Genomic DNA, 56,894 nt, shown 5'->3' on the forward strand with positions numbered 1-56,894 from the left:
AAATCGTCTTTTCTGACGAAAAAGGCAAGCTGGCGCCAGCGCGCTGATCATTGAAAGAAAGGGGCTGCGTTGCAGTCCCTTTTTTTATCGGCGCGTGACGTGTTAATCGTTTAGACAGGTGTTACGCAACGGTATTGTCGACTATTCTGCAATCTGTCCCAGTACACTTCGCAACTGTTACGGTATTCTCTGTCGTCAGTGAGTCGCACAAGAACAACGAGCCCGTCCGCGCGTCGAGATATCGCCATGACCAACCTGCTGTTGTACCAGCGTATCGCCCAGCAACTGGCCGATGACATCCGTCGTGGTGTCTACCAGCCAGGGGAGCGGGTACCGTCCGTGCGCAAGATGAGCGCTCAGCTCAATGTCAGCCATGCCACGGTGCTGCAGGCCTATGCCAATCTCGAGGATCAGGGGCTGATCCGCGCCCGGCCGCAGTCGGGCTACTACGTGCACCAAACGCCGGCGCTGACCGCGCAGACACCCGACATCGCCAGGGTCGAGCGCCCCGGCCTGGTGACCCGGGCCAGTATCATCCAGCAGGTATTGACCGAGGCGCGTCGGGATGGCGTATTCCCCTTCGGGGCCGCCGTGCCCCATGTCGATTACTTGCCGGTGCGCGCCCTGCATCAGCAGATCGCCAAGGTCACCCGGTTTCACAGCCCGCGTGCGTTCAGCTACATGTTCAGCCCAGGTTTCGAGCCACTGCGCCGGCAGATCGCCATACGCATGCGCGATGCCGGCGTACTGGTTGACCCGCGCGAGGTGATCGTCACCCATGGCTGTGTCGACGCGCTGCAGATGTCGCTGCGCGTGCTGACCCGCCCGGGTGATCTGATCGCCGCCGAGTCACCCACCTATTACGGCCTGCTGCAGTTGGCCGACCTGCTCGGCCTGAAGGTCATCGAGATTCCCAGTGACCCGTCTACCGGCATTAGCCTGGAGGCCCTGCAGCTTGCAGCCAACCAGTGGTCGATCAAGGCCCTGGTGCTGACCTCGCGCCTGAGCAACCCACTGGGTGGCACCATCCCCGAAGAGCGGCAGAAGCAGTTGCTGCGCCTGGCGTCGGACTTCGACATACAGATCGTTGAAGACGACATTTATGGCGAACTGATGTTCGAGCAGGGCAAGACCAAGGCGCTCAAAGCATTCGACCGGCTGGACCGGGTCATCTACTGTTCGAGTTTTTCCAAGACGCTGTCGCCCGGTGTGAGGGTTGGCTGGATGGTGGCGGGGCGCTACCAGGACGAGATCCAGCGGTTGCAGACCTTCACCACGCATTCCGCGTGCAGCGTCACGCAAATGGGGGTGGCGGCTTACCTGGAAAACGGCGGCTACGATCGCCACCTGCGGTTTATCCGTCAGGAGTATCGCAAGAACCTCAGCGCTTACCAGCTGGCGGTGCAGCAGCACTTCCCGGAAGGCACGCAGATGACCCGGCCCACGGGTGGGTTCATCCTTTGGGTGAGCCTGCCGGGAAGGGTCAATACGCAGGACTTGCACGTGCGCGCGCTGGAGCAGGGTATCAGCATCGCGCCGGGGCTGATCTTCAGTAATACCGAGCAGTTCAATCACTGCATCCGGCTGAACTGTGGCATCCCGTGGAACAAGGAAGCCGAGCGGGCGGTGATGACGCTCGGGCTGCTGGCACAGCAATTGTGCAGGGAGTCGCAACCCTCACTTTTGTAAGGCTTGCCAGGCGCGGGCGGAACGGAGAGCATACGCACATTTCCTGCCTTGCTAGCCGGTGTCCATGAAACTGTTGCGTTGTATTGCCTTGATCGTCTGCCTTGTGCCGTTTGTTGCGCTTCCTGGCGTATCCCAGGCGGCGCAGCCTGCGGTTCAAGCGCAACAGGGCAAGGCGGCTGCAAAGCCTGCGACCAGGCAGCCAGCCAAATCCAAACCCAAGCCGAAAGCCAAGGTGGCACGCAAGCCGGTCAGCAAGGCGGTGGCCAAGCCGCTGCCGAAAGCCAAACTCGACCTGAGCCTGCCGGCTGATATGGTCGATGACCTCGAACCCAGCGTCGGCAACTCTGCCAACCGCCGCAAACCTTTGCTGCCCGCCATGTTCACCGAAAAGCCACAAAGCGACGACAGCCCGTTCCAGCTCAACGGCCGGTTGATCAGCAACGAAATGCAGTTGCAGATGCGCAACGATAGCCGCCGTGATGTGGAAGGCGCGGCCATCGACTTCGAGTTCCGTCAGTAGCCAGCGGTAACTGACTGTTGAGTCACGGCCGATTTCATCAGGCCAGCAATTTCAAACGTATGTTTGAGCGGTTACTATCCAGGGACGTTCGTCCCGTTTTGTTTCAGGGAGTCTTGTTGTCATGAATTGCCGTGAGGGCTGCGGTGCCTGCTGCATCGCCCCGTCCATCAGCTCTGCGATGCCGCGCATGCCCCACGGCAAGCCGGCTGGCGAGCGCTGCCTGCACCTTACCGTCGAGAACCTCTGCGACCTGTTCGGCAAGCCCGAGCGGCCTGCGGTGTGTGGGGGGTTCAAGGCGGATATCGAGGTGTGCGGCAACGATCGCGACGAGGCAATCAGGATTCTCGGCTGGTGGGAGCAGATGACGGCGGCGTGACAGGCTGGATCTTCGACAACAAGGATAAAGATGATGAGATCGTTCAAGCGTATTGCACTGCTGTGTGGCATGGGTGTCCTGCTGGCGCCTGCCGCCTGGGCGGAAAGCTGGCAGGTGGCCAAGGACGAGGAGGGGATCAAGGTCTCCCTCAGCGAAGTGCCGGGCTCCAAGTACAAGGCCTATCGCGGTGTCACCCTGATCAAGGCGCCGCTGGCCAAGGTCGAGGCGCTGCAAGAGGATGTGGCTGGGGCCTGTTCCTGGATTCACGAGTGCAAATCGCAGAAGCTGCTCAAGCACGAAGGTGACCAGAGCTGGACCTACACCCAGTTCAATACGCCGTGGCCGGTGACCCCGCGGGACTCGGTGCTGCATGTCACCACGGTCAAGGCCGCTGATGGCAGCCTGACCCGCAACCTGAAAGAAGAGCCGACGTATGTCCCCGAAGAGAAGGGGTTCGTGCGGGTGGCGAAAGTCGAAGGCTTCTGGAAGCTGGTGCCCAAGGGCGACAGTACAGAGGTCACTTACCAGGTGCACACCGAGCCGGGTGGCAGTGTGCCGGCGATGGTTGCCAACAAGTTTGTCGTGGAGGCGCCGTTCAATACCTTGAAAGGGCTGCGCGAGCGGGCCGAGAAAAACTGAGGCTCGGAGCGCCGTAATGCGCGTGCCTGCATAAGCGGTTCAGCAGGATGGCAATAAAAAAGGCTGCCCAAGGGCAGCCTTTTTGCGGTCGGCTCAGGGAGCTTAGTTGCGGTCTTTCAGTTCGACGATGTCGCGCTGCAGCTCGCCGGTGTACAGCTGGCGCGGGCGGCCAATCTTGTACGGGCTGGAGAGCATTTCTTTCCAGTGCGAGATCCAGCCCACGGTACGTGCCAGGGCGAAGATCACGGTGAACATGCTGGTCGGAATGCCGATCGCCTTCAGGATGATGCCCGAGTAGAAGTCGACGTTCGGGTACAGCGAGCGCTCGATGAAGTACGGATCGGTCAGGGCGATCTCTTCCAGGCGCATGGCCAGTTCCAGCTGCGGGTCGTTCTTGATGCCGAGCTCACCCAGGACTTCGTCGCAGGTCTTCTTCATCACGGTGGCGCGTGGGTCACGGTTCTTGTAAACGCGGTGACCGAAGCCCATCAGCTTGAACGGGTCGTTCTTGTCCTTGGCCTTGGCGATGTACTTGTCGATGTTCGAAACATCGCCAATTTCATCGAGCATGGTCAGTACGGCTTCGTTCGCGCCGCCGTGGGCAGGGCCCCACAGTGCGGCGATACCGGCGGCAATACAGGCGAACGGGTTGGCACCCGAAGAGCCGGCCAGGCGCACGGTGGAAGTGGAGGCGTTCTGTTCGTGGTCGGCATGGAGGATGAAGATCTTGTCCATTGCCTTGGCCAGCACCGGGCTGATCGGTTTGATCTCGCACGGGGTATTGAACATCATGTGCAGGAAGTTTTCCGCGTACGACAGGTCGTTGCGCGGGTACATCATCGGTTGGCCCATGGAGTACTTGTAAACCATCGCGGCCAGGGTCGGCATCTTGGCGACCAGGCGCACCGCGGAAATTTCGCGGTGTTGCGGGTTATTGATGTCCAGGGAGTCGTGATAGAACGCCGAGAGGGCGCCAACCACACCGCACATCACCGCCATCGGGTGAGCGTCGCGGCGGAAACCGTTGAAGAAGGACTTCAGCTGCTCGTGAACCATGGTGTGGTTCTTGACGGTGCTGACGAACTGGGCCTTCTGCTCGGCATTCGGCAGTTCGCCGTTGAGCAGCAGGTAGCAGGTTTCCAGGTAGTCCGATTGTTCGGCGAGCTGTTCGATCGGGTAGCCGCGGTGCAGCAGCACGCCCTGGTCGCCATCGATGTAGGTGATCTTCGACTCGCACGAGGCGGTCGCCATGAAACCTGGGTCGAAGGTGAAGTGACCTGTGGCCCCCAACCCGCGGACGTCGATTACATCAGGACCAACGGTGCCGGTTAAAATGGGCAGCTCGACGGGGGCAGCGCCCTCGATGACCAACTGCGCTTTTTTGTCAGCCATGTGGCCTCCTATTAATGCTTGAAATCATCAGACAGACCCCCCACGCAGGGCCCGCACCACTATAGAGAAGTAAATTTGAATGTCAATTTGCCTAAAGGCTGGTTGAAACCGGCTCTGAGGCCTGATTTTTCACGAAATTCTCGCCCATTTACGCCTTTTGTTCGCTAAAGGCAATGCGCTATTTGGGCTACCCCGTCACGTTGTCATAAGCAGCCTAACTGTCTATACTCGGCACCCGACTCCCAGGGGCTTGCAAGCCCGAACTGCTGGGTGTCGCCGTTCCCTGGGTGGTGGGTACCTGACCAGTACACTTACCAACAACTTTGCCCTGATTCGCTAGGGGCTCTTCAGTGTGAAAAAAGCCGTGAAAAGCCAACGACCTGTAAACCTAGACCTAAGGACCATCAAGCTTCCTGTCACTGCGTACACGTCCATTCTTCACCGTATCTCCGGCGTCATCCTGTTCCTCGGCCTTGCCATCATGCTTTATGCACTGGGCAAATCGCTGGGTTCCGAGGAAGGCTTCGGTGAGGTGAAGGCGTGTCTGACCAGCCCGCTGGCCAAGTTCGTGACCTGGGGCCTGTTGTCCGCCCTGCTTTATCACCTCGTGGCAGGTGTACGCCACCTGATCATGGACATGGGCATCGGTGAGACGCTGGAAGGCGGCAAGCTGGGCTCGAAAATCGTGATCGTCATCTCCGTGGTGCTGATCGTTCTGGTGGGAGTTTGGGTATGGTAACCAATGTCACGAACCTGTCGCGTTCGGGCCTCTATGACTGGATGGCGCAGCGCGTATCGGCGGTCGTTCTCGCGGCTTACTTCATTTTCCTGATCGGCTACGTGGTCTGCCACCCAGGCATCGACTACACCCAGTGGCATGGTCTGTTCTCCAACAACGCGATGCGGATCTTCAGTCTGCTGGCCCTCGTTGCCCTGGGCGCTCACGCCTGGGTCGGCATGTGGACCATTGCGACCGACTACCTGACGCCTATGTCGTTCGGCAAGTCGGCAACTGCGATTCGTTTCCTGTTCCAGGCGGTATGCGGCGTTGCGATGTTCGCTTACTTCGTCTGGGGTGTGCAGATTCTCTGGGGTATCTGATCCATGGCTAGCATTCCTACTATTTCCTTCGACGCCATCATCATTGGTGGCGGCGGTGCCGGCATGCGCGCAGCGCTGCAGCTGGCTCAGGGCGGTCACAAGACTGCCGTAGTCACCAAGGTCTTCCCGACCCGTTCGCACACTGTATCCGCCCAGGGCGGCATCACCTGCGCCATCGCTTCGGCCGACCCGAACGATGACTGGCGCTGGCACATGTACGATACCGTCAAGGGTTCCGACTACATCGGTGACCAGGACGCTATCGAATACATGTGTCAGGAAGGCCCGGCTGCGGTCTTCGAACTGGACCACATGGGCCTGCCGTTCTCGCGTACCGAAACCGGCCGCATCTACCAGCGTCCGTTCGGTGGCCAGTCCAAGGACTTCGGCAAGGGCGGCCAGGCTGCTCGTACCTGCGCAGCATCCGACCGTACCGGTCACGCGCTGCTGCACACCCTGTACCAGGGCAACCTGAAAGCCGGTACCACCTTCCTCAACGAGTACTACGCCGTTGACCTGGTAAAAAACCAGGAAGGCGCCTTCGTCGGTGTGATCGCGATCTGCATCGAAACCGGCGAAACCATGTACATCAAGTCCAAGGCCACCGTTCTGGCGACTGGCGGTGCGGGCCGTATCTATGCCTCCACTACCAACGCCCTGATCAATACCGGCGACGGTATCGGCATGGCCCTGCGTGCCGGTGTACCGGTGCAGGACATCGAAATGTGGCAGTTCCACCCGACCGGCATCGCCGGCGCCGGTGTACTGGTCACCGAGGGTTGCCGCGGTGAGGGTGGCTACCTGATCAACGCCCACGGCGAGCGCTTCATGGAGCGTTACGCGCCGAACGCGAAAGACCTGGCCGGCCGCGACGTGGTTGCCCGTTCCATGGTCAAAGAGATCATCGCCGGCAACGGCGTGGGCCCGAACAAGGACCACGTACTGCTGAAGCTGGACCACCTGGGTGAGGAAGTGCTGCACAGCCGCCTGCCAGGCATCTGCGAGCTGTCCAAGACCTTCGCCCACGTCGACCCTGTCGTCGCGCCGGTGCCGGTCGTTCCGACCTGCCACTACATGATGGGTGGCGTTGCTACCAACATTCATGGCCAGGCCATCACCATGGACGAAGAAGGCAAGGATCACATCATCCCTGGCCTGTTCGCCGTAGGTGAAGTGGCGTGCGTATCGGTTCACGGTGCCAACCGCCTGGGCGGCAACTCGCTGCTCGACCTGGTGGTGTTCGGTCGTGCGGCCGGCCTGCACCTGGAGAAGGCGCTGAGCGACGGCATCGAGCACCTCGACGCCAGCGACACCGACATCGATGTTGCCCTGAACCGCCTGAACAAGCTCAACGAGCGCTCCACTGGCGAAGACGTTGCCAGCCTCAAGCGCGAGCTGCAGAGCTGCATGCAGAACTACTTCGGTGTATTCCGTACCGGCGAATACATGCTCAAAGGTATCGAGCAACTGGCTGGTCTGCGCGAGCGTATCGCCAACGTCAAGATCAACGACAAGTCCCAGGCCTTCAACACCGCGCGTATCGAAGCGCTGGAGCTGCAGAACCTGCTGGAAGTTGCCGAAGCTACCGCCATTGCAGCCGAAGCCCGTAAAGAGTCCCGCGGCGCCCACGCCCGTGAAGACTTCGAAGACCGTGACGACGAAAACTGGCTGTGCCACACCCTGTACTACCCGGGTGTCAAGCGCGTTGCCAAGCGCGGCGTCAACTTTGCGCCGAAGACTGTTCCAGCCTTCGAACCAAAAATCCGGACTTACTAAGGGTGGCTGCTATGTTGAAAGTCGAAGTTTATCGCTACAACCCCGACACCGACGCGGCGCCCAAGATGGAGTCGTTCGACGTCGACACCGGCGGCAAGGACCTGATGGTTCTGGATGTGCTGGCGCTGATCAAGGAAAAGGACGAGGGTTTCTCGTACCGTCGCTCCTGCCGTGAAGGCGTGTGCGGTTCCGACGGCATGAACATGAACGGCAAGAACGGCCTGGCCTGCATCACCCCGCTGTCGGGCGTGGTCAAGGGCAACAAGCTGGTGCTGCGCCCGCTGCCGGGCCTGCCGGTCATTCGTGACCTGGTCGTTGACATGAGCATCTTCTACAAGCAGTACGAGAAGGTGAAGCCATTCCTGCAGAACGACACGCCGGCCCCGGCCATCGAGCGTCTGCAGTCGCCGGAAGAGCGTGACAAGCTGGACGGTCTGTACGAGTGCATCCTGTGCGCTTGCTGCTCGACTTCCTGCCCATCGTTCTGGTGGAACCCAGACAAGTTCCTGGGCCCCGCGGCCCTGCTGCAGGCCTATCGCTTCCTGGCCGACAGCCGTGACACCAAGACCCAGGAGCGCCTGGCGTCCCTGGATGACCCGTTCAGCGTGTTCCGCTGCCGTGGGATCATGAACTGCGTCAACGTTTGCCCGAAGGGTCTGAACCCGACCAAGGCAATCGGCCACGTACGTAACATGCTGCTGCAAAGCGGCACCTGATTCAAAGCGTTGTAACTGCAGTAAGCCGAGGTGCGGGTGGTGAGCCCGCACTGAGGTAAAACCTGAGCAAGGGCCCACAAAGCCCGCGCTCGATACCTATGAAGATATGAGACCAGCAGGGGCTTTCCGGGCTGGTACCCGGAAAATCAGCAAGATCCAAGTGGCGTGGTTCAGTCGCTGTGTTCGGACTTTTCCAGGTTTGCTGTGGCTCTCGCCGATCAGTCCCCTAATCGAGGGTGACCAAGCATGCAAGAAAGCGTGATGCAGCGCATGTGGGAAAGCGCCCACCTTTCAGGTGGTAACGCTGCATATGTGGAAGAGCTCTACGAGCTCTACCTGCACGACCCTAACGCTGTGCCAGAAGAGTGGCGCACTTACTTCCAGAAGTTGCCTGCTGATGGCAGCACCGCTACTGATGTATCGCACTCGACAATCCGCGACCATTTCGTACTGCTGGCAAAGAACCAGCGCCGCGCCCAACCGGTGTCCGCCGGGAGCGTGAGCAGTGAACACGAGAAGAAGCAGGTTGAAGTTCTGCGACTGATCCAGGCCTATCGTATGCGCGGCCATCAGGCTGCCAAGCTCGACCCGTTGGGGTTGTGGCAGCGCCCTGCGCCCGTAGACCTGTCGATCAATCACTACGGCTTGACCAATGCCGATCTTGATACGACCTTCCGTGCCGGCGACCTGTTCATCGGCAAAGAGGAAGCGAGCCTACGCGAGATCGTCGAAGCGCTCCAGAAGACATATTGTCGCACCATTGGCGCCGAGTTCACCCACATCGTCGATTCCGAGCAGCGCAGCTGGTTCCAGCAGCGCCTCGAAAGCGTGCGCGGTCGTCCGGAATTCTCCGCCGACGTGCAGGCTCACCTGCTCGAGCGCGTGACGGCCGGTGAGGGCCTCGAGAAGTACCTGGGCACCAAGTACCCGGGCACCAAGCGTTTCGGCCTGGAAGGCGGCGAAAGCCTGATTCCGATGCTGGACGAAATGATCCAGCGCTCCGGCTCCTACGGCACCAAGGAAGTCGTGATCGGCATGGCCCACCGCGGCCGTCTGAACGTGCTGGTCAACACCTTCGGCAAGAACCCGCGCGAGCTGTTCGACGAGTTCGAAGGCAAGAAGATGAACGAGCTGGGCTCCGGTGACGTTAAATACCACCAGGGCTTCTCCTCGAACGTGATGACCACCGGTGGCGAAGTTCACCTGGCCATGGCGTTCAACCCGTCCCACCTGGAAATCGTCTCGCCAGTGGTTGAAGGTTCGGTGCGCGCCCGTCAGGACCGTCGCAACGACACCGTCGGCGACAAGGTGCTGCCGATCTCGATCCACGGCGACGCGGCCTTCGCCGGCCAGGGCGTGGTCATGGAAACCTTCCAGATGTCGCAGACCCGCGGTTTCAAGACCGGCGGTACCGTGCACATCGTGATCAACAACCAGGTTGGTTTCACCATCAGCAACCCGCTGGACGCGCGTTCCACCGAGTACGCCACCGACGTTGCCAAGATGATCCAGGCGCCGATCCTGCACGTTAACGGTGATGATCCGGAAGCCGTGCTGTTCGTGACCCAGCTGGCCATCGATTACCGCATGCAGTTCAAGCGTGACGTGGTCATCGACCTGGTCTGCTACCGCCGCCGCGGCCACAACGAGGCCGACGAGCCCAACGGTACCCAGCCGCTGATGTATCAGCAGATCAGCAAGCAGCGCACCACCCGTGAGCTGTATGCCGAAGCGCTGATCCAGGCTGGTCGCATCGACGCCGAGCGCGCTCAGGCCAAGATCGACGAGTACCGCAACGCCCTGGACAACGGCCTGCACGTGGTCAAGAGCCTGGTCAAGGAGCCGAACCGCGAGCTGTTCGTCGACTGGCGTCCCTACCTGGGCCACGCCTGGACCGCGCGTCACGACACCCGCTTCGACCTCAAGACCCTGCAGGACCTGTCGGCCAAGCTGCTGGAGCTGCCGGAAGGTTTCGTGGTTCAGCGCCAGGTTTCGAAGATCTACGAAGATCGCCAGAAGATGCAGGCCGGTGGCTTGCCGATCAACTGGGGTTATGCAGAGACCATGGCTTACGCCACGCTGCAGTTCGAAGGTCACCCGATCCGCATGACCGGCCAGGACATCGGCCGTGGCACCTTCTCGCACCGCCACGCGGTCTTGCACAACCAGAAGGACGCCAGCACCTACGTACCGCTGCAGAACCTGTTCCCGGGCCAGCCGCGCTTCGACCTGTACGACTCCTTCCTGTCGGAAGAAGCGGTACTGGCCTTCGAATACGGTTACTCGACCACCACGCCGAACGCGCTGGTGATCTGGGAAGCCCAGTTCGGCGACTTCGCCAACGGTGCGCAAGTGGTGATCGACCAGTTCATCACCAGCGGTGAGCACAAGTGGGGCCGCCTGTGCGGTCTGACCATGCTGCTGCCTCACGGTTATGAAGGGCAGGGCCCGGAGCACTCCTCCGCGCGCCTGGAGCGTTACCTGCAGCTGTGCGCCGAGCACAACATCCAGGTCTGCGTACCAACCACGCCAGCACAGATCTACCACCTGCTGCGTCGCCAGGTCATCCGTCCGCTGCGCAAGCCGCTGATCGTCCTGACGCCGAAGTCGCTGCTGCGCCACAAGCTGGCCATCTCGACCTTGGAAGACCTGGCAGAAGGCTCGTTCCAGACCGTGATCCCGGAAATCGACACCCTGGATCCGGCCAAGGTCGAGCGCCTGGTACTGTGCGGCGGCAAGGTGTACTACGACCTGCTGGAAAAACGCCGTGCCGAAGGACGCGAAGACATCGCCATCGTGCGTATCGAGCAGCTGTACCCGTTCCCGGAAGACGACTTGGTCGACATCCTGGCGCCGTACACCAACCTCAAGCATGCCGTCTGGTGTCAGGAAGAACCGATGAACCAGGGCGCCTGGTACAGCAGTCAGCACCACATGCGCCGTATCCTGGGCCGCCACAACAAGGCGCTGGTCCTGGAATACGCCGGCCGCGACGCTTCTGCCGCACCAGCCTGTGGTTACGCTTCGAAGCACGCCGAACAGCAGGAAAAACTGCTGCAAGACGCCTTCACTGTCTAACGCCTTCGCGCACCTGAAACCGAATTTAAGGAAACACAGATAATGGCTATCGAGATCAAAGCCCCAACCTTCCCGGAATCGGTTGCCGACGGCACCGTTGCCACCTGGCACAAGAAGCCGGGCGAAGCCGTCAAGCGTGACGAGCTGATCGTCGACATCGAAACCGACAAGGTGGTCCTGGAAGTACTGGCCACCGCTGACGGCGTGATGGGCGACATCGTCAAGGGCGAGGGCGATACCGTCCTGTCCGACGAAGTCCTGGGTTCGATCGTCGAAGGCGGCGCTGCCGCCGCCGCTCCAGCTGCCGCTCCGGCCGCTGCTGCCCCGGCTGCTGCCGCTGCCGACGCTGGCGAAGACGACCCGGTCGCCGCGCCAGCCGCGCGCAAGCTGGCTGAAGAAAACGGCATCGACCTGGCTACCGTTGCCGGCACTGGCAAAGGCGGTCGCGTCACCAAGGAAGACGTGGTGGCTGCAGTCGCCAACAAGAAGTCGGCACCTGCCGCTGCGCCGGCTGCCAAGCCTGCCGCTGCCGCTGCTGCCCCGGTTGTGGCCGCCGCTGGCGACCGTACCGAGAAGCGCGTGCCGATGACCCGCCTGCGTGCCAAGATCGCCGAGCGCCTGGTCGAAGCCCAATCCAACATGGCGATGCTGACTACCTTCAACGAAGTCGACATGACCGAAGTCATGGCCCTGCGTTCGAAGTACAAGGACCTGTTCGAGAAGACCCACAACGGCGTGCGCCTGGGCTTCATGTCGTTCTTCGTCAAGGCCGCCACCGAAGCGCTGAAGCGCTTCCCGGCTGTCAACGCCTCGATCGACGGCAACGACATCGTCTACCACGGCTTCGCCGACGTCGGCGTTGCCGTCTCCAGCGACCGTGGCCTGGTGGTACCGGTACTGCGTAACGCCGAGTCGATGAGCCTGGCTGAAATCGAGAACGGCATCGCCACCTTCGGCAAGAAAGCCCGTGACGGCAAACTGTCGATCGAAGAAATGACCGGCGGTACCTTCACCATCACCAACGGCGGTACTTTCGGTTCGATGATGTCGACCCCGATCGTCAACCCGCCGCAGGCCGCCATTCTCGGCATGCACAACATCATCCAGCGCCCGATGGCCATCAACGGCCAAGTGGTTATCCGCCCGATGATGTACCTGGCGCTGTCGTACGATCACCGCCTGATCGACGGCAAGGAAGCGGTAACCTTCCTGGTCACCATCAAGAACCTGCTGGAAGATCCGTCTCGCCTGCTGCTGGACATCTAATCGCGCAGCTGTAAGCTGCAAGCCGCAAGCTTCAAGCCGAAGCCTGCTGGTCTTGCGGCTTGCAGCTTGCCGCTTGAAGCTAAAAAGGAATCTTTTATGACCCAGAAATTCGACGTAGTGGTGATTGGTGCAGGTCCTGGCGGCTATGTGGCTGCCATCAAGGCTGCCCAACTTGGTCTGAAGACTGCCTGTATCGAGAAATACACCGACGCCGAGGGCAAGCTGGCCCTGGGCGGCACCTGCCTGAACGTAGGGTGCATCCCGTCCAAGGCGCTGCTGGACAGCTCCTGGAAGTACAAGGAAGCCAAAGAGAGCTTCAACGTCCACGGTATCTCCACTGGCGAAGTGAAGATGGACGTCGCCGCGATGGTTGGCCGCAAGGCTGGCATCGTCAAGAACCTGACCGGTGGCGTTGCCACCCTGTTCAAGGCCAACGGCGTTACCTCGATCCAGGGCCACGGCAAACTGCTGGCTGGCAAGAAAGTCGAAGTCACCAAGGCTGATGGCACCACCGAAATCATCGAAGCCGAAAACGTGATCCTGGCCTCCGGCTCGCGTCCGATCGACATTCCGCCGGCTCCGGTCGACCAGAACGTCATCGTCGACTCCACCGGCGCCCTGGAATTCCAGACCGTACCTAAACGCCTGGGCGTGATCGGTGCTGGCGTGATCGGCCTGGAACTGGGTTCGGTATGGGCTCGCCTGGGTGCTGAAGTCACCGTCCTGGAAGCCCTGGACACCTTCCTGATGGCTGCCGACACCGCCGTGTCGAAAGAAGCTCAGAAGACGCTGACCAAGCAAGGCCTGGACATCAAACTGGGCGCTCGCGTCACCGGTTCGAAAGTCAACGGCAACGAAGTCGAAGTCACCTACACCAACGCCGAAGGCGAGCAGAAGATCACCTTCGACAAGCTGATCGTCGCGGTCGGCCGTCGCCCGGTGACCACTGACCTGCTGGCCTCCGACAGCGGCGTGACCATCGACGAGCGTGGCTACATCTTCGTCGACGATCACTGCGCCACCAGCGTTCCGGGCGTGTTCGCCATCGGTGACGTGGTACGCGGCATGATGCTGGCACACAAGGCCTCGGAAGAGGGCATCATGGTCGTCGAGCGCATCAAGGGCCACAAAGCCCAGATGAACTACGACCTGATCCCGTCGGTTATCTACACCCACCCGGAAATCGCGTGGGTCGGCAAGACCGAACAAGCCTTGAAGGCCGAGGGTGTTGAGGTTAACGTAGGCACCTTCCCGTTCGCCGCCAGCGGCCGGGCGATGGCAGCCAACGACACCGGTGGTTTCGTCAAGGTCATCGCCGATGCCAAGACCGACCGCGTACTGGGTGTGCACGTGATTGGCCCATCGGCTGCCGAACTGGTACAGCAGGGCGCAATCGCAATGGAATTCGGCACCAGTGCCGAGGATCTGGGCATGATGGTCTTCAGCCATCCAACCCTGTCCGAAGCGCTGCATGAAGCAGCGCTGGCAGTGAATGGCGGCGCCATTCACGTAGCCAACCGTAAGAAGCGTTAATTATAAGAAACCACGGCGGGCTGCCCGTCGTGAGTCTTGCGTGCATGACTCACCGCGGAACGTTCGCCGGACCGAACTACACGGGAAAACCCGGGGTTGACGGTCACAGGTGGTGCGGCGCCAGCAATGGCGCAGCGCCGAAGCGCAGTACCTAACGAAGACGGTAAAAAGCATGAATCTTCACGAGTATCAGGGTAAGCAGCTGTTCGCTGAATACGGCCTGCCAGTTTCCAAGGGTTTCGCAGTCGACACCCCTGAAGCTGCAGCAGAAGCTTGCGACAAGATCGGCGGTTCCGAGTGGGTTGTCAAAGCCCAGGTTCACGCAGGTGGTCGCGGTAAAGCGGGCGGCGTCAAGCTGGTTCGCAGCAAGGAAGACGCCAAGGCGTTCGCTGCGCAATGGTTGGGCAAGCGTCTGGTAACCTACCAGACCGACGCCAACGGTCAGCCAGTGACCAAGATCCTGGTCGAATCCTGCACTGACATCGCCAAAGAGCTGTACCTGGGCGCTGTAGTCGATCGCTCGAGCCGCCGCATCGTGTTCATGGCCTCCACCGAAGGTGGCGTGGACATCGAGAAAGTTGCTCACGAAACTCCTGAGAAGATCATCAAGGCTACTATCGATCCGCTGGTCGGCGCTCAGCCGTTCCAGGGTCGTGAACTGGCATTCCAGCTGGGTCTGGAAGGCAAGCAAGTTGCTCAGTTCGCCAAGATTTTCGTAGGCCTGGCCAAGCTCTTCAAAGAGCACGACCTGGCCCTGCTCGAAGTCAACCCGCTGGTCATCAAGGCCGACGGCGACCTGCACTGCCTGGATGCGAAGATCAACATCGACGCAAACGCCATGTACCGTCAGCCGAAGCTGAAAACCTTCCACGACCCGTCGCAGGACGATCCTCGTGAAGCCCACGCTGCCAGCTTCGAGCTGAACTACGTGGCCCTGGAAGGCAACATCGGTTGCATGGTCAACGGTGCCGGCCTGGCCATGGGTACCATGGACATCGTCAACCTGCACGGCGGCAAACCAGCCAACTTCCTCGACGTAGGCGGCGGTGCCACCAAAGAGCGCGTTACCGAAGCGTTCAAGATCATTCTGTCCGACAGCAATGTCGCGGCCGTTCTGGTCAACATCTTCGGCGGCATCGTTCGCTGCGACATGATTGCCGAAGGCATCATCGGTGCAGTGAAAGAAGTCGGCGTTAAAGTTCCGGTCGTCGTTCGCCTCGAAGGCAACAACGCCGAACTGGGCGCTAAAGTACTGGCAGAAAGCGGTTTGAACATCATTGCGGCAACCAGCCTGACCGACGCTGCTCAACAAGTTGTCAAAGCTGCGGAGGGCAAGTAATGAGCGTCCTGATCAATAAAGACACCAAAGTCATCTGCCAGGGCTTCACCGGCTCGCAGGGTACTTTCCACTCCGAACAAGCCATCGCCTACGGCACCAAGATGGTCGGCGGCGTTACCCCAGGCAAGGGTGGCAGCACCCACCTGGGCCTGCCGGTGTTCAACACCGTCAAGGAAGCTGTGGAAGCGACCGGCGCTGACGCTTCGGTGATCTACGTTCCGGCTCCGTTCTGCAAGGACTCGATCCTGGAAGCGGCCTTCGGCGGCATCAAGCTGATCGTCTGCATCACCGAAGGCATTCCTACCCTGGACATGCTGGATGCCAAGGTCAAGTGCGACGAGCTGGGCGTTACCCTGATCGGCCCTAACTGCCCAGGCGTGATCACACCGGGCGAGTGCAAGATCGGCATCATGCCAGGCCACATCCACTTGCCAGGCAAGGTCGGTATCGTGTCGCGTTCCGGCACTCTGACCTACGAAGCCGTGAAGCAGACCACCGACGCCGGCTTCGGCCAGTCGACCTGCGTGGGCATCGGCGGTGACCCGATCCCGGGCTCCAACTTCATCGACATCCTGAAGCTGTTCCAGGAAGACCCGAAGACCGAAGCGATCGTCATGATCGGTGAGATCGGCGGTTCGGCTGAAGAAGAAGCTGCGGCCTACATCAAGGCCCACGTCACCAAGCCTGTCGTTTCCTACATCGCTGGTGTTACTGCACCTGCGGGCAAGCGCATGGGCCACGCTGGCGCCATCATCTCCGGCGGCAAAGGCACTGCGGACGAGAAGTTCGCTGCGCTGCAGGACGCGGGTGTGAAGACCGTGCGTTCCCTGGCTGACATCGGCAAGGCCCTGGCCGAGCTGACTGGCTGGGAAGCCAAGAAGTAAGTAACACGTAATACCCCCACGCGCACAAAGGCCACCTTCGGGTGGCCTTTGTCGTTTCTCTGGTGTAACTGCGCTTCAGAAAATTCGATTACCCCTATCAGGATTTTCAACCAGACATTCGCGTGATTCAGCAATAAATTGTCGTCCGAGACGGTCAACCAGACGACAAACATGTACGCACATCGGACAAGCAGCACTGTGCCAGTGCGTTTGTGGGGTAAAACGGTTAATCTACGCGTTCACTCTGTGCCCGTACCCCAAAAGGGAACGACACGCTAAACGGGTCTGGCCTATCAAGCCGGGCAGCATTTCCCTCATCCATGGGGAAATCCCTTCTCGAATCCCGATTTCAGCAGTGTGGTACTACCCTAAATGAAAGTTTTAAAAGGCCAGGATATCCTGGCACTTGGCTTTATGACGTTTGCGCTTTTCGTAGGCGCCGGCAATATCATCTTCCCGCCTATCGTTGGCCTGCAGTCCGGGCCGCACGTGTGGATGGCCGCACTCGGCTTCCTGGTGACTGCCGTGGGCCTTCCGGTCATCACCGTGGTCGCTCTGGCCAAAGTCGGTGGCGGCATGGATGCACTCAGCAGCCCGATCGGCAAGTTCTTCGGTGGCCTGCTGGCGGCCGTTTGCTACCTCTCGGTGGGCCCGCTGTTCGCGACTCCGCGGACCGCGACCGTGTCGTTCGAAGTCGGCGTGGCGCCGCTGACCGGCGAAAGCCCGTTGGCGCTGTTCATCTACAGCCTGGTGTACTTCATCGTCGTGCTGGCGGTTTCCATGTATCCGGGCAAGCTGCTCGATACCGTGGGCCGTTTCCTCGCGCCGCTGAAGATCATTGCCCTGGCCGTATTGGGCATCGCTGCCTTCGCGCTGCCGGCGGGCAGCATTGGTGAGGCACAGCCAGCGTATGCTGCGGCGGCCTTCTCCAAAGGCTTCTCCGATGGCTACCTGACCATGGACACCCTGGGGGCTCTGGTCTTCGGTATCGTCATCGTCAACGCCATCCGTTCGCGTGGTGTCGAGTCGCCCAAGCTGATTACCCGCTATGCCATCATCGCCGGCCTGATTGCCGGTGTGGGCCTGGCGCTGGTGTACATCAGCCTGTTCCGCCTGGGTGCCACCAGCCACGACATCGCGGCTGACGCCACCAATGGTGCGGCGGTCCTGCACGCTTATGTGCAGCACACCTTCGGCTCGCTTGGCAGTGGTTTCCTTGCCGTGCTGATCGCGCTGGCCTGCCTGGTAACGGCCGTTGGCCTGACCTGCGCCTGTGCCGAGTACTTCAGCCAGATCCTGCCGCTGTCGTACCGTGCATTGGTGGTGATCCTGGCGGGCTTCTCGCTGCTGATCTCCAACCTGGGCCTGACCAAGCTGATCATGTTCTCCATCCCGGTGCTGACCGCCATCTACCCGCCATGCATCGTGGTGGTGGGTTTGAGCTTCGTCAAAGACCTGTGGAATTCGCCGACGCGCATCCTCGCGCCGGTAATGCTGGTGTCGCTGGTGTTCGGCATCGTCGATGCGGTCAAGGGCAGCAGCATTGCCCACGTGCTGCCAGACTTCATGGCGCACTTGCCGCTGAGCGATCAGGGCCTGGCCTGGCTGGTGCCTTCGGTGGTCACCCTGGTTGGCGCCGTGGCGTGCGACCGTATGCTCGGCAAGCCGCGCGAAGCGCTGGCCTGATGCGTTGAAGCCCGCCGCTGGTACCGGCCACAAGCCGTAGGGTGCCAGCCGCAGGTCGATGCCCTGAACCCCGTATCCTCAAGGATGCGGGGTTTTTTTGTTACAGGGGTGTGCCTTTCCGTGTTTGCGGGCGTCGAAACCCGGTCTCTATTCTTAGTGCACCTGGCCTTCGGGAGCCCTGCATGAATTTCATCCAAAGCAACCTCCACAATTTGCTGGCCGTCAGCTGGTTCGTCCTCTGCTGGGGCGGCTACACCCGCTACGCCATCTGGAAGGGCCGCGACACGGCCTGCCTGGCCAGTGTGCTGCACTTGTACCGGGAAGACTGGATGCGGCGCATGTTGCTGCGCGACAACCGCATCGCCGATGCCAGCGTGATCGGCAACCTGGAGCGTAACGCCTCGTTCTTTGCCTCCAGTACCCTGATTATCCTCGCCGGCATCCTCACCGTGCTGGGTGCCTCGGATCGCGCCTTGTCACTGTTGGCAGACCTGCCCTTGGTGCAGCAGGCGTCGCAGGGGATGTCGGAAATCAAGTTGCTGTGCCTGGCGGCGGTTTTCGTCTACGCCTTCTTCACCTTCAGCTGGTGCATGCGCCAATACAACTTCGCCGCCGTATTGGTAGGTTCCGCGCCAATGATCGGTGAGCGCCTGGTCAATGAACTCGAGCGCAAGGCGTTCGCTTCCCGCGCGGCGAGGGTGTTGTCGCTGGCGGCCAACCAGTTCAACTTTGGCCTGCGCGCTTATTACTTTGGCATGGCCATGCTCACCTGGTTCATCAGCCCGTGGTTGTTCATGGTGGTGAGTGTGGGTGTAGTGCTGATCCTGTATCGGCGCGAGTTCCATTCCGATGTGCTGGAAGTGATGGTATTCACGCCCACCGAAAGTGCACCGAGCGACGCCAGCAAAGAAAACGCCAGCATTAATACCTGAAACGTTTAACCGCTAAGTTGCAGGCACAAAAAAACCCGACACTGTCGGGTTTTTTTGTACGGCGCGATTACTGCTTGGCAGGCTCGGCAGGCGCGGTCGATGGAGCCGGAGTAGCCGGAGCGGCTTCTTCGGCAGCCTTCTTCTCGGCTTCGGCCTGATCTTTGGCGGCTTCGGCGTTTTCCTTGGCAGCGTCGTTCATCTTATCCTGAGCTTCGCCCATCTTTTCCTGGGCTTGCTCGGCGTGTTCTTGTGCGTCCTGGGCTTTGTCTTCGCTCGCTTTATCGCAAGCAGCCAGGCCCATGGCAGCAGCCAGCATCAGAGCAAAAGCAAATGGTTTACGCATGGGGGTGTTTCTCCTTGGTGGAATAAGTGACTTGTTCCTTCGAGTTCGCCCGTGCAGAAATAGTTCCGCATCAGTTACAGATATATAACACCGCGTTCTATATAGACTTTTTACCGGTTTTATGCCGCCGTGGCAGTAATCATGCGCATTGATCAGGGACACTACCAATGACCGATTCAACCTTGATGGCCATGGCCGAACGCTTCTTGTCGGCGCTCAGGCATTGCCAAGTATTGCACATGCAAGTGGCCCATGCGGATGCCGAGGGCATGACCCTGCTGTTGCCCTGGTCGCCTGCCATTGTCGGCAACCCGCAAACCGGTGCAGTGCATGGCGGCGCCTTGACCACGTTGATGGACACGACGTGCGGCATGGCCACGCTTTGCGTGCTGCCAAGCTTTGAGGTGTGCCCGACCCTCGACCTGCGCATCGACTACATGCATCCCGCGCAAGCCGGTAAAGCCATCTACGGCCATGCCCAATGCTACCGGGTCACCCGTGACGTGATCTTTACCCGTGGCACGGCTTACCAGGATGACCCCAGCCAGCCGATCTGCCAGGTGGTGGGCACTTTCATGCGCCTGGGCCAGGGCATCAAAGGCGGTATCCGTTTCGGCAAAGACCTGAAAGAGGGCAGCGCATGATTCCGCAGGATGTCCGTAAACGCCTTAACGAGGCCCACGCCGTTGGCGATTATCAGCCATTGCTGGAACTGATCCCCTACGCCGGCCTGATCGGTATCGAATGCGAGCGTCAGGGCGATGACCTGCTGTTCCGCCTGCCGGCCAATGCCGACAACATTGGCAACCCTTTGCTCCCCGCAGTGCATGGTGGCGTGATCGCCGGGTTCATGGAGCTTTCTGCCGCCTTGTACCTGCTTATTTACAGCGAGAGTGCGAGCATTCCGAAGATCATCGATTTTTCCATCGATTACCTGCGTGCCGGGCATTTTCGCGACACCTACGCGCAATGCCAGCTGTGGCGCCAGGGCCGGCGCGTGACTAACGTGGCGATTACCGCCTGGCAGGGCGATCGGCAAGCGCCGATCGCCACTGCACGTGCTCATTTCAAGATCGAACCGGAAAAGCCCTTGAAATCGTCTGGGCAGCCCCCATCTGCATGACATCCGCCGTTAACGCAGGCCGAATCGGCTGCCCGGCGCCCACTGCCATCAGATCGGAGTTTTGAAGACCATGAGTGTGGAAACACAAAAAGAAACCCTGGGCTTCCAGACCGAGGTAAAGCAGCTGCTGCACCTCATGATTCATTCCTTGTACTCGAACAAGGAAATCTTCCTGCGTGAGCTGATTTCCAACGCTTCCGACGCCGTCGACAAGCTGCGTTTCGAAGCCCTGGCCAAGCCGGAGCTGTTCGAAGGCGACAGCGACCTGAAGATCCGCGTGAGCTTCGACAAGGACGCCGGTACCGTGACCCTCGAGGACAACGGCATCGGCATGAGCCGTGAAGACGTGATCGCACACCTGGGCACCATCGCCAAGTCTGGCACTGCCGACTTCATGAAGAACCTCACCGGTGACCAGAAGAAGGACTCGCACCTGATCGGCCAGTTCGGCGTGGGCTTCTACTCGGCCTTCATCGTTGCCGACAAGGTCGATGTGTTCAGCCGCCGCGCCGGCCAACCGGCTGCCGAGGGCGTGCACTGGTCGTCGAAAGGCGAGGGTGACTTCGAGGTGTCCACGGTCGAAAAACCACAGCGCGGCACGCGCATCGTCCTGCACCTGAAGAAGGACGAGCTGGAATTCGCCGATGGCTGGCGCCTGCGCAACGTGGTCAAGAAATACTCCGACCACATCGCCCTGCCCATTCAGCTGCCCAAGGAGCAGGCTGCCGCCGAAGGCGAAGAACAGCCAGCCGAAGAATGGGAAACCGTCAACCGCGCCAGCGCCCTGTGGACCCGTCCGCGTACCGAGATCAAGGACGAGGAATACCAGGAGTTCTACAAGCACATCGGCCATGACTTCGAAAACCCGCTGGCCTGGAGCCACAACAAGGTCGAAGGCAAGCTTGAGTACAACTCGCTGCTGTACGTGCCGGCTCGCGCACCGTTCGACCTGTACCAGCGCGAAGCACCGCGCGGCCTTAAGCTTTACGTGCAGCGCGTGTTCATCATGGACCAGGCCGAGTCGTTCCTGCCGCTGTACCTGCGCTTCATCAAAGGTGTGGTCGACTCCAACGACCTGTCGCTGAACGTTTCCCGCGAGATCCTGCAGAAAGACCCGATCATCGACTCGATGAAGACCGCGCTGACCAAGCGCGTGCTGGACATGCTGGATAAACTGGCGAAGAACGAGCCTGAACAATACAAGGGCTTCTGGAAAAACTTCGGCCAGGTGCTGAAGGAAGGCCCAGCCGAAGACTTTGCCAACAAAGAGAAGATTGCCGGCCTGCTGCGCTTCGCCTCCACCCACGACGACAGCGGCGAGCAGAGCGTTGCCTTGGCGGATTACCTGGCCCGCGCCAAAGAAGGCCAGGACAAGATCTACTTCCTCACCGGCGAGTCGTACGCGCAGGTCAAGAACAGCCCGCACCTGGAAGTCTTCCGCAAGAAAGGCATCGAAGTGCTGCTGCTGACCGACCGTATCGACGAGTGGCTGATGAGCTACCTCAACGAGTTCGACGGCAAGGCCTTCGTCGATGTCGCCCGCGGCGACCTGGACCTGGGCAAGTTGGACTCCGAAGAAGACAAGAAGGCCCAGGAAGAAGTCGCCAAGGACAAGGAAGGCCTGGTCGAGCGCCTGAAAGGTGCGCTGGGTGACAGCGTCGCTGAAGTGCGTGTGTCCCACCGCCTGACCGACTCGCCGGCGATCCTCGCCATCGGCGAGCAGGACCTGGGCCTGCAGATGCGCCAGATCCTCGAAGCCAGCGGGCAGAAGGTGCCGGACTCCAAGCCGATCTTCGAATTCAACCCGACCCACCCGCTGATCGAGAAGCTCGACAACGAGCAAAGCGAAGACCGCTTCGCCGAGCTGTCGCACATCCTGTTCGATCAGGCGGCGCTGGCGGCCGGTGATAGCTTGAAGGACCCGGCGGCTTACGTTCGTCGCCTGAACAAGCTGCTGGTCGAGCTGTCTGCTTGAGTTGATGCAAAGGAAAGCCCGCTTCGGCGGGCTTTTTTCATGGTGAAGCCTTAAGGAGTGCTTGATGAGCAAGGTAATCGTCGAATCGCTGGTTTATCACCTGTCTGGCAAGACCTATGAAAGCCGCCTGGTGTACGAGCCCGGCGCGCTGGGGCGCCCGGGGCTTGTCATGGCGCCGAACTGGATGGGTATTGGCGAAGGTGCCGAGCGCATTGCCAAGGAAGTGGCCGAGAAGGGATACGTGGTGCTGATTGCCGACCTGTATGGGCAATCGGTGCGGCCGTCCAATGCCGACGAGGCGGGGGCGGCGATGATGCCGTTGAAGAACGACCGCAGCGAGCTGCGCAAGCGCATGAAGGGGGCGCTGGAGCAGCTGCTGGCGCAGTCGAAGGCACTGCTGGAGCCGGGCAAGGTGGCAACCTTCGGCTTCTGCTTTGGCGGTTGCTGCGCCCTGGAGCTGGTCCGTACCGGCGCCGACCTGAAGGCTGCGGTGTCGTTCCATGGCACGCTGGATACCCCGAACCCGGAAGATGCCAAGCACATCAAGGGCTCGGTGCTGGTATTGCACGGCGCGTCGGACCCACTGGTGCCGAAGGAGCAGTTGCCGGCATTCGAGGAGGAGATGAACGCGGCCAAGGTGGACTGGCAGTTGCTGAGCTACGGCGGGGCGGTGCACTCGTTTACCGACCCGAATGCCAATGTACCGGGCAAGATGCAGTATGACCGTCGCACTTCGGAGCGGGCCTTCCGCTCGATGCACAACCTGCTGACTGAAGTGTTCCAGCGCTGATATGGCAGGGGGCGCTTTGCGCCCCATCGCCGGCAAGCCAGCCCCACAGTACTGCGTAGGCCTCTCTTTGTAGGAGCTGGCTTGCCGGCGATGGGCTGCAGAGCAGCCCCAAAATCACCGTGGCAACTCGATCCTCGAGCTTTCCCCAGGTACCCGCGGCCAATCCCCCGAAGCCCAGCGGGCTCTGGCTTGCTCGATCAGGTCCGGGTCACTGGCCACGAAATTCCAGTTCATCCGCCGCGGGCCGTCCAGCGGCTCCCCGCCAATCAGCACCATCTGGCACTCGCCCTGCGCATACAGCGTCATGTCTTCGCCCTCGGGCAGCACCACCAGGCTGCAAGGCTCCACGTCCTCATCGCCCAGCAGCAACTCGCCATCCAGCAGGTAAAGCGCCCGCTGCGCGTGGTCAGTCGGTATCAGCAGCGTCGTTGCCGGCTGCATCCGTACGTGCGCATACAGGGTAGGGGAGAGCACAGGCACCGGTGACTCCAGGCAGAAACCGCTGCCGGCTATCATGCAGATACGCACGCCCAAGGTATCGCTCACCGGCAGGCTGGCTGCGGGGTAATGGCTATAACTCGGTACGCCTTGCTCAAGCGAGCGGGGCGACGCCAGCCACACCTGCAGCCCATGCAAGCGCGAACCGTGCGCCAGCGCATCCGCCGGTGTGCGCTCGACATGCGCCACGCCGCTGCCGGCCGTCATCCAGCTGACATCGCCCGGCAATACACGCTGATTCGAGCCCAGGCTGTCCTTGTGCAGGATCGCCCCTTCGAACAGGTAGGTCAGCGTCGACAGCCCGATATGCGGGTGTTGGCGGATGTCCATGCCATGGCCCGGCGCGTAGTCGGTTTCCAGCATATGGTCGAAGAACACGAACGGCCCGACGCTGCGGCACTGGGCCGAAGGCAGCGGGCGCAGGATCGGCTGGCCCTCGACCGATTCGGCGCGCGGGCGGATGATCAGGGGGCTGCTCATGCTGGGCTCCAGGCGGGGTGCAAGTGCCCCCAGCATAGCTGTTTGCGGTGCATTGCTGAACCGCCAGCTGCGCGGCCGGGTCTACTCTGCTCATACCCGGAGAAGGAAGCTGCCCATGATCGCCAGAGCGCTGGCCTGCCTGCTGTTATGTGGAGGGTTGTGCCAGGCGGCACAGGCGCGTGACTACCGTTACAGCGACGCCCACCTGCACTATGTGGACTTCTTCCAGGAGACCGAGGGCATGCCTGCGCTGATCAAGGCGATGGATGACGCCGGTGTCGAGCACTCGATGATCTCCGGCGTACCGGTGGCCAAGAAGTGGCATGAAGACGAACCCAAGCGCCCGCGCTACTACGCCGGTGACGATGCCGATGCGTATTGGTACAGCGCCACGGACACCTACGTGGCGGCAGCGCTGCAGACATTGCCCGAAGCGCAGCGTAAACGCTTTCATCCGTTCCTGACGGGCTTCAACCCGGTCGACAAGAACGCGGTCAGCCATATCGAGCGCATGCTCGATCTGTATCCCGGGCTGTGGCAAGGCATTGGTGAAGTCTTCACCCGCCACGACGACCTCACGGCCTTGACCAGCGGTGATACGCCCCGTGCCAACAACGAGGCGATGACGCGCATCTATCACCTGGCCGCCGAGCGCGACATGCCGGTGCTGCTGCACTCGAACATCACCTCCAAGCGCGAGCGCAACCCGCTGTACCTGGCCGAGATCGAAGAGCCGCTGCGCAACCATCCGCATACCCGGTTCATCTGGGCACATGCGGGCACCAGCATGGAGATCCATCGGCATCAGACGCAGATGGATTTTCTGCTGCCGGTGCTGACGCGTTTGCTCGAGGACTACCCGAACCTGTATATCGACCTGTCCTGGAGTGTGCTGGAGCCCTATCTGCTGGATGACCAGGGCGCGCCTCGCAAGGCGTGGCTGGCGTTGGTCGAGCGGTACCCGGAGCGCTTCATGCTGGGGTCCGACGTGGTGGGTAAATTCGGTAGCGTGGGTGAGCAGATGCACGGCTTCAAGCCGTTTCTGGATGCTTTGCCGGAGGGGGTGGCGAAGAAGGTGGCGCGGGACAACTTCCTGGCGGTGTTGCCCAGGGCTCGCTAGCTCAGTACACAACCTACAGGCAAAAAAAACGCCCCGAACCAGTCGGGGCGTTTTTGTTACAGCATCAAGGCCTTACTTGCCTTCCCAGCGCTTGAGCACCAGGGTGGCGTTGGTGCCGCCGAAGCCGAAGCTGTTGCTCATGCGGACCTTCGTTCACGAAGAAGGGCGGTTACCACACGAACTTGCAGCGGATCTCGGGCGCTACCGGCGCCGCGTGTTCGTCGAACAACTCGGTTGGGAGCTCCCGTCGGCGAACGAAAGCTTCGAGCGCGACCAGTTCGATCGCGACGATACCGTGTACGTGTTCGCGCGAAATGCCGGCGGCGACGTGTGCGGATGTGCGCGCCTGCTGCCCACGACGCGCCCGTATCTGCTGCAGTCGCTGTTCGCCGACCTGATCGCCGCAGACATGCCGCTGCCGCAATCGGCGGCCGTCTGGGAGCTGTCCAGGTTCGCGGCGACCGACGACGAAGGCGGGTCGGGCAATGCCGAGTGGGCCGTGCGGCCGATGCTCGCGGCCGTGGTCGAATGCGCGGCGCAGCTCGGCGCGCGGCAGCTGATCGGCGTGACGTTCGCGAGCATGGAGCGGCTGTTCCGCCGGATCGGCATACACGCGCACCGCGCAGGCCCGCCGAAGCAGGTGGACGGACGTCTGGTGGTCGCATGCTGGATCGATATTGATCCGCAAACGTTTGCGGCATTAGGAATCAAGCCGGGGCAGGCAGCCCGGCAAGCCATCGCCGCCTGAATGACCGTATCGATCCTGGCGTTTTCTTCGGTTTTGCGCACGATCGGCAGGTCCGCAACTTCCGGGTCCAGCTCGTCGATGTTGGCGGAGCCGGCGATGAAGTTGTTTTCCATCATCAGCAGGCAGTAGATCGCCTCGTGCACGCCAGCGGCGCCCAGCGAGTGGCCCGACAGGCTCTTGGTCGAGCTGATCTTCGGCGCTTTGTCGCCGAACACTGCACGAACACCCTTGATCTCGGCAACGTCACCGACCGGGGTCGAGGTGCCGTGGGTGTTCAGGTAGTCGATCGGGGTGTCGACGGTGGACATCGCCTGCTGCATGCAGCGGATGGCACCTTCGCCGCTTGGCGCGACCATGTCGTAGCCGTCGGAAGTGGCGCCGTAGCCGACGATTTCGGCGTAGATCTTGGCGCCACGGGCCAGGGCGTGCTCCAGTTCCTCGACCACGACCATGCCGCCGCCGCCAGCGATGACGAAGCCATCACGGTCGGCGTCGTAGGCGCGCGAGGCCAGTTCCGGGGTGTCGTTGCGCTTGGTCGACAGGGCGCCCATGGCATCGAACAGGAACGACTGGCTCCAGTGCTCTTCTTCACCGCCACCGGCGAAGACGATGTCTTGCTTGCCCCACTGGATCTGCTCCAGTGCGGTGCCGATGCAGTGGGCCGAGGTGGCGCACGCCGACGAGATCGAGTAGTTCAGGCCCTTGATCTTGAACGGGGTAGCCAGGCATGCCGAAACGGTGCTGCCCATGGTGCGGGTGACGCGGTAAGGGCCGACACGCTTGACGCCTTTCTCGCGCAGGGTGTCCAGCGCTTCCATCTGGTTCAGGGTCGAGGCGCCGCCGGAGCCAGCCACCAGGCCGGTACGCGGGTTGGAAACCTGCTCTTCGGTCAGGCCAGCGTCCTTGATCGCGTCCTGCATCGCCAGGTAGGCGTACGCCGCAGCGTGGCCGACGAAGCGGTAGACCTTGCGGTCGATCAGTTCTTCGAGGTTGAGGTCGATGGACCCGGAAACCTGGCTGCGCAGCCCCATTTCCTTGTATTCCGGGTTGAAACGGATACCCGGACGGCTGTTACGCAGGTTTTCGGTGACGGTAGCTTTGTCATTGCCCAGGCACGATACGATGCCCAGACCAGTGATAACGACGCGGCGCATGCGAATAACCCTTAGAAATTGTCAGTGGAGGTGAACACGCCGACCCGCAGGGCTTCGGCCGTGTAGATCTCGCGGCCGTCAACGCTGACCGAGCCATCGGCGATGGCCATGTTCAGCTTGCCCTTCAGGACGCGCTTGATGTGAATGTTGTAGGTGACTTTCTTGGCGGTAGGCAACACCTGGCCAAAGAATTTCACTTCACCCGAACCCAGGGCGCGGCCACGGCCTGGCAGGCCTTGCCAGCCGAGGAAGAAACCGACCAGCTGCCACATGGCATCGAGGCCCAGGCAGCCCGGCATTACCGGGTCGCCTTCGAAGTGGCAGGCGAAGAACCACAGGTCCGGGGTGATATCCAGCTCGGCGACCAATTCACCTTTGCCGTACTTGCCGCCTTCTTCGCTGATATGGGTGATGCGATCGACCATCAGCATGTTCGGCGCGGGCAGTTGCGCATTACCTGGGCCGAACAGCTCACCGCGACTGCAGCGCAGCAGGTCTTCCCGAGTAAAGGCGTGTTGTTTGGTCATGCGAGCTCCTCAATAACCCCCTGTGGCAGGGGATGAATCTTCCCGGCCAACCCGGCATCTCTCCGAGCGGCAGCCTACAGGTAGACTATTGCGTTGTGGTGAAAGTCACAGCGCACCTGGCGAAAGAAGTACAGGTGTGCACTGAAACGTCTATTTTCAGGGCCGAAGAAGGTCCTGTCCAGTACTTAAGACTGCCGCACTTTAGCATTTATCGCCAGTCGCGGCTGTCTGGCCGGGTAACCAGCGTTGCAATACCCGCTGCAGCTCGGTGCGGCGGAAGGGTTTGCTCAGGTAATCGTTCATGCCGGCGTCGATGCAGCGTTCACGATCGCCCTGCAATGCATTGGCGGTCAAGGCGATGATCGGTAGCAGGCCGCCGTTGGGCAACAGGCGGATCCGCCGGGTGGCTTCATAGCCATCCACCTGTGGCAGCCGGCAGTCCATCAGAATGGCGGCAAACCGATGCTGGCTGACCTGCTCGACCGCCTGAATGCCGTCGTGGGCCACGCTGACCTCAAGGCCCAGGCTACGCAGCATGGCCTCGATGACGCTCTGATTGACCGGGTTGTCCTCGACCAGCAGGATGCGTCCGCCTTGCGCTAGCTGCCCGTGGGTCACCGCTGCGCCTGGCAGTGCTGCAGGCGTGGCGGTGGCCAGTGCCAGCGGCATCTCCAGGGTGAACGTCGAGCCCAGCCCTTCGCGGCTTTCGCCACGCAGCTTGCCGCCCATGCGTTCCGCCAGGGTGCGGGCGATGGACAGGCCCAGGCCGGTGCCGCCATAGCGCCGCGAAATCGAACTGTCAGCTTGCTGGAACGCAACGAACATCATCTCCAGGCGCTCGCTGTCGATGCCGATGCCGGTGTCGCGCACGCTGCAGGTGAACCAGAGCGTCTGGCGGTCGAGTACCTGCCAGCGGGCCTCGACCTGGACTTGGCCACGTTCGGTGAACTTCAAGGCGTTGCCGACCAGGTTGAGGAGGATCTGGCGGATGCGTGTGGGGTCGCCCACCACCTGCAACGGCCCGTTGTCGTCGGGTAGCTGCAGGTGCAGGTGCAAGCCGCGCTGCTGGGCGCTGTGCTGGAACGACTGCACGCTGCTGGCGATCAGCTCGCCCAGGTTGAAGTCGATGTGTTCCAGCTGCAGTGTGGTGCGTTCGATCCGCGAGAAATCGAGGATGTCGTTGATCACCTTCAGCAGGTGCCCGGTGGATTCGCTGGCCACCGCCGTGTACTCGGCCTGTTCGCTGGTCAGCGGGGTGGTTTCCAGCAGTTGCAGCATGCCCAGCACGCCATTCATGGGCGTGCGCAGCTCGTGGCTCATCATCGCCAGGAATTCGGACTTGGCGCCGTTGGCTTGTTCGGCCTCTTCACGGGCCTGGATCAACTGGGCAATGGCCTGCTTCTGTTCCGTGCTGGCCTGTTCAAGGGCGTTGGCCAGGTTGTTGATGTGGTGCGCCAGGTGGCCCAGTTCGCTGTCGTCGACCACCGGCAGCGGCGTGTTGTATTCACCTTGCTGGATAGCCTTGACCGCATGCCCCATGTCGCTGATGGGCTTGGCCAGGCTCATGGCCAGGCGGCGGGCGAGAAGGAAGGTGAACAGTAGCGCGAACAGCGCCAGGATGCCGGCCTTGATCACGATCTCCTGCTGGCGCTGGCTGAAGGCGTCGTCCGACATGCCGACGATCACCCGCCCCAGGTAGTCGTCGCCGATCGCTGGCTGCGGTGCCTTGCCCTGCTGCAGGAAGTCGTTGTCCAGGCGGATCTGCTGCAGGCGGATCGGCGCCTGGAATACTTCCACGCGCTGAGCCCGGTTGGCACTTTCGTCGGACTGCTCGACGTACACCAGGATGTGGTTGCGGCTGTCCTGCACCTCCAGGAAGCGCACATGGGGGATGCTCAACGTGGCGCGTATCAAGCCTTCGAGCACTTCGTTGTTGCCCGAGATGACGCCGTATTCGGACGCTGGGGCCAGCTGGTTGGCGATCAGTTGCCCGGTGTGGTTGAGCTCCTGGCGCAAGTCCTGGATGCGCACGAAGGTGAAGAAACTGATGAGCAGCAAGGTCAGCAGCAGCGCGGGGCCCAGGCTGATGATCTGGGTGCGGGTATGGATGTCCCAGCTCAGGCGTTTGCTCATGGGGTGTGTTCTCCTTCGGCCAGGGCCTTGGCGGTGGCGTTCGGATCGATCGGTTCAAGGCCCAGGGCGCGGGCCACCTGCTGGTTGCCGCTGACGCCGAAGCGTGCCGGGTAAAGGCTGCGGGGCCAGCGTGCTGGCGGATGGTCGAGCAGTTGGTCGAGGACCGCCAGCCAGTCATCCTGGTCGCTGTAGGTGCTGGCCAGTGCGCCAGCGCGGACGAAACCGGCGTTCGGGCCGATCAGCGCCATCTGCCGGCCATAACTGCTGAGCAGCAGGTTCTTGGCGGTCTTGGAGTTGTACAGGTCGGGGTCGTCGAGCCCCAGCAGCACGTCGCTGTTGCCCAGCACATGCTGCAGCGGGCGGCTGTCGCGCTGGTCCGGCCAGTCCTGGGCCACGACCTCCAGCCCCAGCGGGCGCGCCGCCTGGCGCAGTTCATCGAGCAGAAAATGGCTATGCTCGCCGTACAGCACGCCGATGCGCTGGGCCTGGGGCAGCAGGTAGCGGGCCAGGCGCAGTTGCCGGGCCAGTGGCGCGTCACTCCACAACAAGGTCAGGAAGGCCGGGCGCGACTTTCCCAGGCGTTGCTCGGCCTGCACGCGGCTGATGCGCATGGCCAGTGCCGGTGGGCCGGCAGTTTCGCCCAGGCGCCAGTCCAGCGCGGCGCTGTCCAGCAGCACCAGGCGTGTATCTGCCTTGAGCAGGCCGGGGCGGGGCAGTTCGGCGACGGTCTGAAACCGCACCTGGTCATGGCTGCGGCGGCTTTCGAGCGCTGCGGCAAAGCTGCGGATGCCGGGCTGGTCCTCGCCGCCGACCAGCAGGATTTCGCTGGCAGACAGCGAACCCAGTGGCAACAAGCAGAACAGCAGCAGGCGCAGCAGTCGGGCCATCAGAACTCCAGCTCCGCGCTGACACTCAGGCGGTGTCGGCTGTCGTAACGGTTCTGGGCCGTGGTAATCGGCTCGTCGTCCAGGCGCTGCTGCCACAACGCGGCGAGCTCCAGGTTGCTGCCCTGGATGCGCAAGCGTTTGGCCACGCGCAGGTCGAGACGCTCGTAGCGGTACTGGTTGAGCGTAGCGTCGCCGTAATAGAACAGCGCGCTCGACCAGCCTTGGCCCCATTCGCGCATCCAGCCGGCCGAGCCACTGTTGCGGGCCGTGTTGGCGCTGTCGACGGGGTTGCTGGCCCAGGCGTCGACGTAGGCGTAGGTGAAGCGCAGGCGGTCACGCCGGGTGGGGCGCCAGTCCAGCTGCGCCTCGCTGCCGCTGAAGCGGGCCTTGTTGGCGTTGCTGGCGATGTACTGGTTGTTCTTCAAGGGTTCGCTGATCATTCCGGTGATCTCGTCGTAGAACAGCTTCACATCCATGTTCAGGTCGATGTCGCTGAACTGCCCGTTGTAGCCCAGCTCGCGCGAGCGCATGCGTTCCTGGTCGAGGTCGCCCGGCCCGCGCGTCTTGACGAAATATTCGCCGTGCTGCTGGCCGAATGCGGTGGGTGTGAGGTTCTTGACCGTGTAGCTCCAGTTGACGTTGTTCTCGAACATGTCCGGCGAGCGCACGGCTTCGGAGTACACCGCGCGCAAGCCGTGGCGTGGCGTGATCAGGTAGTTGACCGCCATGCGCGGGGTCAACGAGCTGCCGGACAGCTGCGAGTCTTCGAACATCGCGCCGCCCTGCACGATCCAGTGCTCGTCGGCGCGCCACTCCAGCTGGCCGAACAGGCGCCAGGTCTGATCGTCCAGGCTGCCGTCGAAGTAAGTCTGCGAGTCGGCGCGATCATAGCGGTAGTTCATGCCGCTGAGCAGGCGCAGGCTGTCGGTCAGGCTCAGGGTGTCCTGGATTTCCAGGTCGTAGCGGGTTTCGCGGGTGCTTTGGTCGACATCGCCGCACACCACATTGCTGCCACCCTGGTTGTTCCACTGGTTTTTGATGGCGTCGACCAGCGCCTGTTCTTCAGGGTTGCTGCTGCTGGGCGGGTTGTTGGCCCCGCGGGCGACCTGTTCGGCGAAATTCGGGTTCAGTTGCCACAGCCGGGTCAACTCCGGGCTGAACGACAGTGCCGCGTCGCACGCGCGCCAGACCTGCTGGCGGTCGAAGTGCTGGGCCGAGCCCTGCACGTACAGGCTGTGATCGGGGTTGAAATCGATGTTCCAGCGCACCGAGCCTGCATAATCCTTGGCGTTGACGTCTGCGTTGTCGCCGCTTTCGGTCACGAAGGGGAACACCGGCTGATAGGTGTAGGGCCGCTGGTTGCTGCCTTCCTTGGCCGCCAACTGCCATTCCAGCGTCTGGTTCGGCGCCAGGGTGTGGCTGACGCTGAGGTTGAAGCGGTTGAGCCGGCGGCTGTCGCGGTAATCCTGGCCGAACTGGTTTTCATCGAAGCCGTCATCCTTCTGGCCCGATACGGACAGGCGCAGGTCGCCGCCGTCCCAGCCCAGGCCCTGGCTGAGGTAGTAGTCGTCGATGCCGTTCTGGCCGCGGGTCAGCTTCATGCGCGTGCCGTGGCTGTCGGCCGGGTTGCGGGTGAGGATGTTGACCACCGCCATCAGCGCGTTGGCGCCGTAGCTGACGGTGTTGGGGCCGCGGAACACCTCGATGCGCTCGATATCCTCGAGCGCTACCGGGATATCGCTCCAGTCGACCGTGGCCAGGCCCGCGCGGTACACCGATCGGCCGTCGATCAGCACCTGCATGCGCCGGGCTTCGTTGACGCTGGTGCCGTGGTAGTTGACCGTCGGCTGGTTGCCGGCGCCGTAGCCGATCATCATGCCTGGCACCAGGCGCAGCAGCTCGGGAATATCACGGGCGCCGCTGGCACGAATCAGCTCGCTGTCGAGCACGGTCATGCTGCCCGGCACGGCGGCCGGAGATTGTTTCAGGCGCGTGGCGGTCAGAACCTGCGGCAGGTCGGCGTTGTCGATGAACAGGTCGTCGGCAAAAGCCTGGCCACCGAGCAAGGCGGTCAGCAGCAACAGGCGAGGGTAGGGAGGCGTGCCAGGGAACACGATACGGCCTTGTATCAGGGTTGAAACAGGCATGTTAACTGACCGTGGGGGTTTTGCCAGTGATCTGCGGCATGAGTGCCGACCGCTTCACGGGCACTGCCACTGGCTCTGTCGCCTGCGCACCGTATAATGCCCCCGTCGCCACTTCATTAATGGCTCTAACGGATTGAATATGACTCAACAGCAACCTGTTGCAGTTCTGGGAGGCGGTAGCTTCGGCACCGCCGTGGCGAACCTGCTGGCGCAAAACGGTGTGCCGGTGCGCCAATGGATGCGCGACCCCGTGCAGGCCGAAGCCATGCGCGTCAATCGCGAGAACCCGCGCTACCTCAAGGGTATCCGGCTGCATGATGGCGTCGAGCCGGTCAACGACCTGCTGGCCACCTTGCAGTCCAGCGACCTGGTTTTCGTCGCGCTGCCATCGAGTGCCCTGCGCAGCGTGCTGGCGCCGCATGCCGAGTTGCTGAGTGGCAAATGCCTGGTCAGCCTGACCAAGGGCATCGAAGCGCAGAGCTTCAAGTTGATGAGCCAGATTCTTGAAGAGATTGCCCCGCAAGCGCGTATCGGCGTGCTGTCCGGGCCGAACCTGGCCCGCGAGATCGCCGAACATGCGCTGACCGCCACCGTGGTCGCCAGCGAGGACGAAGCGCTCTGCGAACGTGTGCAGGCCGTGCTGCATGGCAGCACCTTCCGGGTCTACGCCAGCAACGACCGTTTCGGCGTCGAGCTGGGTGGCGCGTTGAAGAACGTCTACGCAATCATCGCCGGCATGGCCGTGGCGCTGGGCATGGGCGAGAACACCAAGAGCATGCTGATCACGCGCGCACTGGCCGAGATGACCCGCTTCGCCGTGAGCCAGGGCGCCAACCCCATGACCTTCCTTGGCCTGGCCGGCGTAGGCGACCTGATCGTTACCTGCTCCTCGCCCAAGAGCCGCAATTACCAGGTCGGCCACGCCCTGGGCCAGGGGCTGACCCTGGAGCAGGCGGTCAGTCGCCTGGGCGAGGTGGCAGAAGGGGTCAATACCCTCAAGGTGCTCAAGGCCAAGGCGGAGGAAGTACAGGTATACATGCCGCTGGTGGCCGGCCTGCATGCCATCCTCTTCGAAGGGCGCACGCTGAACCAGGTGATTGAGCGCCTGATGCGTGCCGAACCCAAGACCGATGTCGACTTCATTTCCACCAGCGGTTTCAATTGAGCCACCAGCGTCTCGAATGAGCCTTTAGCGTCTTTGATCAGAGCAAGGAGCGATACATGAACGATACCCCCGAGCGCGCCCAGCGCGAGTCGATCATCCTGCGCGTGGTGTGGATGCTGGTGTTCCTGGTGGTCTGGCAACTGGCCGAACTGCTGCTGGGCGGCCTGGTGCTGGTGCAGCTCATCTACCGGCTGATTTACGGTGCGCCGAGCGCCAGCCTGATGAACTTTGGCGACAGCCTCAGCCAGTACCTTGCGCAGATCGGACGCTTCGGCACCTTCCACACCGACAACAAACCCTGGCCGTTTTCCGACTGGCCTGCCCCACGTGCCCCGGAAGGGGAAGCGCCACATGCCGTGGCCCCAGCCCCACACCCGGTGCGCGACGAGGAGCCCAAGCTGTGAAGCTGTGGGTGCTACGCCACGGCGAGGCTGAGCCACGGGCCAATACCGATGCCGAGCGGCGCCTGACGGCCCATGGCCGTGAACAGGTACTGCGCAGTGCGGCGCATCTGCTCGGCCAACCGCTGCAGGCCATCATCGCCAGCCCCTACGTGCGGGCGCAGCAGACGGCAGCCCTGGTGCATGACACCCTGGGGTTTGCCGAAGCCGTGCGTACCGTGCCCTGGCTGACGCCGGAGAGCAGCGTCCAGCAGGCCATCGGTGAAATCGAGCGCCTGGGCCTTGAGCATGTGCTGCTGGTCAGCCATCAGCCGCTGGTGGGCTCGCTGGTCGGCATGCTCGAGCACGGGCACCTTCAGCAGCCGGCGCCTATGAGCACGGCGAGCCTGGCAGAACTCGAAGGCGATTGGCCGCTGGCGGGCCTGATGACGCTTCGCGCGCTTAATTCACCTGACTGACTGCGGCAACTGGCAGTTTTGCCAGTTGCCGGTAGATTGGATCCATTGTTAGCGTTGGTTCTGGAGCACAAGCGAATCAGTGTGGCATGGAGTGGTGGAATGAGTGGTCTGATGCCAGAGTTGTTGCGTTCGTTGGACCTGCAGCCAACGGTTGAAAGCGTGCAGCGCGGCGTTGTGCTGGATTTTGCCCAGTACAGCCTGCTGCGCGAATCGGCCGATGCCAAGCTTTACCATTTAATGGGCAAGCTGCGCCGCAGAGGCCAGCAGAGCGATACCCGCCATCAGCAAGGCGAAGACGATTTACGCAAGCTGCAGGACGCCTGCCTGCGCGTCTCCCATCTGGTGCAGACCAGTTGCCTGGCGTTGCGGCGGCTGGAGCTCGACTACCAGGACCAGCGCCTTGCCCGAGAGGTTCTGGAGAGTCAGGTGGCCTACATGCAAGCCTGCCTGCAACGTTCCCTGGCGAGCTTTGACAGCAGCGCATGACCTGATTGCCCTTGGCGTTGACCTTTACAGATGTTGCCGAGCATCAGCGCGATGCCGACAATGGGCCATCATCCCCGCTCCGGACCAGGCGCCATGTCGCAGCAGATCTTCTTCGCCCATGCCAACGGTTTCCCGTCTGCCACCTACGGCAAGCTGTTCGCGGCCCTGGCACCGGACTATCAGGTGCAGCACCTGCCCCTGCACGCCCACGACCCGCGATTTCCGGTCAACGACAACTGGCAGAGCCTGGTCGACGAACTGTTGCACCACCTGGCCCGTCAGGGCCAACCGGTCTGGGGCGTCGGGCACTCGCTAGGGGGCGTGCTGCACCTGCATGCGGCGCTGCGTTGCCCTGAATACTACCGAGGGGTGGTGATGCTCGATTCGCCGGTGCTGACCCGTGCCGACCAATGGTTACTGCGCACTGCCAAGCGTTTCGGCTTCATCGACCGCATTACCCCGGCAGGCCGCACCCTTGGCCGGCGCGAAGCGTTCGCCGACCGCGACAGCGCGCGTGACTACTTCGCCGGCAAAAGCCTGTTCCGGCATTTTGACCCCGAATGCCTTGAGGCGTACCTGGAACATGGCCTCGAAAACGCAGAGCAAGGCCTGCGTCTGCGTTTCGACCCGGCTACCGAAATCAGCATCTACCGCAGCATCCCCCACGCCAGCCCGGCACCGGCACGCCAGCTCAAGGTGCCGCTGGCGATGGTGCGAGGTGACCGCAGCAATGTTATCCGGCGCCATCACACGCTGGCCGTGCGCGCCATGCCACGTGGCGAGTATCACAGCGTGCCAGGCGGGCACATGTTCCCGCTGGAACGGCCAACCGACACCGCCAGCCTGATCAAAGGCCTGTTCGACCGCTGGAGCCAGGCATGAGCGCGCATGTCGAGGAAATCCGCCTCAGCCTCGGCCATATCGAATTGGCGGCGCACTTGTTCGGCCCCGAGCAGGGGCTGCCGACGATCGCCCTGCATGGCTGGCTGGACAATGCCAACAGCTTCGCCCGTCTGGCGCCGCAACTGAAAGGCCTGCGTATCGTCGCCCTGGATCTGGCCGGGCATGGTTACTCGGAACACCGCCCGCCGGGGGCTGGCTATGCGCTGGCCGACTATGCCCACGATGTGCTGCGGGTTGCCGAGCAACTGGGCTGGCAACGGTTTGCCCTGCTCGGGCATTCGCTGGGGGCGATCATCTCGGTGCAACTGGCCGGCGCCTTGCCGGAGCGGGTCAGCCACCTGGTGCTGATCGACGGCGTCATCCCACCGACCGGTGCCGAGGCGGATGCCGGGGAACGCCTGGGGCTGGCGCTGCAGGCGCAGCTGCGCCTGGATGGCAAGCGCAAGTCGGTTTACAAGACGCTCGAGGAGGGCGTGCAGGCGCGTATGAAAGGCATGGTTGCGGTCAGCCGGGACGCCGCCGAGCTGCTCGCCCAGCGCGGACTGATGCCGGTCCCCGGCGGCTACAGCTGGCGCAGCGACAGCCGCCTGACCTTGCCATCGCCTGTGCGCCTGAGCCAGGCCCAGGCCATGGCCCATGTGCACCGGGTGAGTTGCCCGGCCTGCCTGGTGGTGGCCGCCGATGGCATGCTGGCACGTCACACCGAGCTGCTGCAGCAGCTAACCTTTGAACAGACGGTGCTGCCCGGTGGGCATCACCTGCACCTGAACGATGAACAGGGCGCGGCCCTTGTCGCAGACTGTATCAATCGCTTCTTTGGCTTTGCTTGACTTGCATCGGACAAGTGTCGAGGCTTGGCGGGTTGAAAGGGAGACAACCATGCAACTGCCAGACATTCTGGAGCTTCACTTCGGCGCCGGTCGCCGTCTGGGCCGCCGATGAGCGCGCCCGTTGCCATGCGCACCGCCGTTTGCGCCAGCCTGCTGTTCGCCAGCCCGTTGCTGTGGGCCGGCAACCTGCCGGTCCCCGTGGACGCCAAGGTGGTCGACCAGCGGCCGGTGGTCGAGCAAGAACGCATCTACCCCATGGGGCCGCTGCGCAAGATCAGCGGCCGCTTGAGGGTCGATGACAAGGTCGAGAGCCGCGGGCAGGTCAGTTCCGTCACCTATGAATTGCCGGTGGAGCGCACCGCCCGCGAAGCGTTCACCAGCGCCCGCGAGAAACTGCAGCGCGACGGTGGCTACCCGTTGTTCTGGTGCCAGGGCCGCGACTGCGGCGAAGCCAGCCTGTGGGCCAATGATGTGTTCGCCAGTGCACGGCTCAATGGCGGTGACGAGCAGCAGGCGTTCATCCTGCTGCGCCGCTCCGCCGAAGAGGCCGATACCCTGGTGGCGCTGTACAGCGTCACGCGCGGCAATCGCCGTGCCTACCTGCATGTGGAAGAGTTCGTCGCCGGCAGCCCGCTCGGTGAGCTGCTGCCCACGGCAGCTACGGTGCTGCGCGAAATGCGCGACACCGGCAAGCTCGACTACCCTGACCTGACCACGCCGCAACCTGCCTGGGTGGCGTTGCTGGGCCGCAGCCTCAACCTCGACAGCACCTTGCGCGCCAGCCTCAGCGGCAACGAGGCCGAGGCTTGGCGCGAGCAACTGGTCAAGGCGGGCGTACGCAGCAACCGGCTCGAGGTCGGCAATGCGCCTACCGACGGCCTGCACCTGGAATTGATCCGTTGAACGAGCGCCACCATGGCCAACAATGATCGCCTGCTGATACAGATCGTCCTGCTGGCCTTGCTCGGGGCTGCCCTGTGGGTGATGGCGCCGTTCATATCGGCGCTTTTGTGGGGGGCGATCCTGGCCTTTGCCAGCTGGCCGCTGATGCGCCTGCTGACGCGGGCGCTGGGCGGCCGCGAAACACTCGCTGCAAGCCTGCTGACCACCGCCTGGATCCTGATCGTGGCCTTGCCGCTGGTGTGGCTGGGCTTCAACCTGGCTGACCACATCCGCGATGCCACCGCCTTTGTGCGTGACGTGCAAGTGGACGGCCTGCCCGAGGCGCCGGACTGGCTGGGTGGCATTCCCTTCGTCGGCGAGCGCCTGGTGCGCTGGTGGCAATCCCTCGACCAGCAGGGCGCGGCGCTGATCGCCTCGGCCAAGCCTTACTTCGGCCAGGTGGGCAACTGGCTGCTGGCGCGCAGCGCACAGATCGGCAGCGGCGTGCTGGAGCTGACCCTGAGCCTGGTCTTCGTGTTCTTCTTCTACCGTGATGGCCCGCGCCTGTCGGCGTTCGTCCTGCGCTTGCTCAACCGCCTGGTAGGGGACCGCGCCGAGTACTACCTGGAGCTGGTGGCCGGCACCGTGCAACGGGTGGTCAACGGCGTGATCGGTACTGCAGCTGCCCAGGCACTGCTGGCCCTCATCGGTTTCCTGATTGCCGGTGTGCCAGGCGCCATCGTGCTGGGCCTGGTGACCTTCATGCTCAGCCTGATCCCCATGGGCCCGCCACTGGCATGGATACCCGCGACGGGCTGGCTGGTGTGGAAGGGTGAGTACGGCATGGCGGTGTTCCTGGGTATCTGGGGCACCTTCGTGATCAGTGGCGTGGACAACGTGCTCAAACCGTACCTGATCAGCCGTGGGGGCAACCTGCCGCTGGTGATCGTACTGCTTGGGGTGTTCGGCGGTTTGATCGCCTTTGGCTTCATCGGCCTGTTCATAGGGCCGACCTTGCTGGCGGTGGGGTACAGCCTGCTGCTGGACTGGAGCCGCAATGCCGGGCAACAGACGCCCCAGCGGTAAGTGCGAACCGGCCCAGCGATTGGGCCGGCACAGCCACCCATGAGTCGCTGATTTTTACGCTTTCTTTATTCCCATCCCCACCCCTCGATCTCGCCCCTTTACGCCCCTCCCTCGGACAATCTCCCCAAAGCGGCCCAAGCCGCACCCAGGGGAGATCTGCACATGAACATGCTCGACGGGCTGTCACTGCTTTTGGCAGTGGCATTGGCGGTTTACCTGCTGGTGGCGCTGCTGCGCGCCGATCGCAGCTAGGGAGCGGCCATGCACAGTTATGACTTCGCGTTGCTGTTGGCGTTTTTCGTCATTGTGCTGCTACCGGCACCGTGGCTCGGGCGGTTCTATTACAAGGTGATGGAGGGCCAACGTACCTGGTTGACGCCACTGCTTGGCCCGGTGGAGCAGGGCTGCTACCGGCTGGCTGGCGTGCGCGCCGAGCAGGAGCAGAACTGGAAGCAGTACACCCTGGCCCTGCTGGCCTTCAACCTCGCCGGCTTTCTGGTGCTGTTCGCCGTGCTGCTGCTGCAAGGCCATCTGCCGCTCAACCCGCAGCACCTGCCCGGCCAGGAGTGGTCGCTGGCCTTCAACACGGCGGTGAGCTTCGTCACCAACACCAACTGGCAGGCCTACAGCGGTGAAGCGTCGGTCAGCTACCTGAGCCAGATGCTCGGCATGACCGTGCAGAACTTCGTCAGTGCCGCCACCGGCCTGGCCGTGCTGGTCGCGCTGTGCCGCGGCATCGCCCGGCGCTCCACCAGCAGCCTGGGTAACTTCTGGGTCGACATGACCCGTGCCACCCTTTATGGCCTGCTGCCGCTATGCCTGTTGCTGGCGCTGCTGCTGGTGTGGCAAGGCGTGCCGCAGACCTTCGCCGATTACGCCCACGCCGTAACCCTGCAAGGCGCCGACCAGACCATCCCGCTGGGCCCTGCCGCCAGCCAGATCGCGATCAAGCAGTTGGGCACCAACGGTGGCGGCTTCTTCGGCGTCAACTCGGCGCACCCGTTCGAGAACCCTACGGCCTGGAGCAACCTGTTCGAAGTGGCCGCGATCATCCTGATTCCGGTCGCCTTGGTGTTTACCTTCGGCCACTACGTCAAGGACCTGCGCCAGAGCCGCGCGATCCTGGCCTGCATGCTCGGCCTGTTCCTGATTGGCGGTGCGACTGCGCTGTGGTCGGAGCACCAGCCGAACCCGGCACTGGAAAGTGCACAGGTGCAGCAGAGCGCGCCGATGGAAGGCAAGGAGAGCCGCTTCGGCACCACCGGTTCTGTGCTGTGGACGGTGACCACCACTGCAGCGTCCAACGGCTCGGTCAACGCCATGCACGACAGCCTCAACCCGCTGACCGGCATGGTTGCGATGGTCAACATGATGGTGGGTGAAGTGATCTTCGGTGGCGTCGGCGCCGGGCTGTACGGGATGCTGCTGTTCGTGCTGATCGCGGTGTTCCTGGCGGGCCTGATGATTGGCCGCACGCCGGAATACCTTGGCAAGAAACTGCAGGCGCGGGAAGTGCAGTTGCTGGTTGCGACACTGCTGGTAATGCCGGTCGGTGTGCTGGTGCTGGGCGCCATTGCCGCCAGCCTGCCGGGCCCCGCTGGGGCGGTCAGCAACCCTGGCGCCCATGGCTTCAGCCAGTTGCTCTACGCCTACACCTCCGGCACCGCCAACAACGGTTCGGCGTTCGCCGGGTTCGGCGCCAACACGGTGTTCCACAACGTGATGATCGGCCTGGCCATGCTGATCGGCCGCTTCGGCTACATCCTGCCAATTCTGGCCTTGGCTGGCAGCTTGGCGGCGAAGAAAAGCGCGCCACAAGGGCTGAACAGCTTCCCCACGCATGGCCCGTTGTTCACTGGCCTGCTGCTGCTGACCATCCTGCTGGTCGGCGGCCTGACCTTCCTGCCGACCCTGGCCCTTGGGCCAATCGCCGAACACCTGAGCCTGGGTTTCTGAGGACCGATCATGAACATGCCCATTCCTGAAGTGAATGCCCCGCGCAGCGCCAAGGACCAGACCCGCATTGGCGCGCTGTGGCGCCCGGCGCTGGTGCAGGCGTTCGTCAAGCTCGACCCACGGCAGCTCAAGCGCTCGCCGGTGATGCTGGTGGTCGCCCTGACCGCGGTGTTGACCACCGTGCTGTGCTTCGCACCCGGCAGTGGTGTCAGTACCGGCGTTGCCGTGCAGATTGCCCTGTGGCTGTGGTTCACCGTGCTGTTCGCCAACTTCGCCGAAGCGTTGGCCGAGGGCCGCGGCAAGGCACGCGCCGACAGCCTCAAGGCGGGTAGCCAAGGCCTGACTGCCCAGCGTCGCAAGCACGACGGTGCTTTCGAAACCGTCAGCGCAACCCAGCTGCGCAAGGATGACGTGGTCCGCGTCGTCGCCGGCGACATGATCCCCGGTGACGGCGAGGTGCTCGAAGGCATCGCTGCCGTCAACGAGGCGGCCATCACCGGCGAGTCCGCACCGGTGATCCGCGAGTCCGGCGGTGACCGCTCTGCCGTTACCGGCAACACCCGGCTGGTATCCGACTGGTTGCTGATCCGCATCACCAGTAACCCGGGCGAATCGACACTGGACCGCATGATCGCCTTGGTCGAAGGCGCGAAACGGCAGAAGACCCCCAATGAAATCGCGCTGGATATCCTGCTGATCGGCCTGACGCTGATCTTCCTGGTGGTAGTGGTGACCCTGCAGCCGTTCGCCCACTTTGCCGGTGGCAGCCTGCCGTTGATCTTCCTCGCGGCGCTGCTGGTGACGCTGATCCCCACCACCATCGGCGGCCTGCTCTCGGCCATCGGCATCGCCGGCATGGACCGCCTGGTGCGCCTGAATGTGATTGCCCGCTCGGGCCGTGCGGTGGAGGCGGCCGGTGATGTGCATACGCTGATGCTCGACAAGACCGGCACCATCACCTTCGGCAACCGCCGCTGCAGCGCCTTGCATGCCGCCACGGGCGTAACCGCCAAGGAGCTGGGCGAGGGCGCCTTGCTCGCTTCGCTGGCCGATGACACTGCCGAAGGCAAGTCGATCGTCGAGTACCTGCGCCAGTTGCACGACTTCGTCGAGCCGGCAGCCGGGCAGTTCGAGGCCATTGCCTTCAGCGCCGAAACGCGCCTGTCGGGCATCGACTTGCAGCAACACCGTTACCGCAAAGGGGCTGTGGATGCGGTTCTGGCCTTCGTCGGCATGCAACGCCTGGAGATGCCGGCCGCGCTGGCCCGCGAAATCGAGCGCATCGCCCAAAGCGGTGGCACGCCGCTGCTGGTATGTGTGGACAAGCGCCTGCTGGGCGTGATCCACCTCAAGGACGTGGTCAAGCCGGGCATCCGCGAACGTTTCGCCGAACTGCGCAAGCTGGGCATCCGCACGGTGATGGTGACTGGCGACAACCCGCTGACCGCCGCCGCCATTGCCGCCGAGGCCGGGGTGGATGATGTGCTGGCCGAGGCCACGCCAGAGAAGAAGCTGGCGCGCATCCGCCAGGAACAGAACGACGGCCGCCTGGTGGCGATGTGCGGCGACGGTGCCAACGACGCCCCGGCACTGGCCCAGGCTGACGTGGGCATGGCCATGAACGACGGCACCCAGGCGGCGCGCGAGGCAGCCAACATGGTCGACCTGGACAGCGACCCGACCAAGCTGCTGGATGTGGTGCAGGTCGGCAAGGAGCTGTTGGTTACCCGTGGCGCGCTGACCACCTTTTCCATTGCCAACGACGTGGCCAAGTACTTCGCTATCCTGCCGGCGCTGTTTGCCGCCATCTACCCACAACTGGGCGTGCTCAACCTGATGCACCTGGCCAGCCCGCAGAGTGCGATCCTTTCGGCCATCGTGTTCAACGCACTGATCATCATCGCGCTGATCCCCCTGGCCCTGCGCGGTGTGCGCGTGCAGGCCGCCAGCGCTGCCCACCTGCTGCGGCGCAACCTGCTGATCTACGGCCTGGGCGGCATCATCGTGCCGTTTGCCGGGATCAAGCTGATCGACCTGCTGCTCAACGCTCTGCACCTGGTCTGAGGAGGCCATCATGAACACTTATGTACGCCCGGCGCTGAGCCTGATCCTGCTGATGACGGTGGTCACCGGCGCGCTGTATCCGCTGGCGGTGACCGGTATTGCCCAGGTGGCGTTCCCTGAACAGGCCAATGGCAGCCTGGTGCGCGATGACCAGGGCCAGGTGCGCGGCTCTGCGCTGATCGCCCAGGATTTCCAAGGCGATGGCTGGTTCCACTCGCGGCCATCGGCGGGGGCTTATGCCACCGTGGCCAGCAGTGCCAGCAACCTGTCGCCGAGCAACCCGGCGTTGGCCGAGCGGGTAGGCAGTGATGCTGCGAAGCTGTATCAGGCTGAGCAGGGGCCGGTGCCGCAGGCCCTGCTGACCACCTCTGGCAGTGGCCTGGACCCGCATTTGCCGCCTGAAGCTGTGGCCTATCAGATTGCGCGCGTGGCGGCAGCGCGCAAGCTACCGGCCGAGCGCTTGCAAGCCTTGCTCGAAGAGGCCACCCTCCACCCATTGATCGGCCCGCCTGTGGTCAATGTGCTGGCGCTGAACCAGGCCTTGGAGAAGCTGGGGCAGTAAGCCTGCTCCCACAGCTATTGCACCGCTCGCTGTGAGCTCCCTGTAGGAGCCGGCTTGCCGGCGATTGGCCTGCGAAGCAGGCCCAACCCTTGTCGATCGCCGCCATTTCGAAGGATGAAACATGAGTGACGCAGCCCGCGCAGACGCGCTGTTGGCCAACCTCCCGCGCGAAGGCCGTGGCAGGCTCAAGGTATTCCTCGGCGCCGCCCCCGGTGTAGGCAAGACCTACGCCATGCTCCAGGCCGCCCATGCCCAGCAACGCCAGGGGGTGCAGGTACTGGCGGGGGTGGTCGAAACCCACGGCCGCGCGGAAACCGAATCGCTGCTCGCCGGCCTGCTTCAGCAACCGCTGCTGCGCAGCGACTACCGTGGCGTCACCCTCGAAGAAATGGACCTCGATGGGCTGCTCAAGGCAACGCCTTCGTTGGCGTTGGTCGACGAGCTGGCCCACACCAACGCGCCGGGCAGCCGTCACGCCAAGCGCTGGCAGGACGTGCAGGAACTGCTCGCCGCCGGCATCGACGTGTATACCACGGTCAACGTCCAGCACCTGGAAAGCCTCAACGACAAGGTCCGCGACATCACCGGCGTGCAGGTGCGCGAAACCTTGCCGGACTGGGTATTGCAAGAAGCCTTCGAGCTGGTGCTGATCGACCTGCCGCCGCGCGAGCTGCTCGAACGCCTGCGCGAGGGCAAGGTGTACGTGCCCGAGCAGGCGCGGGCGGCGATCGATGCGTATTTTTCCCAGACCAACCTGACCGCACTGCGCGAGCTGGCGATGCAGACCGCCGCCGCTCAGGTCGACGCCGACCTGGCCCATGGCTATCGTCAGCGCGGCCAGGAGGCACCGGCCCTGCGTGGGCGCTTGCTGGTGGGCGTGGATGGCGACGACCAGGCCGAACGCCTGGTGCGCCACGCCAGCCGCGTCGCGCAGCGTCGGCATTTGCCCTGGAGCCTGGTGCATGTCGACAACGGCCGGCTGCGTGACGAAACCGCCCGCCAGCGCCTGCAGGCCGCCCAGCAGTTGGCCGAGCGCCTGGGCGGGGAAGTGGTGCTGCTGCGTGCGGGTGAAGTGGCGCGCACGCTGATCCAGCATGCTGGCGAGCGCCGTGCCAGCCTGGTGCTGGTGGGGCAGTCGCGTGATCGCCTGCGTCGCCGCCTGTTCGGCGCAGGCGTCGCCGCGCGGCTGCTACGCGAGAACCATGGCCTGGAAATCAACGTCCTCGACCGGGATAACCAGCCGGCGCCTGCGAGTGCTGCCGTGCAACGGGTATGGGTGTGGCGCCACTACGTGCTGGCGCTGGTCGCAACCGCGCTGGCGGCAGGCTTGTCGTGGGCGGTGTCCAGCGTGTTGGCGCTGCCCAACATCTCCCTGGTGTTCCTTGCTGCAGTGCTGCTGGTCGCGGTGCGCAGCAGCCTGGGCCCGGCGCTGGCCTGCGCCGCACTGTCGTTCCTGACCTACGACTTCCTGTTCATTCCGCCAAACTTTTCCTTCAGCATCCAGCGTGAAGAAGATGTGCTGACCCTGGTCTTCTTCCTGCTGATGGCCGCGCTCACCGGCAACCTCGCCGCGCGCCAGCGCCGCCAGCTGCAGGCCCTGCGCGAAACCCAGGCACAGACCAATCAACTGCTCGACCTGTCGCGCCGCCTGACCGTCGCCGCCGACCGCCAGGCCGTGTTCAACGCCGCGGGCCAGCACCTCGACGGCTGGCAGGACGTGCAGGTCTGCCTGCTCGAACGCAACCCGGAAGGCTTGCTGCAGCTGGCCAGTGGCGAGGCGCAGGGTTTGAGCGACAACGAACGTGCCGCCGCCGAATGGGCCTGGCAACACGGCCAGGCCGCCGGCCACGGCAGCGACACACTGCCCAACGGCCGCTGGTGGTGGTGGCCGTTGGCGGTCGATGAGCATCCCCTGGCCTTGCTTGGCGTGCGGCCACGTTCCGGCGAGCCGCTCAGTGCTCAGCGCCGGCGCTTGCTCATGGCGCTTGGCCAGCCCCTGGCCCAGGCCTTGGCACGCGCACGCCTGGCCGAGCAGCTGGAAGCGGCCCGCCTGCACGGCGAAACCGAACAACTGCGCAGCGCCTTGCTGGCTTCGGTCTCCCACGACCTGCGCACCCCGCTGACTGCCATGCGTGGCAGCATCGACAGCCTGCTGGCGCTGGGCGAGGCCATCCCCGTCGAGGACCGCCGCGAGCTGCTGGAAGGCACCCGCAACGAAGCCGAACGCCTCGATCGCTACATCCAGAACCTGCTCGACATGACCCGCCTCGGCCACGGCGGCCTCAAGCTTGCCCGCGACTGGGTGGCGCCCGCCGATATCGTCGGCAGCGCCCTCAACCGCCTGCGCGTGGTGCTGGCGCCACTGCGCGTGCACACCGATGTCCCTGCCGAACTGCCACTGCTGTTCGTCCACGCAGCGTTAATCGAGCAGGCGCTGGTCAACGTGCTGGAAAACGCCGCGCGCTTTTCGCCGGCCCAAGGCCGCCTGGACCTGGTGGTTTCGGTGCACGACGAACACCTGTGTTTCGCCGTCAGTGACCAGGGCCCTGGCATCCCCGTGGCCGAGCGCGAGAAGATTTTCGACATGTTCTACACCGCCGCCCGCGGCGACCGTGGCGGGCAAGGTACCGGCCTGGGCCTGGCGATCTGCCAGGGCATGATCGGCGCTCATGGCGGGCAGATTCTGGTCAGCGAAGGCATCGATGGCCACGGCACCTGCATCACACTATGCTTGCCGCTGCCTCAACAACCTGAAGCCGAAAGCGAAGCCCCATGAGCCAGTCCGCCACCCTCCTGGTCATCGATGACGAACCGCAGATCCGCAAATTCCTGCGCATCAGCCTGGCCTCCCAGGGTTACAAGGTGCTCGAAGCCGCCACCGGCAGCGAAGGCCTGGCCCAGGCCGCGCTGGCCAAGCCTGACCTGGTGGTGCTCGACCTCGGCCTGCCCGACATGGACGGGCAGCAGGTGCTGCGCGAATTGCGCGAGTGGAGTTCAGTGCCGGTGATGGTGCTGTCGGTGCGTGCCAGCGAAGTGCAGAAGGTCGATGCGCTGGATGGCGGCGCCAACGACTATGTGACCAAGCCGTTCGGCATCCAGGAATTTCTGGCCCGTGTGCGTGCGCTGCTGCGCCAGGTACCGCAGGCTGGTGGGGGCGAGGTGGCGGCAAGTTTCGGGCCGTTGACTGTGGACTTTGCGTTTCGCAAGGTGACCCTTGATGGCGTAGAGGTGGCGTTGACCCGCAAGGAGTACGCGCTGCTGGCGCAGCTGGCCGGGCACCCGGGGCGAGTGATAACCCAGCAGCAACTGCTGAAGGATATCTGGGGGCCGACGCATGTGGAGGACACCCATTACCTGCGCATTGTGGTGGGGCATCTGCGGCAGAAGCTGGGGGATGACCCTACGGCACCGCGGTTCATCATTACCGAGGCGGGTGTTGGTTACAGGCTGGTGGCGCCTGCGAACTAACGGCATGCACAAGCCTAGTTTCTGCAGAGAGCCATTGGAGCGCGCTGAACTGGAGTAGACGTGGCGATCCCCATTCCCCGTTATCAGCGCGGTCAATGTTGGCAGACGGATCCACGCTCCGCCGGTAGATTCGTCAGGCGTGCTGGAAGCCCCGAACAACAATAACGAGGGACCCGACAATGCCGACCGCCACCCAAGCGAGCAACGCCTGGCGCATTCTGTTTCTGCTGTTCCTGGCCAACCTGTTCAACTTCTTCGATCGCACCATCCCTGCCATCATCATCGAGCCGATCCGCCTGGAGTGGCACCTCAGCGACTTCCAGATCGGCCTGATCGGCACCGCCTTCACCTTGGTATACGCCATAGCCGGCCTGCCGCTGGCGCGCATGGCCGACACCGGTTCACGCAGCCGCTTGATGGGCTGGGGGCTGATGGCCTGGAGCGGGCTGACGGCGGTCAACGGCATGGTCGGCAGTTTTTGGAGTTTCCTGCTGGTACGCATGGGCGTGGGCATCGGCGAGGCCAGTTACGCGCCCGCCGCCAACTCGCTGATCGGCGATTTGTTTCCCGCCGAGCGGCGGGCGAGGGCGATGGGCATTTTCATGCTCGGCCTGCCGTTGGGCTTGTTGCTGGCCTTTTTCACCATCGGCGCCATGGTCCAGGCCTTCGGCAGCTGGCGAGCACCGTTCTTCATCGCCGCTGTGCCCGGCGTGCTGCTGGCGCTGTTCCTGTTCATGATCCGCGAGCCCGCACGTGGCGCGGCGGAGGTGGTAGCCGTTTCCCAGGCGCCAGTGGACCACCCCCTGCGCCGGGTACTCAGCGTGCCTACATTTGCCTGGCTGGTGCTGGCCGGCCTGACCTTCAATTTTGCTTCGTACGCCTGCAATTCGTTTATGGTGCCGATGCTGCAGCGCTACTTCGAATTGCCCCTGCAGCAGGCAGCGGTGGCCACCGGCGTGATCGTCGGCCTGACTGGCCTGGTGGGGCTGACCCTTGGTGGGTGGGTGGCCGACAAGGTGCATCAGCGGTTCGCCAACGGTCGGCTGCTGTTCGCCGTATTGAGCATGCTGGTGGCAACGCTGGCCACCGCCTGGGCGCTGCACGCCGGGCGTATCGAACTGGGCCTGTTCGTGGCCGTTTTCGGTGTCGGTTGGCTGTTTTCGTACAACTTCTACACCTGTGTGTACACCGCAATCCAGGACGTGGTGCAACCCCGCCTGCGGGCCACGGCCATGGCCCTGTACTTCGCCGGCCTGTATCTGCTCGGCGGCGGCTTGGGCCCGGTGGTGGTGGGAGGGCTGTCAGACCACTTCGCCGTGGCCGCCATGGACGCGGCGGGGGAAGCAGTGATGAACGAGGCGTTCAAGGCCGAAGGGCTGCATGACGCGATGTACCTGATACCCGTGGCGCTGATGCTGACCATGGTGTTTCTGTTGGCGGCGTCGCGGTGCTTCAGCCGGGATGCCCAGCGGATGCGCGAGGGCATGGCGGCCGACTGCGAAATAGAGGTGGGCAAAGCCGCCCAAGCCTGAAGCCAAGCCTGCAAAGCGCCGGGGGAGCAACTCCCCCGGCAGAGCACATCGCTCCAATACGCGTTGTCGCCAGCGCTTTAGCATGCTCGTCCGGTGAAGGCTTCAGGCGCCACTTGTCCAGTACATGGCATTTGGCCGCATTGCAGGTTGATGTTTGTATTTGCGAAGCATTAACATTTACGCCCTCACTCCTACTCCCTACTCCCTGTCAGGATTCGAACGATGGCGTCTCGCTTTCCATCACGCCCAGCCTTGCTGGCGCTCTGCTGTTCCGTAACGTTGATGGCGCACGCTGGCGAACCGATCCAGCTCGAAGCCACCGACGTCAACGCCGATGCCGTGAAGCCCAGCCCCAATGCGCTGCCGGAGGCATTTGCCGGTGGCCAGGTCGCACGGGGTGGGCAGATGGGGGTGTTGGGCAACCAGGACAACATGGATGTCCCGTTCACCATGACCAGCTACACGTCAAAGGTAATTGAGGATCAGCAGGCCGAGGACATCGGCGATGTACTGGCCAATGACCCGTCAGTGCGCGAGTCGTATGGTTTCGGTAACCAGGCCAAGGTCTTCGTGATTCGTGGCCTGCCGCTGGCCGGGGACGACATTTCGTTCAATGGGCTGTACGGCATTCTGCCGCGCCAGATCATGTCCACCGACGGTGTGGAGCGTGTCGAGGTGTTCAAGGGCCCCAATGCCTTTCTCAACGGTGTGAGCCCGACCGGCACCGGCCTGGGCGGTAACGTCAACCTGCAACCCAAGCGCGCCGACGACGTCCCGACCCGCCGCTACACCCAGGACATCAGCTCTGATGGGCGCATCGGCGAGCACCTGGACATCGGCCAGCGCTTTGGCGAAGACAACCGCTTTGGCGCACGCCTCAACCTGAGCCAGCGCGAAGGCGAAACTGCCGTCGATGACCAGGACCAGCGCACCAAGCTGTTCACTGCCGGCCTCGACTACCGAGGCGACGGCTTCCGTGTTTCGACCGACGTCGGCTACCAGAAGCAGCGCATCAACCACCTGCGTAACTCGGTGCGCCCGGGCACAGCCAGCAAAGTGCCGACGGCGCCAGACGCCAGCCGCAACTACGGCCAGGATTGGACCTACAGCGAGTCGGAAGACACCTTCGGCATGGCCCGTGGCGAATGGGACTTGAACGACAGCTGGACCGCCTACCTGGCCGGCGGCGCCCGGCATACCCGCGAGCACGGTACCTACGGCACGCCAGTGCTGGTCGGCAATAGCGGCCTGGCCACGCTCTCCGGGTCGGATATCGTTCACGGTGAGGACAACACCAGTTTCAGCGCCGGTCTCAATGGCCGCCTGCAGACCGGCCCCTTCAGCCATCAGATCGCAGTGGGCGCCACAACCCTGTGGACGCAGCAGAAAAACGCCTACACCTTCTATCGCTCCACCGCCGGCAACACCAATATCTACAACCCGGTGGCGCTGACGAAACCGACGGATGTGAGTATCACGGGTGGCGAGATGGGTGACCCGGGTGTGACCGGCAAAACCCGTAACCGCAGCATTGCCGTTTCCGACACGGTCGGTATGTTCGACGACCGACTGCTGCTGACCTACGGCGTGCGCCGCCAGCAATTGCGAGTAGAAAACTACTTGTATGACGGCACTACATCCAACGGCGTCGCCAACCCCGCCAATGACGGCAGCCGCAATGGCGACCCCTACGAAAAAGGCGTCACTACACCGGTCTATGGCATCGTGTTCAAGGCGACCGACAGCATCTCGTTGTACGCGAACCGGATCGAGGGCCTGGCCCAGGGCCCGACCGCGCCGGCCAACACCGTCAACGCGGGTCAGATGTTCCCACCCGGTCGCACCAAGCAGCTCGAGGCGGGCATCAAGCTCGACAAGCAGACCTATGGCGCGAACCTGGCGGTGTTCCGCATCGAAAAGCCGTCGGATGGCTATACCTTGGGCAACACCTATATCCGCGATGGCGAGCAGGTCAACAAAGGCCTGGAGCTGAGTGTGTATGGCGAACCCATCGAAGGCCTGCGCCTGATGGCGGGCGGTACGCGCATGACGTCTGAGCAGAAGAAGACCCTGAACGGTACCAACGACGGCAACCACGCCATCGGCGTGCCGACCTTCCAGCTGAACGCCAGCGTGGACTGGGATGTGCCCGGCGTCCCTGGCCTGGCGCTCAACGCTCGGATGTTGCGCACCGGCGGCCAGTACGTCGACGCCGCCAACAACCTCAGCCTGCCGACCTGGAACCGCTTCGACGCCGGCGCCCGGTACAAGCTGAAGCTCGCCGAGAAAGACCTGACGCTGCGGGTGAACGTTGAAAACCTCACCGACAAGAACTACTGGGCCTCGGCCAATGGCGGTTACATGACCCAGGGCGATCCGCGCTTGGTGAAGTTCTCGGGCACGATTGATTTCTGACACCTGGCAGATCAACCCGTCGAGTTTCTGTTGCTGAGATTTCAAGTGGTCAGGCTGAGTCGAATGGCACGGGCTTGCCCGTGATCGCGGGCAAGCCCGCTCCTACAGGGCTTGCAAGGTAGGCTTTTGCAAACTATTGCTGGGTGCCGACCGCCTCTACCTTGAGGAACGCGGCTTCCAGCAGTTTGCGGGTGTACGGATGCTGGGGCTCATGGAAGATGGCCTGCGCGTCTCCCTGTTCCACCACATGCCCGTGCTTGATCACCATAAGCTGATGACTCAACGCCTTGACCACCGCCAGGTCATGGCTGATGAACAGATACGTCAGGTTGTACTTTTGCTGAAGATTGCGCAGCAACTCCACGACTTGGCGCTGTACCGTCCGGTCCAGCGCCGAGGTCGGTTCATCCAGCAGAATCAATGCGGGCTTCAACACCAGTGCTCGGGCAATGGCGATACGTTGGCGCTGGCCACCGGAAAACTCATGGGGGTAACGGTGGCGGGTACGCGGGTCCAGTCCCACTTCCTCCAGCGCGGCGATAATCGCCGCTTCCTGTTCTTCGGCGGTGCCGATCTTGTGGATGCGCAGCCCCTCGCCAACGATATCTGCCACACACATCCGTGGGCTCAGGCTGCCAAACGGGTCCTGAAACACCACCTGCATCTCCCGGCGCAGAGGCCGTACTTCCTTCTGGTTCAACCCTTCGAGTGACTGCCCGTGGAAGCGGATGCCACCCTGGCTTGAGATCAAGCGCAAGATCGCCAACCCCAGCGTCGACTTGCCCGACCCGGACTCACCGACAATCCCCAGCGTCTGCCCTTGCGGCAAGCTGAAGTTGATCCCGTCCACCGCTTTTACGTGGTCGACCGTGCGCCGCAGCAACCCTTTCTTGATCGGGAACCACACCTTCAGGTCAGTCACCTCCAGCAGCGGTGCCCCCACAGGGTTGTGCGCAGGCCCACCGCTGGGTTCGGCATTGATCAGCATCTGCGTGTAATGGTGCTGCGGCGCGCTGAACAAGGTTGCGCAATCGGCCTCCTCGACAATCTTGCCGCGCTGCATCACGCACACCCGGTGGGCAATGCGCCGCACCAGGTTGAGGTCATGGCTGATCAGCAGCAGCGCCATGCCCAGCCGCGCCTGCAGTTCCTTGAGCAGGTCCAGGATCTTCAACTGCACGGTCACGTCGAGGGCCGTGGTCGGTTCATCGGCAATCAGCAGCTCCGGCTCGTTGGCCAGCGCCATGGCAATCATCACCCGCTGGCGCTGCCCGCCGGACAGCTCGTGGGGCAAGGCCTTCAGGCGCTTGCGCGGCTCTGGAATGCCTACCAGTTCCAGCAGCTCCAGCGTGCGCGCCGTGGCCTCTTTGCCGGTAAGGCCTTTGTGTATCAGAAGAATTTCGTTGATCTGCTTTTCGATGCAGTGCAGCGGGTTCAGCGAGGTCATCGGCTCCTGGAAGATCATCGCAATGCGGTTGCCGCGAATGCGCTGCATGGCTTTTTCGCCTTGCTGCAGCAGGTCCTTGCCCTCATAGCCGATGGTGCCGCTTGGGTGGCGAGCCAACGGGTAGGGCAGCAGGCGCAGAATCGAGTGGGCAGTCACGGACTTGCCCGAGCCGCTTTCGCCCACCAGCGCCAACGTTTCACCCTTGCGGATATCGAAGCTGATGCCGTCGACCACGCGGTTGACCTGGTCGCCGGTAACGAATTCCACCGCCAGGTCGCGCACTTCGATCAGGTTCTGTTCACTCATTTCACTTCCTCGGGTCGAAGGCATCGCGGGCGGACTCGCCGATGAATACCAGCAGGCTCAACATGATCGCCAGCACGGCGAAGGCGCTGATGCCCAGCCACGGCGCCTGCAGGTTGGACTTGCCCTGGGCGACCAGCTCGCCCAGCGACGGCGCGCCGGGTGGCAGGCCGAAGCCGAGGAAGTCCAGGGCAGTGAGGGTGCCGATGGCGCCGGTGAGAATGAACGGCATGAAGGTCATGGTCGAGATCATCGCGTTGGGCAGGATGTGCCGGTACATGATCGCGCCATTGCGCATGCCCAGGGCGCGGGCGGCGCGCACGTATTCGAGGTTGCGCCCGCGCAGGAACTCGGCGCGCACCACGTCCACCAGGCTCATCCACGAGAACAGCAGCATGATGCCCAGCAACCACCAGAAGTTGGGCTGTACGAAGCTGGCCAGGATGATCAGCAGGTACAGCACCGGCAAACCGGACCATATCTCCAGAAAGCGCTGGCCGACCAGGTCTACCCAGCCACCGTAGAAGCCTTGCAGTGCGCCGGCAATCACGCCGACAACGGAGCTGAGCAGGGTCAGGGTGAGGGCGAACAGCACCGAGATGCGGAAGCCGTAAATCACCCGCGCCAGCACGTCGCGGCCCTGGTCGTCGGTGCCCAGCAGGTTGTCCGCCGAGGGCGGAGCAGGGGCGGGCACGCGCAGGTCGTAGTTGATGCTCTGGTAGCTGAACGGGATCGGCGCCCACAGCACGAAGCTGTCCTTTTTGGCCAGCAGTTCGCGGATGTAGGGGCTCTTGTAGTTGGCCTCCAACGGGAATTCGCCACCGAAGGTGGTTTCCGGGTAGCGCTTGAAGGCTGGGAAGTACCACTCGCCGTCGTAGCGCACGGCAATCGGTTTGTCGTTGGCGATCAGCTCGGCGCCCAGGCTCAGGCCGAACAGGATCAGGAACAGCCACAGCGACCACCAGCCCCGGCGGTTGGCCTTGAAGCGCTCGAAGCGCCGACGATTGAGAGGGGACAAGGCCATGTCAGTGCTCCCGGCTGGCAAAGTCGATGCGCGGATCGACCAGGGTGTAGGTGAGGTCGCCGATCAGTTTCACCACGAGCCCCAGCAGGGTGAAGATGAACAGGGTGCCGAACACCACCGGGTAGTCGCGGTTGATCGCGGCTTCAAAACTCATCAGGCCCAGGCCGTCGAGGGAGAAGATCACTTCGATCAGCAAGGAGCCTGTGAAGAAGATGCCGATGAACGCCGAGGGGAAGCCGGCGATCACCAGCAGCATGGCGTTGCGGAACACGTGGCCGTAGAGCACGCGCGGGCGGCTCAGGCCCTTGGCCTTGGCGGTGACCACGTACTGCTTGTTGATCTCGTCGAGGAAGCTGTTCTTGGTCAGCAGGGTCATGGTGGCGAAGTTGCCGATCACCAGTGCGGTGATGGGCAGTACCAGGTGCCAGAAGTAGTCGAGCACCTTGCCGGTGGTAGACAGCTCGTCGAAGTTGTTCGAGGTCAACCCGCGCAGCGGGAACCAGTCGAAGTAACTGCCACCGGCGAACAGCACGATCAGCAGGATGGCGAACAGGAACGCGGGGATGGCGTAGCCGACGATGATTGCCGAGCTGGTCCAGACGTCGAAATGGCTGCCGTGACGCACCGCCTTGGCGATCCCCAGCGGGATCGACACCAGGTACATGATCAATGTGCTCCACAGCCCCAGCGAGATCGACACGGGCATCTTCTCCATGATCAGGTCGATGACCTTGGCATCGCGAAAGAAGCTGTCGCCGAAGTCCAGCTGGGCGTAGTTCTTGACCATGATCCACAAGCGCTCGGGCGGCGACTTGTCGAAGCCGTACATGCGCTCGATTTCGGCGATCAAGGCCGGGTCAAGCCCCTGGGCGCCGCGGTAGTTGGAACCGGCCACGGCCACCTCGGCGCCGCCACCGGCAATGCGGCTGGTGGCGCCTTCGAAGCCTTCGAGTTTGGCGATCATCTGTTCCACCGGGCCCCCGGGGGCGGCCTGAACGATGATGAAGTTGATGACCAGGATGCCGAACAGGGTCGGGATGATCAGCAGCAGGCGGCGCAGGATGTAGGCCAGCATGTCAGTTGGCCTCTTCCACGGGCGCTTCGGTCACGGCAGGCGTGACCCCTGGCTTGATCCACCAGGTGTCGATGCCGACGTCGTATTTGGGCGAAACCTTGGGGTGGCCGATATGGTTCCAGTAGGCCACGCGCCAGGTCTTGATGTGCCAGTTGGGGATCACGTAGTAGCCCCACAGCAGCACGCGGTCGAGGGCGCGGCAGTGGTTGATCAGGCTCTGGCGCGAGTCGGCGTTGATCAGTTGCTCGACCAGTTGGTCGATGGCCGGGTCGCGCAGGCCCATGAAGTTGCGGCTGCCGGGGTTGTCTGCCGCCACGCTGGACCAGAACTCGCGCTGTTCGTTACCGGGCGAGTTGGACTGCGGATAACCACCGACGATCATGTCGAAGTCGCGTGAACGCAGGCGTGTGATGTATTGCGAAACGTCGACACGGCGGATGTTCAGGTCGATGCCCAGGTCAGCCAGGTTGCGCTTGAACGGCAACAGGATGCGCTCGAACTCCGTCTGGGCCAGCAGAAACTCGATGGCGACCGGCTTGCCGTCCTTGTCGACCATCTTGTCGTTGACGATCTTCCAGCCGGCGTCCTGCAGCAATTTGTAAGCCTGGCGCTGCTGCTCGCGGATCATGCCGCTGCCGTCGGTGACCGGGTTGTGGAAGGCCTCGCTGAACACCTGCTCGGGCACCTTGCCGCGCAGCGGTTCGAGGATTCTCAGTTCGTCTGGGGAGGGCAGGGCCCTGGCGGCCATGTCGGAGTTTTCAAAGTAGCTGCCGGTGCGGGTGTAGGCGCCGTTGAACAGTTGCTTGTTGGTCCACTCGAAGTCCAGCAGCAGGCTCAGCGCCTGGCGCACGCGGATGTCCTGGAACACCGGCTTGCGCAGGTTGAAAATGAAACCCTGCATGCCGGTGGGGTTGCCGTTGGGCAGTTCTTCCTTGATCAGGCGGCCGTCACGTACCGCCGGCACGTTGTACGCAGTGGCCCAGTTTTTTGCACTGACCTCCAGGCCGTAGTCGTACTGGCCGGCCTTGAGCGCCTCGAGGGCGACGGTGTTGTCGCGGTAGGAGTCGAAGGTCATGGCATCGAAATTGAACTGGCCACGGTTGATCGGCAGGTCCTTTGCCCAGTAGTCCTTGACCCGTTCGTAACGGATCGAACGGCCGGCCTTGACCTCGGTGATCTTGTACGGGCCGCTGCCCAGCGGGATCTCCAGGTTGCCGCGGTTGAAATCGCGGCCTTCATACCAGTGCTTGGGCAGCACAGGCAGTTGACCGAGGATCAGCGGCAGTTCGCGGTTGTTGCTGTGCTTGAACTTGAACAGCACGCGCAGCGGGTCTTCGGCAACCACTTCGGCGACGTCGCCGTAGTACTGCCGGTACAGCGGTGCGCCGTCCTTGATCAGGGCGTTGAAGGTGAATACCACGTCATCGGCGCGCATGGGGTGGCCGTCGTGGAAACGTGCCTCGGGGCGCAGGTAGAAGCGCACCCAGCTGTTGTCCGGGGCCTTTTCGATCTTGCCGGCCACCAAGCCGTACTCGGTGAACGGCTCGTCCAGGCTCTGGCGCATCAGGGTGTCGTAGATGGCGCTGACGTTTTCGGCGGCGACGCCCTTGTTGATGAACGGGTTGAGGCTGTCGAACCCGCCGAAGCTGGACTGACGGAAGGTGCCGCCCTTGGGCGCATCGGGGTTCACGTAGTCGAAATGCGCGAAGCTGGCTGGGTACTTCGGCGGTTCATCGTAGAGGGTCAGTGCGTGTTGCGGTGCGGCCAGGGCCGGCAGGCTCAGGCAGGCGAGCAACAGGCTGCCTGCCAGCTGGCGCAGGCGGTTGCTGGGCATCATTGGGCTTTCTCCGAAGTCTTTAGCCACCAGGTGTTCAGCCCGAGGGTGTAGGGCGGCGTGGTGACGAAGCCGAACCGGTTGCGGTAGGCCAGGCGGTGATTGTCGAGATACCAGTTGGGGATCATGTAGTACTGCCATGAAAGCACGC

At 62.9% G+C, this 56,894-nt stretch carries 50 protein-coding genes and 1 pseudogene (2 of these 51 cut by a window edge); 38 read left to right on the forward strand and 13 right to left on the reverse strand.

What is annotated here, in order from left to right:
- From ACNQPL_RS13140 to ACNQPL_RS13160, 5 genes are all read left to right on the forward strand, one after another.
- Positions 1-47, forward strand: the 3' end of a protein-coding gene (locus ACNQPL_RS13140) for an OmpA family protein (RefSeq protein WP_346615634.1). It extends 766 nt beyond the left edge of the window; the window shows 47 of its 813 coding nt (coding positions 767-813); its start codon lies beyond the left edge, outside the window; its stop codon occupies positions 45-47.
- Positions 48-246: 199 nt separating this feature from the next.
- Positions 247-1,689, forward strand: coding sequence for a PLP-dependent aminotransferase family protein (locus tag ACNQPL_RS13145; protein WP_416466980.1), 1,443 nt, complete (start codon positions 247-249; stop codon positions 1,687-1,689).
- 64 nt (positions 1,690-1,753) lie between these two features.
- A complete protein-coding gene (locus tag ACNQPL_RS13150; RefSeq protein WP_346615636.1) occupies positions 1,754-2,209 on the forward strand; it encodes a hypothetical protein in 456 nt (151 codons plus the stop codon).
- 121 nt (positions 2,210-2,330) lie between these two features.
- Complete coding sequence (locus ACNQPL_RS13155; RefSeq protein WP_346615637.1) at positions 2,331-2,585, forward strand: YkgJ family cysteine cluster protein; 255 nt, start codon at positions 2,331-2,333, stop codon at positions 2,583-2,585.
- Between the two features lie 30 nt (positions 2,586-2,615).
- A complete protein-coding gene (locus ACNQPL_RS13160) occupies positions 2,616-3,224 on the forward strand; it encodes an START domain-containing protein (protein ID WP_416466981.1) in 609 nt (202 codons plus the stop codon).
- 102 nt (positions 3,225-3,326) lie between these two features.
- Here the strand turns inward: ACNQPL_RS13160 and gltA are convergent, their stop codons facing one another.
- Entirely contained in the window at positions 3,327-4,616 is a 1,290-nt protein-coding gene (gltA, locus tag ACNQPL_RS13165; protein WP_416466982.1) for a citrate synthase, read from the reverse strand.
- 352 nt (positions 4,617-4,968) lie between these two features.
- Between gltA and sdhC the strand changes: the two genes are divergently transcribed.
- The 11 genes from sdhC to ACNQPL_RS13220 all read left to right on the forward strand — a co-directional run bounded on the left by sdhC (position 4,969) and on the right by ACNQPL_RS13220 (position 18,927).
- On the forward strand, positions 4,969-5,355 hold the full coding sequence (gene sdhC, locus ACNQPL_RS13170) for a succinate dehydrogenase, cytochrome b556 subunit (RefSeq protein WP_012315350.1): 387 nt from the start codon (positions 4,969-4,971) through the stop codon (positions 5,353-5,355).
- Positions 5,349-5,717, forward strand: a complete 369-nt coding sequence (sdhD, locus tag ACNQPL_RS13175; protein WP_027921320.1) for a succinate dehydrogenase, hydrophobic membrane anchor protein — start codon at positions 5,349-5,351, stop codon at positions 5,715-5,717. Before sdhC ends, sdhD begins: the two co-directional genes overlap by 7 nt.
- Before the next feature lie 3 nt (positions 5,718-5,720).
- Entirely contained in the window at positions 5,721-7,493 is a 1,773-nt protein-coding gene (gene sdhA, locus ACNQPL_RS13180) for a succinate dehydrogenase flavoprotein subunit (protein WP_023533625.1), read from the forward strand.
- Positions 7,494-7,504: 11 nt separating this feature from the next.
- Positions 7,505-8,209: a succinate dehydrogenase iron-sulfur subunit gene (locus ACNQPL_RS13185; protein ID WP_346615142.1), complete on the forward strand. Its 705-nt coding sequence runs from the start codon at positions 7,505-7,507 to the stop codon at positions 8,207-8,209.
- A gap of 246 nt (positions 8,210-8,455) precedes the next feature.
- Entirely contained in the window at positions 8,456-11,287 is a 2,832-nt protein-coding gene (locus tag ACNQPL_RS13190) for a 2-oxoglutarate dehydrogenase E1 component (RefSeq protein WP_346615141.1), read from the forward strand.
- A gap of 42 nt (positions 11,288-11,329) precedes the next feature.
- Positions 11,330-12,553 carry a 2-oxoglutarate dehydrogenase complex dihydrolipoyllysine-residue succinyltransferase gene (gene odhB / locus ACNQPL_RS13195; protein ID WP_346615140.1) on the forward strand — a complete coding sequence of 408 codons (1,224 nt, stop codon included), beginning with the start codon at positions 11,330-11,332 and terminating at the stop codon, positions 12,551-12,553.
- A gap of 96 nt (positions 12,554-12,649) precedes the next feature.
- Positions 12,650-14,086 (forward strand): dihydrolipoyl dehydrogenase, encoded by a 1,437-nt coding sequence (gene lpdA / locus ACNQPL_RS13200; protein WP_346615139.1) that lies wholly within the window; start codon positions 12,650-12,652, stop codon positions 14,084-14,086.
- Positions 14,087-14,258: 172 nt separating this feature from the next.
- A complete protein-coding gene (gene sucC, locus ACNQPL_RS13205; RefSeq protein ID WP_008091914.1) occupies positions 14,259-15,425 on the forward strand; it encodes an ADP-forming succinate--CoA ligase subunit beta in 1,167 nt (388 codons plus the stop codon).
- Positions 15,425-16,309, forward strand: coding sequence for a succinate--CoA ligase subunit alpha (sucD, locus tag ACNQPL_RS13210; protein ID WP_172230032.1), 885 nt, complete (start codon positions 15,425-15,427; stop codon positions 16,307-16,309). The genes sucC and sucD overlap by 1 nt, the downstream gene beginning before the upstream one ends.
- 372 nt (positions 16,310-16,681) lie before the next feature.
- Positions 16,682-17,995: a branched-chain amino acid transport system II carrier protein gene (brnQ, locus tag ACNQPL_RS13215; protein WP_346615138.1), complete on the forward strand. Its 1,314-nt coding sequence runs from the start codon at positions 16,682-16,684 to the stop codon at positions 17,993-17,995.
- 182 nt (positions 17,996-18,177) lie between these two features.
- Positions 18,178-18,927: a DUF599 domain-containing protein gene (locus tag ACNQPL_RS13220; RefSeq protein ID WP_416466983.1), complete on the forward strand. Its 750-nt coding sequence runs from the start codon at positions 18,178-18,180 to the stop codon at positions 18,925-18,927.
- 67 nt (positions 18,928-18,994) lie between these two features.
- On the opposite strand, the gene ACNQPL_RS13225 is transcribed toward ACNQPL_RS13220, so the two are convergent.
- On the reverse strand, positions 18,995-19,270 hold the full coding sequence (locus ACNQPL_RS13225) for a hypothetical protein (RefSeq protein ID WP_346615136.1): 276 nt from the start codon (positions 19,268-19,270) through the stop codon (positions 18,995-18,997).
- A 167-nt stretch (positions 19,271-19,437) separates the two neighbouring features.
- Here ACNQPL_RS13225 and ACNQPL_RS13230 point away from each other — a divergent pair, with 167 nt between their 5' ends.
- The 4 genes from ACNQPL_RS13230 to ACNQPL_RS13245 all read left to right on the forward strand — a co-directional run bounded on the left by ACNQPL_RS13230 (position 19,438) and on the right by ACNQPL_RS13245 (position 23,158).
- Entirely contained in the window at positions 19,438-19,914 is a 477-nt protein-coding gene (locus ACNQPL_RS13230) for a PaaI family thioesterase (RefSeq protein ID WP_416466984.1), read from the forward strand.
- The gene (locus tag ACNQPL_RS13235; protein ID WP_346615134.1) at positions 19,911-20,393 is read left to right on the forward strand and encodes a PaaI family thioesterase; all 483 of its coding nucleotides are present in this window, start codon (positions 19,911-19,913) and stop codon (positions 20,391-20,393) included. Before ACNQPL_RS13230 ends, ACNQPL_RS13235 begins: the two co-directional genes overlap by 4 nt.
- A gap of 70 nt (positions 20,394-20,463) precedes the next feature.
- Positions 20,464-22,368, forward strand: a complete 1,905-nt coding sequence (htpG, locus tag ACNQPL_RS13240) for a molecular chaperone HtpG (protein WP_346615133.1) — start codon at positions 20,464-20,466, stop codon at positions 22,366-22,368.
- 64 nt (positions 22,369-22,432) lie between these two features.
- On the forward strand, positions 22,433-23,158 hold the full coding sequence (locus ACNQPL_RS13245) for a dienelactone hydrolase family protein (RefSeq protein ID WP_416466985.1): 726 nt from the start codon (positions 22,433-22,435) through the stop codon (positions 23,156-23,158).
- Between the two features lie 114 nt (positions 23,159-23,272).
- Here the strand turns inward: ACNQPL_RS13245 and ACNQPL_RS13250 are convergent, their stop codons facing one another.
- Positions 23,273-24,136 carry a pirin family protein gene (locus ACNQPL_RS13250; protein WP_416466986.1) on the reverse strand — a complete coding sequence of 288 codons (864 nt, stop codon included), beginning with the start codon at positions 24,134-24,136 and terminating at the stop codon, positions 23,273-23,275.
- A gap of 115 nt (positions 24,137-24,251) precedes the next feature.
- Here ACNQPL_RS13250 and ACNQPL_RS13255 point away from each other — a divergent pair, with 115 nt between their 5' ends.
- Positions 24,252-25,256: an amidohydrolase family protein gene (locus ACNQPL_RS13255; protein ID WP_416466987.1), complete on the forward strand. Its 1,005-nt coding sequence runs from the start codon at positions 24,252-24,254 to the stop codon at positions 25,254-25,256.
- A 139-nt stretch (positions 25,257-25,395) separates the two neighbouring features.
- On the forward strand, positions 25,396-26,004 hold the full coding sequence (locus ACNQPL_RS13260) for an acyl-homoserine-lactone synthase (RefSeq protein WP_131949441.1): 609 nt from the start codon (positions 25,396-25,398) through the stop codon (positions 26,002-26,004).
- Here ACNQPL_RS13260 and fabB read toward each other — a convergent pair.
- From fabB to ACNQPL_RS13285, 5 genes and pseudogenes are all read right to left on the reverse strand, one after another.
- A pseudogene (gene fabB, locus ACNQPL_RS13265) lies at positions 26,004-27,158 on the reverse strand (beta-ketoacyl-ACP synthase I); the annotation flags it as partial. The gene ACNQPL_RS13260 and the pseudogene fabB overlap by 1 nt on opposite strands.
- Before the next feature lie 11 nt (positions 27,159-27,169).
- On the reverse strand, positions 27,170-27,685 hold the full coding sequence (gene fabA, locus ACNQPL_RS13270) for a 3-hydroxyacyl-[acyl-carrier-protein] dehydratase FabA (protein WP_012315334.1): 516 nt from the start codon (positions 27,683-27,685) through the stop codon (positions 27,170-27,172).
- Positions 27,686-27,886: 201 nt separating this feature from the next.
- Positions 27,887-29,818, reverse strand: coding sequence for an ATP-binding protein (locus tag ACNQPL_RS13275; RefSeq protein WP_416466988.1), 1,932 nt, complete (start codon positions 29,816-29,818; stop codon positions 27,887-27,889).
- The gene (locus tag ACNQPL_RS13280) at positions 29,815-30,705 is read right to left on the reverse strand and encodes an ABC transporter substrate-binding protein (protein ID WP_416466989.1); all 891 of its coding nucleotides are present in this window, start codon (positions 30,703-30,705) and stop codon (positions 29,815-29,817) included. The genes ACNQPL_RS13275 and ACNQPL_RS13280 overlap by 4 nt, the downstream gene beginning before the upstream one ends.
- The gene (locus tag ACNQPL_RS13285) at positions 30,705-32,852 is read right to left on the reverse strand and encodes a TonB-dependent receptor plug domain-containing protein (protein ID WP_346615126.1); all 2,148 of its coding nucleotides are present in this window, start codon (positions 32,850-32,852) and stop codon (positions 30,705-30,707) included. Before ACNQPL_RS13285 ends, ACNQPL_RS13280 begins: the two co-directional genes overlap by 1 nt.
- 139 nt (positions 32,853-32,991) lie before the next feature.
- On the opposite strand from ACNQPL_RS13285, the gene ACNQPL_RS13290 reads away from it, so the two are divergent.
- From ACNQPL_RS13290 to ACNQPL_RS13365, 16 genes are all read left to right on the forward strand, one after another.
- Positions 32,992-34,017, forward strand: a complete 1,026-nt coding sequence (locus tag ACNQPL_RS13290; RefSeq protein WP_346615125.1) for an NAD(P)H-dependent glycerol-3-phosphate dehydrogenase — start codon at positions 32,992-32,994, stop codon at positions 34,015-34,017.
- 56 nt (positions 34,018-34,073) lie between these two features.
- Complete coding sequence (locus tag ACNQPL_RS13295; RefSeq protein WP_346615124.1) at positions 34,074-34,421, forward strand: DUF4389 domain-containing protein; 348 nt, start codon at positions 34,074-34,076, stop codon at positions 34,419-34,421.
- Positions 34,418-34,876, forward strand: coding sequence for a phosphohistidine phosphatase SixA (gene sixA, locus ACNQPL_RS13300; protein ID WP_416466990.1), 459 nt, complete (start codon positions 34,418-34,420; stop codon positions 34,874-34,876). The genes ACNQPL_RS13295 and sixA overlap by 4 nt, the downstream gene beginning before the upstream one ends.
- A gap of 111 nt (positions 34,877-34,987) precedes the next feature.
- A complete protein-coding gene (locus tag ACNQPL_RS13305; protein WP_416467023.1) occupies positions 34,988-35,362 on the forward strand; it encodes a hypothetical protein in 375 nt (124 codons plus the stop codon).
- Positions 35,363-35,455: 93 nt separating this feature from the next.
- Positions 35,456-36,244, forward strand: a complete 789-nt coding sequence (locus ACNQPL_RS13310) for an alpha/beta fold hydrolase (protein WP_416466991.1) — start codon at positions 35,456-35,458, stop codon at positions 36,242-36,244.
- Complete coding sequence (locus ACNQPL_RS13315) at positions 36,241-37,095, forward strand: alpha/beta hydrolase (RefSeq protein WP_346615121.1); 855 nt, start codon at positions 36,241-36,243, stop codon at positions 37,093-37,095. Before ACNQPL_RS13310 ends, ACNQPL_RS13315 begins: the two co-directional genes overlap by 4 nt.
- A 108-nt stretch (positions 37,096-37,203) precedes the next feature.
- Positions 37,204-37,998: a DUF4892 domain-containing protein gene (locus ACNQPL_RS13320; protein ID WP_416466992.1), complete on the forward strand. Its 795-nt coding sequence runs from the start codon at positions 37,204-37,206 to the stop codon at positions 37,996-37,998.
- A 12-nt stretch (positions 37,999-38,010) separates the two neighbouring features.
- Complete coding sequence (locus ACNQPL_RS13325; RefSeq protein ID WP_346615119.1) at positions 38,011-39,063, forward strand: AI-2E family transporter; 1,053 nt, start codon at positions 38,011-38,013, stop codon at positions 39,061-39,063.
- Between the two features lie 162 nt (positions 39,064-39,225).
- Complete coding sequence (kdpF, locus tag ACNQPL_RS13330; protein ID WP_082422724.1) at positions 39,226-39,315, forward strand: K(+)-transporting ATPase subunit F; 90 nt, start codon at positions 39,226-39,228, stop codon at positions 39,313-39,315.
- Positions 39,316-39,324: 9 nt separating this feature from the next.
- Positions 39,325-41,019, forward strand: a complete 1,695-nt coding sequence (gene kdpA, locus ACNQPL_RS13335) for a potassium-transporting ATPase subunit KdpA (RefSeq protein WP_416466993.1) — start codon at positions 39,325-39,327, stop codon at positions 41,017-41,019.
- Positions 41,020-41,028: 9 nt separating this feature from the next.
- Complete coding sequence (gene kdpB / locus ACNQPL_RS13340) at positions 41,029-43,083, forward strand: potassium-transporting ATPase subunit KdpB (protein WP_416466994.1); 2,055 nt, start codon at positions 41,029-41,031, stop codon at positions 43,081-43,083.
- Positions 43,084-43,093: 10 nt separating this feature from the next.
- Positions 43,094-43,645 (forward strand): potassium-transporting ATPase subunit KdpC, encoded by a 552-nt coding sequence (gene kdpC, locus ACNQPL_RS13345; protein ID WP_346615116.1) that lies wholly within the window; start codon positions 43,094-43,096, stop codon positions 43,643-43,645.
- 121 nt (positions 43,646-43,766) lie between these two features.
- On the forward strand, positions 43,767-46,421 hold the full coding sequence (locus ACNQPL_RS13350; protein WP_416466995.1) for a DUF4118 domain-containing protein: 2,655 nt from the start codon (positions 43,767-43,769) through the stop codon (positions 46,419-46,421).
- A complete protein-coding gene (locus ACNQPL_RS13355) occupies positions 46,418-47,113 on the forward strand; it encodes a response regulator (RefSeq protein WP_416466996.1) in 696 nt (231 codons plus the stop codon). Before ACNQPL_RS13350 ends, ACNQPL_RS13355 begins: the two co-directional genes overlap by 4 nt.
- 179 nt (positions 47,114-47,292) lie before the next feature.
- A complete protein-coding gene (locus tag ACNQPL_RS13360) occupies positions 47,293-48,645 on the forward strand; it encodes a spinster family MFS transporter (protein ID WP_416466997.1) in 1,353 nt (450 codons plus the stop codon).
- Between the two features lie 222 nt (positions 48,646-48,867).
- A complete protein-coding gene (locus ACNQPL_RS13365) occupies positions 48,868-51,060 on the forward strand; it encodes a TonB-dependent siderophore receptor (protein WP_346615112.1) in 2,193 nt (730 codons plus the stop codon).
- A gap of 133 nt (positions 51,061-51,193) precedes the next feature.
- Here ACNQPL_RS13365 and ACNQPL_RS13370 read toward each other — a convergent pair whose 3' ends face one another.
- The 5 genes in view from ACNQPL_RS13370 to ACNQPL_RS13390 are tightly spaced (at most 1 nt apart) and all read right to left on the reverse strand, a layout consistent with a single transcriptional unit that may run on beyond the window.
- Positions 51,194-52,813: an ABC transporter ATP-binding protein gene (locus tag ACNQPL_RS13370; protein ID WP_416466998.1), complete on the reverse strand. Its 1,620-nt coding sequence runs from the start codon at positions 52,811-52,813 to the stop codon at positions 51,194-51,196.
- Between the two features lies 1 nt (position 52,814).
- Complete coding sequence (locus ACNQPL_RS13375) at positions 52,815-53,834, reverse strand: ABC transporter permease (protein WP_416466999.1); 1,020 nt, start codon at positions 53,832-53,834, stop codon at positions 52,815-52,817.
- 1 nt (position 53,835) lies between these two features.
- Positions 53,836-54,909, reverse strand: coding sequence for a microcin C ABC transporter permease YejB (locus ACNQPL_RS13380; RefSeq protein ID WP_387531258.1), 1,074 nt, complete (start codon positions 54,907-54,909; stop codon positions 53,836-53,838).
- A gap of 1 nt (position 54,910) precedes the next feature.
- Positions 54,911-56,746 (reverse strand): extracellular solute-binding protein, encoded by a 1,836-nt coding sequence (locus tag ACNQPL_RS13385; RefSeq protein ID WP_416467000.1) that lies wholly within the window; start codon positions 56,744-56,746, stop codon positions 54,911-54,913.
- Positions 56,743-56,894, reverse strand: partial view of an extracellular solute-binding protein gene (locus ACNQPL_RS13390; protein WP_416467001.1) — the 3' end only. The gene runs 1,678 nt beyond the window's last position; only the last 152 of its 1,830 coding nucleotides appear in the window; the start codon falls outside the window, past its right edge — the gene reads right to left on this strand; its stop codon occupies positions 56,743-56,745. The genes ACNQPL_RS13385 and ACNQPL_RS13390 overlap by 4 nt, the downstream gene beginning before the upstream one ends.

This window comes from Pseudomonas sp. LFS044 (assembly GCF_047978245.1).
Lineage (GTDB): Bacteria > Pseudomonadota > Gammaproteobacteria > Pseudomonadales > Pseudomonadaceae > Aquipseudomonas.

What these genes read in the sequence shown, in the direction of transcription:
- ACNQPL_RS13230 (WP_416466984.1), top strand. Translation starts at nt 19,438, where the DNA reads ATGACCGATTCAACCTTGATGGCCATGGCCGAACGCTTCTTGTCGGCG.
- ACNQPL_RS13190 (WP_346615141.1), top strand. Translation starts at nt 8,456, where the DNA reads ATGCAAGAAAGCGTGATGCAGCGCATGTGGGAAAGCGCCCACCTTTCA.
- kdpA (WP_416466993.1), top strand. Translation starts at nt 39,325, where the DNA reads ATGCACAGTTATGACTTCGCGTTGCTGTTGGCGTTTTTCGTCATTGTG.
- ACNQPL_RS13350 (WP_416466995.1), top strand. Translation starts at nt 43,767, where the DNA reads ATGAGTGACGCAGCCCGCGCAGACGCGCTGTTGGCCAACCTCCCGCGC.
- ACNQPL_RS13150 (WP_346615636.1), top strand. Translation starts at nt 1,754, where the DNA reads ATGAAACTGTTGCGTTGTATTGCCTTGATCGTCTGCCTTGTGCCGTTT.
- ACNQPL_RS13225 (WP_346615136.1), bottom strand. Translation starts at nt 19,270, where the DNA reads ATGCGTAAACCATTTGCTTTTGCTCTGATGCTGGCTGCTGCCATGGGC.
- ACNQPL_RS13245 (WP_416466985.1), top strand. Translation starts at nt 22,433, where the DNA reads ATGAGCAAGGTAATCGTCGAATCGCTGGTTTATCACCTGTCTGGCAAG.
- ACNQPL_RS13145 (WP_416466980.1), top strand. Translation starts at nt 247, where the DNA reads ATGACCAACCTGCTGTTGTACCAGCGTATCGCCCAGCAACTGGCCGAT.
- ACNQPL_RS13250 (WP_416466986.1), bottom strand. Translation starts at nt 24,136, where the DNA reads ATGAGCAGCCCCCTGATCATCCGCCCGCGCGCCGAATCGGTCGAGGGC.
- ACNQPL_RS13290 (WP_346615125.1), top strand. Translation starts at nt 32,992, where the DNA reads ATGACTCAACAGCAACCTGTTGCAGTTCTGGGAGGCGGTAGCTTCGGC.
- sdhA (WP_023533625.1), top strand. Translation starts at nt 5,721, where the DNA reads ATGGCTAGCATTCCTACTATTTCCTTCGACGCCATCATCATTGGTGGC.
- ACNQPL_RS13320 (WP_416466992.1), top strand. Translation starts at nt 37,204, where the DNA reads ATGAGCGCGCCCGTTGCCATGCGCACCGCCGTTTGCGCCAGCCTGCTG.
- lpdA (WP_346615139.1), top strand. Translation starts at nt 12,650, where the DNA reads ATGACCCAGAAATTCGACGTAGTGGTGATTGGTGCAGGTCCTGGCGGC.
- fabA (WP_012315334.1), bottom strand. Translation starts at nt 27,685, where the DNA reads ATGACCAAACAACACGCCTTTACTCGGGAAGACCTGCTGCGCTGCAGT.
- ACNQPL_RS13285 (WP_346615126.1), bottom strand. Translation starts at nt 32,852, where the DNA reads ATGCCTGTTTCAACCCTGATACAAGGCCGTATCGTGTTCCCTGGCACG.
- sdhD (WP_027921320.1), top strand. Translation starts at nt 5,349, where the DNA reads ATGGTAACCAATGTCACGAACCTGTCGCGTTCGGGCCTCTATGACTGG.
- ACNQPL_RS13385 (WP_416467000.1), bottom strand. Translation starts at nt 56,746, where the DNA reads ATGATGCCCAGCAACCGCCTGCGCCAGCTGGCAGGCAGCCTGTTGCTC.
- ACNQPL_RS13155 (WP_346615637.1), top strand. Translation starts at nt 2,331, where the DNA reads ATGAATTGCCGTGAGGGCTGCGGTGCCTGCTGCATCGCCCCGTCCATC.
- odhB (WP_346615140.1), top strand. Translation starts at nt 11,330, where the DNA reads ATGGCTATCGAGATCAAAGCCCCAACCTTCCCGGAATCGGTTGCCGAC.
- ACNQPL_RS13375 (WP_416466999.1), bottom strand. Translation starts at nt 53,834, where the DNA reads ATGGCCTTGTCCCCTCTCAATCGTCGGCGCTTCGAGCGCTTCAAGGCC.
- ACNQPL_RS13255 (WP_416466987.1), top strand. Translation starts at nt 24,252, where the DNA reads ATGATCGCCAGAGCGCTGGCCTGCCTGCTGTTATGTGGAGGGTTGTGC.
- ACNQPL_RS13325 (WP_346615119.1), top strand. Translation starts at nt 38,011, where the DNA reads ATGGCCAACAATGATCGCCTGCTGATACAGATCGTCCTGCTGGCCTTG.
- ACNQPL_RS13275 (WP_416466988.1), bottom strand. Translation starts at nt 29,818, where the DNA reads ATGAGCAAACGCCTGAGCTGGGACATCCATACCCGCACCCAGATCATC.
- ACNQPL_RS13315 (WP_346615121.1), top strand. Translation starts at nt 36,241, where the DNA reads ATGAGCGCGCATGTCGAGGAAATCCGCCTCAGCCTCGGCCATATCGAA.
- ACNQPL_RS13260 (WP_131949441.1), top strand. Translation starts at nt 25,396, where the DNA reads ATGCGGACCTTCGTTCACGAAGAAGGGCGGTTACCACACGAACTTGCA.
- kdpB (WP_416466994.1), top strand. Translation starts at nt 41,029, where the DNA reads ATGAACATGCCCATTCCTGAAGTGAATGCCCCGCGCAGCGCCAAGGAC.
- ACNQPL_RS13370 (WP_416466998.1), bottom strand. Translation starts at nt 52,813, where the DNA reads ATGAGTGAACAGAACCTGATCGAAGTGCGCGACCTGGCGGTGGAATTC.
- gltA (WP_416466982.1), bottom strand. Translation starts at nt 4,616, where the DNA reads ATGGCTGACAAAAAAGCGCAGTTGGTCATCGAGGGCGCTGCCCCCGTC.
- kdpC (WP_346615116.1), top strand. Translation starts at nt 43,094, where the DNA reads ATGAACACTTATGTACGCCCGGCGCTGAGCCTGATCCTGCTGATGACG.
- ACNQPL_RS13305 (WP_416467023.1), top strand. Translation starts at nt 34,988, where the DNA reads ATGCCAGAGTTGTTGCGTTCGTTGGACCTGCAGCCAACGGTTGAAAGC.
- htpG (WP_346615133.1), top strand. Translation starts at nt 20,464, where the DNA reads ATGAGTGTGGAAACACAAAAAGAAACCCTGGGCTTCCAGACCGAGGTA.
- ACNQPL_RS13220 (WP_416466983.1), top strand. Translation starts at nt 18,178, where the DNA reads ATGAATTTCATCCAAAGCAACCTCCACAATTTGCTGGCCGTCAGCTGG.
- sucC (WP_008091914.1), top strand. Translation starts at nt 14,259, where the DNA reads ATGAATCTTCACGAGTATCAGGGTAAGCAGCTGTTCGCTGAATACGGC.
- sucD (WP_172230032.1), top strand. Translation starts at nt 15,425, where the DNA reads ATGAGCGTCCTGATCAATAAAGACACCAAAGTCATCTGCCAGGGCTTC.
- ACNQPL_RS13295 (WP_346615124.1), top strand. Translation starts at nt 34,074, where the DNA reads ATGAACGATACCCCCGAGCGCGCCCAGCGCGAGTCGATCATCCTGCGC.
- ACNQPL_RS13365 (WP_346615112.1), top strand. Translation starts at nt 48,868, where the DNA reads ATGGCGTCTCGCTTTCCATCACGCCCAGCCTTGCTGGCGCTCTGCTGT.
- kdpF (WP_082422724.1), top strand. Translation starts at nt 39,226, where the DNA reads ATGAACATGCTCGACGGGCTGTCACTGCTTTTGGCAGTGGCATTGGCG.
- ACNQPL_RS13310 (WP_416466991.1), top strand. Translation starts at nt 35,456, where the DNA reads ATGTCGCAGCAGATCTTCTTCGCCCATGCCAACGGTTTCCCGTCTGCC.
- ACNQPL_RS13380 (WP_387531258.1), bottom strand. Translation starts at nt 54,909, where the DNA reads ATGCTGGCCTACATCCTGCGCCGCCTGCTGCTGATCATCCCGACCCTG.
- brnQ (WP_346615138.1), top strand. Translation starts at nt 16,682, where the DNA reads ATGAAAGTTTTAAAAGGCCAGGATATCCTGGCACTTGGCTTTATGACG.
- ACNQPL_RS13160 (WP_416466981.1), top strand. Translation starts at nt 2,616, where the DNA reads ATGATGAGATCGTTCAAGCGTATTGCACTGCTGTGTGGCATGGGTGTC.
- ACNQPL_RS13355 (WP_416466996.1), top strand. Translation starts at nt 46,418, where the DNA reads ATGAGCCAGTCCGCCACCCTCCTGGTCATCGATGACGAACCGCAGATC.
- ACNQPL_RS13185 (WP_346615142.1), top strand. Translation starts at nt 7,505, where the DNA reads ATGTTGAAAGTCGAAGTTTATCGCTACAACCCCGACACCGACGCGGCG.
- ACNQPL_RS13360 (WP_416466997.1), top strand. Translation starts at nt 47,293, where the DNA reads ATGCCGACCGCCACCCAAGCGAGCAACGCCTGGCGCATTCTGTTTCTG.
- ACNQPL_RS13280 (WP_416466989.1), bottom strand. Translation starts at nt 30,705, where the DNA reads ATGGCCCGACTGCTGCGCCTGCTGCTGTTCTGCTTGTTGCCACTGGGT.
- ACNQPL_RS13235 (WP_346615134.1), top strand. Translation starts at nt 19,911, where the DNA reads ATGATTCCGCAGGATGTCCGTAAACGCCTTAACGAGGCCCACGCCGTT.